Origin of the sequence: Thalassotalea profundi (assembly GCF_014653195.1) — a bacterium.
Taxonomy (GTDB): Bacteria; Pseudomonadota; Gammaproteobacteria; order Enterobacterales; family Alteromonadaceae; genus Thalassotalea_B; species Thalassotalea_B profundi.
In genome coordinates this window covers 173,015-230,685 of record NZ_BNAH01000006.1, presented here as the reverse complement: position 1 = coordinate 230,685, position 57,671 = coordinate 173,015, and the positions used below count along the sequence as shown (strand labels likewise).

Here is a 57,671-nt window from a genome sequence, read left to right as displayed (position 1 = left end):
CCGAAGTTCATCGTCTAGTGATCACTTCTATTGAGAGTCAGGGTAGTCTTTATGAAGAAAGCGATGCATCTATTACTAGCTATGTTTCTGCTTCTAATAGTCAATCTATAGTTTACCAATGGGAACAAATTTCTGGCATTCCCCTTACTTTAACGAATACCACTCAAAAAACGGTAAACTTTACGATTCCTAATATAACAGCTAATGAAGAAGTTACCCTACAACTAACAGTTAAAGACGCTGACAATAATACTCAAACTAAACAAGAAAGCTTTACCTTATTATATATTAATACCTCTCCTACGATAGAAATAGAAAACAATATTACTGTTAATGAAAACTCCGAGGTCACCCTCACTCCCAGTATCCAAGATGAAGAAAGTGATGTAACAAGCCATTGGCAACAAATATCAGGAACAACAGTAGAAGTTACTCCTACGCAAAACTTTGGAATAGCATTTACCACACCAAAAGTAAGTGACATAGAACAATTAATATTTGAAATAACAGCAATTGATAAAGATGATGAGAGTGCTATAGAAACTGTTACTGTCACAGTATTGCCATATACAACTGGAATTCCAAACCATGTTTTACTGCTTACTAACGATAGAATTAATCAAGTTAAGAGAAAAATTTTAGAGGATGACAGTGCGTGGAAAGACTTAACAAATAGGCTTAATAGTTATTTAGTTAAAACCCCAGCAAATACAGGAGAGTTTATAGGTGGTTATTCTTTAGCTTATTATGTTTCAGGTGAAGTCAAATATTTAGATCGAGCTATAGATTTATTGGAACAAACCTATTTCAGCGAACCAGATATTGGTTGGAAATATTACAATAATCGTAATGCATTTAGAAGCGGATCACGTTGGGCAATTATGGGGTATACATGGATCAAGTCATATATAGCGGAGGATAAGCAAACAAAAATAGAAAACATTTTTTCTGTTTGGGGCGAATATTGGCTTGATTATATTGATTTTAACAATGACTTTAATGATTTTAGAGTTGGTGATAGTGATGAAGTAACGTCTTTAGCCGAAAACCTTACCCTATTAGGTTATGTACTTAGTGAGTCTTCACAGTACACGAATTTAGGCCAAGAACTATTAAGTGCCGGTGATTCAGTACTTAATCGTTTTGTTATTGATTATTACATGAAAGACATCATGGCAGGTGGTTCTTGGGCCGAAGGTTCAGATTATAGCCCTGCTACACAAGCTCATTGGGTCAGAATATTTATGATCAATAAAGATAAGCGTAATATATCTTACCCAACAAGCTTTGCTCATAATGCAGTTCAATCACTAATCCATCAAACACTTGCTAATTATTCGGGCGTTTATAAATATGGTGATGAAGAACGAGCAACCGACTACGAACCAGTATTTGACGACAACCGTTATCAGTTTGCATTTGAATTAATGGGGTTATTAGAAAACAAAAAAGATATTGCGGTTCTCTATCAATGGTTTAATGATGTTTTAGCCAATGAAGGATACAAAACAAGCTCTATAACTACTCACTTTCAACGTTTATTACATCATGATCCTATGATCAAAAATAACGAACCTGCTTTCCCTGAAGATACACTTAACATATCTCCAGGAGTAGGCCTGATTAGTAGTAGAACTAATTGGACAGAGACTGCTACTAACCTTTATTTTATCAACAGAAAACTTCGTGTTGATCATGAACATCGAGACGCATTATCATTCGACATATCCTACAAAGGTAATTGGGTCACTAAAGAAGTAACAGGATATGATGGCCCTGCAGGTTCAAGTATAACTCATAACACAATTCTAATAGAAAATGCCGATAATGGGTCCTCAAGCCCTACCAGAAGGCCTGTAGGAGAGCCTTTAACTCAATATGTTTTCGATGATCAGCATATAACATTAATCTCAGCAGATGCCACAGATACCTATAACATGTCTGGTTATTATGCTACAGACTATGCTGAATTAGTTAACCGACAGTTAGCGTTTATTAAACCTAATATTGTAATAAGCTACGACCATGTAATAACAAAGCCCGATCAAATAAAAGATTTAATCAAATATAGTGACCTGGGATTAACACAGGGCATGAGCCACACACGATGGGTAAAAACCATTCAGCACTTTCAAGTAAAGCCTGAAAAAGATACATTATTAAATAAAAGTTACCTAATAAATGATGGCAAAAATAAAGTGTTATTTCAGAATATATGGCCGTTAGACACTAATATAGAAATTATTGATGAGCGAGTTCTATGGGATGGTATTGCGGATTACCAAGTACAAGACAATCAAAAAAAGTGGCATTTAGCTATTTCAGATAAATCAGATACATCCAATAGTGAAATTATAAATATAATCCAATTCGCTTCAAAAGAAGAAGATATAGAGTTTGATCAAAATCCTATTATGATGACTACAGAAAATGGCTTGATAAAAAGTAATAACGTTATTGGAGTTGCTATTTCTTCGGCTTCTCAAAAGTTTATAATATTATTTAAGCAATCTCCGGATAAAAACGTAGAAAATGTCGAATATACTGTGCCAAGTGGTTATGATGGTGCACTAGTGTATGGTATTGATATAGAATTGAAATAAAATTAATTCGAATCAACTGTTTCATGATAAAAATTCAAATTAAAAATAGTGGAAATACAACATGAGAAAAGGAATAATTTTAGCTGGGGGGACAGGAACACGCCTATACCCTTTAACAAAAGTAGTTAGTAAACAGCTAATGCCCGTATACGATAAACCAATGATCTATTATCCGTTAGCAACGTTAATGCAAGCAGGTATCAATGAAATTCTAATCATTTCAACACCTGAAGAAATAGATAGATTTAGTGATTTACTCGGCAACGGTGAGAATTTTGGCATAAAAATTAGCTATGAGGTACAAGCAAGCCCTGACGGACTTGCACAAGCATTTACAATTGCCGAAGACTTTTTAGCTGGTAGTTCAGCTGCTCTCGTACTTGGTGATAACATGTTTTATGGCCACGACCTAGTAAAATCACTTAAAAATGCAAACGCGCAAACATCAGGCGGTACAGTATTTGGTTACCATGTTTCAAATCCAAGATCATACGGCGTAGTAGAATTTGATAAAAATGGCGTTGCTATTTCTATAGAAGAAAAGCCTGAAGTACCTAAATCAAACTATGCCGTTCCAGGTATCTACTTTTTTGATAAACGTGTTGTAGAATTTGCAAAGAACGTAAAACCATCAGCACGTGGCGAATTAGAAATCACGGACGTCATCGACCAATATTTACAAGCAGGTGAGTTGCGTGTAGAAATTATGGGCCGAGGCACCGCTTGGTTAGACACAGGAACACACGACGACTTATTAGCTGCTGCTCAGTTTATTGCCACCATAGATAAACGCCAAGGATTAAAAGTAAATTGCCCTGAAGAAGTCGCCTACCGAAATGGCTGGATTTCAGATCAAAAACTAAAAGAAATTGCGGGCCCATTGCGTAAAAGTGGCTACGGTGAATACTTATTAAAACTAATTAGCGAGACTGTTTTTTAATGAAGGTTATAGCAACTCAAATACCCGATGTAAAAATTCTAGAACCAAAGGTATTTGGTGATGAACGTGGTTTCTTTATGGAAACCTTTCGAGATGACACATTTAAAACCTTATGCTGTGATCGTACATTCGTGCAAGACAATCACAGTAAGTCTTCCCAAGGTATTCTTAGAGGTTTGCATTATCAACTAAAACAAACTCAAGGTAAATTAGTGAGAGTGTGTGCTGGCGAAGTATACGATGTAGCAGTAGATATGCGAAAAACCTCACCAACTTTTGGGCAACATGTTGGCGTAGTATTATCAGCAGAAAACAAACGTCAATTATGGGTACCAGAAGGCTTTGCTCATGGGTTTTATGTGATAAGTGAGTCCGCCGAGTTTGTTTATAAGTGTACTGACTATTATGCGCCTGAACATGAAGTGTCAATATTATGGAATGATCCTAAATTAGCCATTCAATGGCCACTTGTTAACAACGCACAGCCCCAGTTGTCAGAAAAAGATAAAAGCGGTTTAGCTTTCTCAAATGCGCCAACATTTTAAAACATCATGACATTAACAAGGCTGTAAAATGAAAATTGTTGTTATCGGAAAAAGTGGCCAAGTGGCAAGTGAATTAAATAACCTGTCAAATAATAAAAGAGAGATTATTTGTTTAGGTCGAAATGAACTTAACATTGCAGATAAAAATGCTATAGAAAAAGTACTCACACATTTAAAACCTGATGCGGTTATAAATGCAGCAGCTTATACGGCAGTAGACCTTGCAGAGAAAGAACCCGAACAAGCAAATCAAATTAATGGTTATTCAGTAGGGAATTTAGCACAAGCTTGCCATTCACTTTCTTTACATTTAGTTCACCTTTCTACCGACTTTGTTTTTGACGGGAATAGCTCAACGCCTTATTTAACCACCGACCAGCATGCACCCATTAATACTTACGGTGCAAGTAAAGCGATAGGTGAAAAACTACTACTAGAATTAGCACCTGAGACCAGCTGTATTATACGAACAGCTTGGGTCTATTCAACATACGGTAATAACTTTGTAAAAACCATGTTGAACTTAATGGAAAGCAAACCTGAGCTGGGAATTATTAGCGATCAAATTGGCACACCAACTTATGCTAAAACCTTAGCTAAAGCGGCTTTGCATGCAGCTAAAAACCAATTGATGGGTATTTACCATTGGACTGACCAAGGCGTAGCAAGTTGGTATGACTTTGCTGTTGCCATTCAAGAGTTGGCATTTGATAAAGATTTAATTAGCAAAAACATAGCGATAAAAGCAATTACTACCGCTGATTACCCTACTCCCGCCAAAAGGCCAAGCTTTAGTGTGTTAGATAAATCACAAAATTCAAATACATTTCCGTCGGAGTTAATTGTACACTGGCGACAACAGCTTAATAGTATGTTAAATGACTTAAAAAATAGAGAAAATTAACCAATGAAAAAATTACTTGTAACAGGTGGTGCGGGCTTTATAGGTGCCAACTTCGTACATTATTGGATGAAACAATACCCATTAGACAAAGTGGTGGTGATCGATGCATTAACATACGCTGGTAATATTGCTAACTTAACACCCGTAAAAGACGAAGAAAACTTCACTTTTATTCACGGTAATATTTGTGATGACGCATTAATAGCATCTATTTTACAAGAACATGATATTGATACATTAATACATTTTGCAGCTGAGTCACACGTAGACCGTTCAATTACAGGGCCTGACGCCTTTATCGAAACCAATATACTAGGAACGTATGCATTATTAAAAGCGGCTAAAAAAGTATGGCTAGATACGCCAATTGCTGAAGGTAAAGCCCCTAAAGAAAACCATCGTTTTCATCACGTTTCAACAGATGAAGTGTATGGCACACTATCAGCCACAGATCCTGCATTTACTGAAGATACGGCTTATGCACCAAATTCACCATACTCGGCAAGTAAAGCAGCGAGTGATCATTTAGTTCGCGCGTATCATCATACTTACGGTTTAAACGTAACAACAAGTAACTGTTCAAATAACTATGGTCCTTACCATTTTCCTGAAAAACTAATTCCACTGGTTATTACTAATATTCTGCACAATAAAGCTTTACCTATTTATGGGGATGGCCAACAAATTAGAGATTGGTTATATGTAGAAGACCATGCCTATGGCATTGATTTAGTTATACAAAATGGTCGACTTGGTGAAAATTATAATATTGGTGGTAATAACGAATGGGCCAATATTGATATTGTAAAAGAAATATCAAAGTTAGTTGAAAAAGCCTTTGCTAATGATAGTTCATTGAAGCAGCGTTTCCCTAATGCCACTGCCGCCATTAACGCTAATACCGAGTCACTTATTACTTATGTGAAAGACAGACCCGGTCACGATCGTCGCTATGCAATAGATGCCACCAAAACTAATAATGAATTAGGTTACCAACCCAAAGAGTCATTTCAATCTGGCATAGAAAAAACAGTTCAATGGTACTTAAATAATGAACAGTGGTGGCAAAGTGTAATGGATGGCAGTTATCAAGACTGGATAGAAACACAATATAGTGAATAAACTAGCAAAAATTAGTTTTGCAATATTAATCAGTTAACTTGTAATTACAACTAAGGAAGTATTATAAATATAATTGCTCAGTCTATATATTGGCTATCATTAACTGTAAGTATATTTGTTATCTATTTACTATTATTTCCTGATAGTGAATTAATGCTTGTCGTGCAGTATCTGATTTTTTTTGTTCCGCGATACTTTTATTTTTGCTTAACTATTTTTCTCTGCCTATTATGGAAAGAGCTCACTGTTGCAAAAAAGTATACTTTACCCCTTATTTTGGCGTTAAGTTTCTATTTGTTAGATTTTCAAATCAACATTAACCCATTGAATACTAACAAAAATTCTAAACCATCCTTCACCCTAATTACTGCCAATATTGGTGAAGGAATAGAACTTAAAAAGCTGAAAGCAGCAATCAGATTTTATAACCCTGATGTATTTCTGTTTCAAGAGTCTGGACGTTTACTAGGCACAAAAGTATTCAAAAGCTATCCATTTCAAGACTGTAAAAATAATTTATGCTTCATTAGTAAATACCCTTTTAAAAAAATAAACTCGTTAAATAATGCCATGTACAAAGGTTATGGTGATTGGGCTGCTTTCTACGAACTAAAAATTAATAATGAAAAAGTAAATATTGTAAATGTGCACTTCCCGTCAGTAAGAAGTATATTCCCTCGATTTAGCAACATAGCTAAAGTCCATTCAAATAGAGAGCTTGCAGCATTGATTATAAGTAGCTGGGGCGCATCAAAAAATAAAGTAATTATTTCTGGCGATTTCAATATGAGTACCTCTGAGGGTATTTATCGACGAACATTCAATCAATTCAATAATGCTCTTTCAATCCAGGGAAACGGCTTTAATAATACACTTAACTATAATTATAAAGGTCTAAAATTACCTGGCGTTAGAATAGATCATATACTATTTTCAGATGAATTTAATATCGAGAAGGCAACTGTATTAGAAACCTTAGGAGGAGATCATTACCCCGTACTATCACAGTTTTCTTTAAAAGAGGCTGATCTTAATGAATAACTTTATCACAATAAAATTTTTTATTATTTGTCTTTGTATTGTATCTAGCACAGTATTATCACAAGAAAACAGTATAAAATTTGCAGCGCCTGCTGATAAAAAAATCTTTGTTCTTCCTGTACCTAATAATAAAATACCACTACAATCTGAAATAATAATTACAGTTAATGGAATAAAGTTAAACAATAAAGCTACGGCTTTAACCCAATGGACTAACGATAATCAAGCAACATTTATTCGCCTACTACAAATCAATGTAAATAAACAAAATGATCAAAACCCAAAAGAAAACATTACGTATAAATTGCAATGGCTTCCCGCTAAAAAAGAAATAAATACCCAAATAATCAAGAATAAAAGTTTACCGCATTTAGTTTACCCTTCAGCACAATGGCTAGCCGAAAGTATTTTACTTCATCCTAAAATAACTCAATTGGATACTTCATGGTATACAAGCCCGAAAACCCTTTATGCCAACTTTGTCACTAACGATCTGTTATTAAAACAAAATAAATACCCGCCGACACGAGCATCACAATGGTTATTCGATAGACCAAGATCTATCTTTCAATTATTTATTTTAACTGGTGACACTAAATGGCTTAAAGAAGGCAGCAAGTTAGTGCACTTTTATTTAGAGAATTTAGACGAGACAGGAAAATTCAAATTAAAAGAAAACTTCGATTTAAAATATTTAATGCCTAATGGATTACTCTACTTCTACTTGCTTACTGGAGATAATAGAATTAAGCCTGTACTAAAAGCTTTTTTTGAACAATCTTTAAATTGGCAAGCCACATACAAAAGCAATTATCAATTTTGGACAGAACGTCATCAAGCGGCCGCTTTGAATATTGCAATAGCCTATTGGGAAATATCAGGTAGCCCGCAAGCTAAAAATAGAATAGATGAAATTATTGATGCTACTGTTCAAATGACTTTCAGCCCTAGAAATGAATGGAAAATTATAGGGTGTCCACAACATACCTATAAATCACATGAAGGCAAAGCAGGTAATTCACCTGTTTGCTCTCCTTGGATGATGGCTTTACTAGGTGATGGTTTATGGCGCTATTACCGCCTCACTCATGATAAAAGATCAGCTGCATTACTTAATGCCTTTGGTGATTTTATGCCAAATTATGGGATTCATTTTGCTGATAAAAAGCTCAAGAATAAAGTACTCCCATTATATCTTGCTTCAATGGACAATAAATTATTAGAAATAAAAAACCAATGGATAGATGACCAGCATGTTTGTGACATTGCAGGACTAATTGGAAAATCTTTATATATAAAGAAAAAAGTCAACGAAGATGTTTTTTTATTAAACGAACTCTTCAATGTATTTATTCAACAGTGTAAAGATATTAACAAAAAATATAAACACGCTAAAAAAGGTTATTTGCCCATAATACCACCAAGACGCTTTGGCTGGACATACTCAACAACGAGTGACCTACCATGGCTAGTATATTGGTTAGATAAGAAAATATAAACGTAAGGATATAACATGAGATATATACTAATTAAAAAAAGCATCTATTATTTAGACTCAATACTGTTTAACGTTATCAATTAACATTTAAATAGTATAAAATTTTGCGGTCAACATCCTTGTCCAATTTAAGTTAAGGTTTTTTCTTTAATGGCTTATCAATTCCCCACAAAAAAAGAAAAAGACTCCTCAGCAGCATTCTTCTTTCTATTTTTATATACGGCGGCTTCCCTTATACGTCCTCACGAAATGTGGCAAGAAACTGTTGATTGGGTCATCATTAAGATTTTTGCAATTATTGCTTTCTGCTTGGTATTGGTGGCACAAAGACCACTTAAATTATTACCCCAGCACTGGATGCTTTTAGCATTAATACCGCTCATTATTATGTCAGGTTTCTTAAATGGGTCAGGCATGTTTGGGATAGAAGAATCTGAAAAATTATTTACAAGCGCCATTATTCCCTTATTTTTAATGAGTACATGCATTACCACCATCAAACGTCAGCATGTACTTATGGGAGTTTGTTTAATTGCTGCATTATTAATGGTACATAATGGTCATATACAACAAACCGCATATCAAGGCTTTGGTTGGGCGCTAAATACACACTCAGTTGGTTATATTGATCTAGGCGAAAGAAGAATTACCTATTTAGGCTTTTTTAATGACCCTAATGACTTAGGAATGTTCTTAGTGATGAATATTCCTTTTGCAATCTACTTTTATAAAAAGTCTAAAGCGTTTATGAAATTAACGATGCTGTGTACTTTAGGCGCGCTAATTTACGGTATTTATTTAACGGGCTCTCGGGGCAGTATGTTAGGCGCAGGTGGTTTATTAGGTGTGTATCTATTAGTTGTAAATGCTGGCCCTAAACTATTTATTTCTGGTGTATTATTAGCCCCTATTGCTGCAACAGTTGTTGCTTCATTGCAACGCGGAATTGACGCCTCGGCAAACGGGCGACTAGAAGCATGGTATGCTGGTATACAAATGCTTTTAGCTAACCCCATATTTGGTGTGGGTAAAGGACAATTTAGAGAAGAACATGGTCTAGTTGCCCATAACTCTTATATTCATGTAGCGGGAGAGTTAGGAGTGCCAGGGTATTCACTATGGGGGGGGGCTCTAATTTTAACAGTGCTAACCGGTTATTTATTTATTAAAAACAATAAAGCACAAAGGCATACTAAAAATAACAATATAGGAGAGCTGTCTATTGAAAACGAGCGATTACTCAACAAAACCTTATTTTTTTCTATGATTGGCTTTATGATCACCGGATTTTTTATTAGTCGTATGTTTACATTATTACTATTTATATTTATGGGCATGGCTATAGCCTCACATATTAGAATGATAAAAATAAAACCTGAAAATGAACAATATTTTAATAAATCGTTAGCCATAAAAAGCATGGGCTACTGCTGGATAATTATCATCGCAGTGTATATTTCACTTAAACTGGGCTTATAATACTCATATTCAAAAATAGTACATTTAATTTTTAAAATTAGAATTATTGAAAGGAAAAAGAAATGATTTTAGGATATACCACAGGCGTATTTGACTTATTTCATGTAGGTCATGTTAACTTATTACGAAATGCGAAAGGAATGTGCGACAAATTAGTAGTTGGTGTTACAACTGATGAGCTTGTTAGCTATAAAAATAAAAAATCAGTTATTTCTTTTGAAGAGCGAATGGAAGTGGTCCGTTCATGTAAATATGTAGATGCAGTTATCCCACAAGAAGATATGGATAAGTTTACCCAATGGGAAAAAGTTAAATTTAACGTTATGTTTGTGGGTGATGACTGGTTCAAAAGCGAAAAATGGGAAGCTATTGATAAACAATTTAAAGATGTAGGTGTTCGTGTTGTTTATTTCCCATACACCAAAGGAACTTCATCCACACTAATCAATAACGTGCTATTAGATCTTCGTAAAGAGAAGTAATACGCAAAACTATTAAATAAAATTTCAAGGAACAATATGTGCGGAATATTAGCAACGTTTGGCGATATAAATCACAATACTAGCGACAATGAATTTCAAAAAGCATTAGCATTACAAGGTCATCGAGGACCTAACGACAATGGCTTTGAAACATTTCATGGCAGCAGGCTTGGTCATGCACGATTAAGTATTATGGATTTGACCGATTCAGGTCATCAACCCATGTTTTCCGACTGTCATAAAGTGGCATTGATATTTAATGGTGAAATTTATAATTTTAAAGAATTAAAAGCTACATTGTCGCTTGAAGGTGTCTCATTTAGTTCACAATCAGATACTGAAGTACTACTAAAAGCCTATCTACATTACGGAATAGATTGTCTTGAGAGTTTTATTGGCATGTTCGCTTTTATTATTGTTGATAAGCGTCCAGGAAAGGACTGCACTTACGTTGTGCGTGACCGTTTAGGTATCAAGCCTTTATTTTATTACCAAAGTGAAAAAGGCTATATTTTTTCATCTGAAGTTAAATCAATTTTAGCTTTAGCAAAAAGAAAATTTCCTCTTAACAAAAAAACTGTCTCGTCTTATTTTTCATATCGATATTCGATTTTAGACGAAACGTTTTTCGAAGGTATACAAAACTTAACTCCAGGCAGTTATTTGCATATAACAAAAGAAGGAACAAAACAGCATAAATATTGGCAGTTATCTGACTATGTTGACCAAAGTGAAGATAAAGGCGAAGAATACTATTTAAATGGCGTGGAGGAGTTATTACACTCGTCAATTAAATACCGTATGATTTCTGATGTCCCTTTTGGCGCATACCTATCAGGTGGTGTAGATTCCAGTTTAGTCACTGCAATTATGTCAAAATATACGCAAGCACCCATTAAAACATACACTATAGGCTTCTCTGAAGAAGGCTATAACGAATTTGAATACGCTGACTGTGTTGCCAAACTATATCAAACAGATCATAAAGCCATAAATATAGATGCAACTGAATATTTTAGTACCTTAAATAGACTTATTACTTATAAAGATGCGCCATTATCAGTACCAAATGAGGTTCCTTTATATTTGATGAGTAAAGAGCTTAAAAAAGATATAACTGTTGTACTTTCGGGTGAGGGTGCAGATGAAATATTTGGTGGTTACGGTCGAATCTTTCGCTCAAGTGATGACTTTATCAACCAAAACTCCTTAAAAGAACAACCAGCAACCTCTGCTCTTTTTGAGAAAAAATATGGTCAACAGGTATTTTCAACAGCTCTAGAGCACTTCCTTTTTAATTACAGTTACACTAAACCCGAACTAAAACATAATCTTTTAGCAAAAAATGTTGATTGGCAAGTTATAGAAAATGAATTAAACCAGAGGTTTGAACAAAGCTTTAATGAAGTACCTGAATCTGATTATCAAACAAAAATGATGTACACATTTGAAACAGTGCATTTACAAGGATTATTATCCAGGGTAGATACTACTACAATGGCAACCTCTGTAGAAGCCCGTGTACCCTTTGTAGATCATCGCCTAGTTGAATTTGCTTTTAGCATACCAAACAAATACAAATTGAAATGGAATTCTACAAAAGACCAAACACTTGCTAAAAACAAAATGGCTGATCAAAATTCAGAAGCACACGACACTCCAAAATACATCCTGAAAAAGGTGGGAGAAAAGTACCTTCCTGATGAAGTCCTTTACCGAAAAAAAATGGGGTTTCCTGTACCGTTAGACAAATGGTTAGGGGGGAGTTTTGCTGAACAAGCAAAACAAATACTTTCCGATAATAGTAATAATGCCAACCAAGTTATTGATACAGACTTTGTACTTTCATTATTAAATGATAAAGACTTAGCAAAAAATCATAGTTTAGCAATGAAAGTTTGGATGGTAATAAACTTGTTTACGTTTTGTGATACTTATAAATGCTATTTAGAGCAATATTAACCTTAATGCTCAATATTATTCTCTTAAGTAAAAACTATTCACTTGTGTTCACAATAATAAAGCATTTAAACTATAATCGCATGAGCTTTTCATATAAGTTACCCGAAAAGCTCTTTGCGTTTCCCCCTATAGGCTCGTGAAATAACCTTTGTAGAGCCTTATATGATTCTTGGTATTCTTCTGGAAACTGATTTTGACTAACAGTAATAATATTTTCAACTAACTCCATCCAAGTATATGCGTATGGCTTAAGAGTAACCTTTTCATAATGGTAATATAAATCTCGCTCTTCTTGCTTATATTTTTCTAGATCAAATGGTGCAAAGAGTATCGGTCGCCCCGACAATAAAAAATCAAAATATCCACCAGAATAATCTGTTATCATACAATCATAATCAGCAATGGAATCGAAAATATCAGCAGATGAATCAAGAGTTATATTATTTGATTTTTTAATTTTTTCGATTAAATATACTGGCGGTTTATTAACAGGATGCATCCGTAATACAAGCTCAACATTATTAGCTTTTAGTTTTGCATCAATCAAAGGAACATCAAATCCATATTGAGCGAATAAATCACATTCTGCTCCTATCCCTCCTCGGAAAGTTGGCATATAAATGCATTTATAAGTAGCGCTTTTAGATTTAATTAATGGCTTCAAAAACACGTCATTTCTTGGAAAACCAGTGATTATAGTTCTGCTTTTAGGAATTCTAAAAGCTTTTGATAATGTCATCTGAGTTTCTGCACTAGTTGCTAACAAATAATCATTACGATGTTTTTCATAAGGGGATAAAACATCAAATAACTTACCAATAATGTTTTTCTGTATGGATTTAGTGTCAAAAGTATCATACATAATTTTTTTTAAAGGTAATCCATGCCACAAGTTAACGACCTTAGTATTTTTACCTATACATGGTGCATAAACATCATCATGCAATGACTGACAAACAAACACATAGCCAGCTCTAAGTTGGTACCAGATACCTAATATACTTTTTTCTTCATATGCATTGAACCCCAAGGAACGGACATGCTCAACAACACGACTATCTTTACTTATCCATATTGCATGAATATGCGTTTGTTGTTGATTAATATATTCAAAAAAAGCTTTCGGGTTATCGCTATATTTTTGACCAAACCACGCACCAAAAACCCATAAATTCTTATTTTTTGGTATTAGCTGAGAAAACCAAAACAATATTAAATTGATTAATAGAAAAACTAATTTCTTAAGCTTTTTCATGATTTTACTCTTTTATTTTTAAGTTTTAGTGCTTTCTTTTCAATGAGTTGCCATGAAAAGTAAGCAAAAACAAATGTACTCCCTAATGACGTTAGAAAAAATTCAAATAAACTCATTTTGGGATACAATACTAATAAAGCTTGCTGCACAGGGAATGCATAAATATATATCCCATAAGAATAATCCCCATATTTATTGAACTTTCGAATAAATCCTTTGGGTATATAAGCAAGGAAGAAGACTAGATAAGCTAGAGTACAATTATATACTACGAAAAATAAATGGCTGTCTAAGGCTGATACTATTAGTGATGCTGATAGTATTAAAAATAATTTTTTTGAAAGTATAATCTTTTCACGATAGCGATAAAATGCAACACCAATAAAGAACATCGATAACAAACGAGCATATTCAGCACTAAAATAAGAAATTGGTAATATTGGATGAAAATAATTTAAAAAATAAACCCCCAAACCAACTATAGGAATTAGTAAATAAACCTTTTTGAAGCTCAAAGTTTTCCATTTTTGTTCACAAAATCCAAGCAAAATACCAACTAAAACTAGCAAAGCATATGCCCTAACTTCAAACGGTAATGTCCATAAAGAACCATTTACAGTATTAGCCCAAGGTAAGCCTTCAAAAACTCCAGGTAACGTTGCTTCCTCACCTAGGAATAAAAACATATTTTTGAATAGAAATTTGTAAGTTTGAAAATCAGTTAAGTAAGCAGTTGTTGTTAGCTTGGTAAACACCAGACCTAAGAAAAATACGGTAATTATCAAAGAAACAATTAGACCTGGATATATCCTTAATATTCTTGCTTTAATAAAGTTTATTAAATTTTTTTGATAAAAAAAACTATTAGCGATTAGGAAACCACTCGATATAAAAAACAGGTCAACAGCTACTGAGCCTATCGAAATACCTACCAACCGCTTCAATGGTTCATAATCACTACTCCCATAAAACAATGGGTAACAATGACTCACTAAAACTAATACTGCAGCTATAATTCGAATAAGATTAAAATTATTATCTCTACCGTTAAGATATGTAGATAAAGCATTGTTCATTAAATATAGCCTTTATTTCAAACTAAGAATTTTGTCTTCAAAAAATACGCTAGTGTAATACTATTGAGCTTCTTTGTCATTTTGTCTTCATAAACTTACGGTACCTTTTGTTAGAATAAATAATCAAAAGGAATAACAGATGCATGACATTATTTTATATGGTGCTTTTGATCGCCATAATTATGGAGATTTATTGTTCCCATTAATAATGAAAAGAGTTATTGAACAGGAGTTACCTCAAAAAAAAGTATTAGTTACAGGGCTGATTAATAGTGACCTTTCTAAATATGGTGCTCTTCCTACAGTTTCTATACGTAAAGCTTTGAAATACAGTAAGGATAATGCAACAATTATACTTGCAGGTGGTGATGTCATTGCCTGTAACTGGCAATCTGCTTATGGTTACCTTTTACCTCACTATTTAACCCCAGTTTATAAACGATTTTCTTATCATTTTCCTAAACTGACCAAAGAATTAGTTTCCCGAATGTTCGGTTTAACTTCAGAGTTGCCCTTTAATCTTAATCGAAATGATTTGGGTGCACTACGAACTATTATATATAATTCAGTAGGAGCAACTGAAGTTGCTAATCTTAAAAACACGGACAAAATATTGTCCTTAGGAAATGTGATAACAGATACTAGCTATATTTCCGTCAGAGATACATTTTCACAAACTCAATTAAGGAGATTAGGGAACCATAGTACAAAAGTAGTGCCTGATTCAGCAACAATTATGTCCTCTGTTATAACTGTTGCTGAGTTAGAAGAAAAGTCTTCAAATAAAACTAAGAGAATGCTCGAAAAATATATAGAAGGCTATATTGTATTTCAAATATCACAATCTCATATAAAAGGAAATGAACAGGCCTTTGCTCGCGAGTTATCCAAGATCAGTCAAGTTCTTAAATTACCAATTGTATTTATAGCGATAGGCAATGCGGCTGGTCATAATGATTCAAAAGGCATTAATAAAGTGATCTCTTTTATGGATAAAGGCACAGGTTATGATACCTATTTAAGTGGTAATATTTTTGATTTAATGAATATTATTCGTAATTCTTCCTGTTATTGTGGTACGAGTTTACATGGCTTGATTACCGCCATGTCTTTTGAAGTGCCAAGGGTTGCGCTATTACCCAAATTAAGAAAGCAAATTAACTATATGGATACTTGGGATCTATCACACATGCCTAGAGGTGTTAAACCTGAAAATTTATCAAAATCGATTGGTATAGCTATGGCTACACCTAATAAGGATTTAAAGCAATTAGCCCATCAATTAACAAATAACTATATGGTTAGTTTTAGAAGTATAAGTTCAACTTTTTAAACATATTTCATTTTGCTATTAAAACCAAAAAGTCCTTTGTCGCTCATTAAAGCCCTGAGCGACTTTTTAGTTTATAACCTTCAATTGCTTGGATAATATCAATATATGCCTGAGATAATAAACACCAGAATATCTGACATTCAGGTTGCTGTAATTTTACACAGGCACTATAAACTTCATCACAGAGTGATCTGATTTTCTTACCTTCTATATCCATATCATAGGCGATAATTCCGGTATTCATCACGCGATTATTAGAGCAGTAACCCTCTGATAATTTGGCATTGATAAAATCAATAGTGATATCCATATGTTTAGCATACCTGTCCTGCCCTTTCGCTTCTTCTACCTCGTGCCAGATAGTGGGCTTAAACTTAGCTTCATACCTTATAAGAATGCCTTTTTGATTCATGTGAATGATGTTAGCAATATCATCAGAGATTCGACGGCTGTCCATGTATATGATGTGATTTAGATTTTTATAGATAGCAGCATCCATCTGCAAAAATTTAACTTTTTTAGCTAATAAAGAAGATGCGATGCTTTCTCCATTGTCAACTTTGGTTTCAACAAAACAAAATTGCCATCCTTTGGCAATTATTTCGGCCTTTAAACTTTTATTATTTGAATAAAAATAACAACTTTCTACACTATTGGGAGCCTGAGGAATGATAGATATAAAGCCCAATTTATTTAAAATTCTATATGGTATATGATTTTTTATTGTGGCATACAACCATTTTTTACAGGTAGAAAATGAATATATTTTTAGAGGCTTATTAAATTTATAACCAAACCAGCAAGATAATATAGCGATGTTTTTTATTTGCTTTTCCTTAATCATTGTATCCCTTAGGTAAATTCTAACGCAACAAAACACCAACTAATTAAAAGCTCTATCTACCATTAAATTTACAATTTATTTAACAGCTTATTACTAATAGAGATAAAATAATGGCCTGATACTTTTCTTAAATTTGAATCTAAAACTAATAACCAACTAAGTATTAAAAATACAACAAAACTTACCGCACCATATAAAACCAATTCAAACCAAGTAACCGTTGTCATAGAAAAGGCAATATACAAGCCAACACCAAAAACCAAGACGTTTGCTAAGAATAGCTTACGAATAATTAACCAAAGCTTTAATTTATTATAGTAACTATAAAGCCACAGGCTTAACACGATATTAGCAATAAAAGACCCTATTGAAGTACCTACAGCAACTCCTATAAGCCCGTATTTCAACCCTAATATTATAGACAATGAAATATTGGTTATTGCCCCAAAAAGGCTAACTAATGAAATATATTTATGCTGCGCTTGCGCTAGTAGTACTTGATTAACTGATGTATAAATGGCCTGACAAAAGAAAGTAAAAATTAAAAAATAAAGAATATTTGCTGCGGGTGCAAACTCGTCACCAACCCAAAGTATGATAAAGGCTTTCCCTAAAATAATAAGTGGTGCTGAAAAAACACACGCAAAAAATAAGTTTATCATTATAGCGTTATGAAATAAGTCATCTAGGCTTTCATTTTTGGACATTTTTCTCATGAAAACCGGCGATAAAAAACCATTAACAGTAAACACAAATGACTTAATATGCTCTGCTAAGCGATTTGCCACGCCATAAACGGCCACAGATGAAAGGCCTATAAGTTTAGTGACAATAAACGGGTCAGCTTTTGAATTTAGCGTATTAGCAATACCGTTAGCAACCACATGCTTAGAAAAAGCAAAAAGTGACTTTATTTCGTCTTTAGAAACATATTTAAAGTTAAAGCTTAGTTTTGGATAAAGTTTTTTTATGTAATAAATTTTAAGGCCGTTGGTTAATACATCTGAAAAAAGTGTGGCAATAATTGCCCCCCAAATATTCAGCGTTGGTATTAACAAAAATATCAATACGGATTTTATTATTACATTTAAGATTACCAAATTAGAGTCAATATCTAGCCGTAAAAATGCAGTAATAAAGCCATGGAATGGATTCATCAAAAAATCCATTAGAATTTTTGCTGATAAAACAAATAATGCCAACTTCAACGCATCGGCATCTACTGTTTCGCCAAAAAATGTCGATGAAAATATTCCAACCCCAGCTAATAAAGCGGTTGCAGCCAAACCTAGACAACCAAATAGTGCAACGCTTGTAGAAAACACTGTATTAACAGCTTCAGGATTATCTTTTTCTAAAGCTAATATTGTATGACGCTGAACTGCTGACGGAAATCCCAGCTCAATAATATTAAACCAACCGATTATCGAAAGAATTAATAACCAAAAGCCATAGCCCTCAGCTCCAATAACATTGATAAAATAAGGGGTGAGTAATAATGATGATACAACTAAGATAATTCGTTCGATAAATCGAAACACAGAACTTTTCAAAAATAGTTTTTTCGTACTCATTCTTCATAACCGGTGAAAAACATTTATAATACACTCTTTCTTAATAAAAATAGCTAACGGTAACGCATGTTCAAATATTATAAACTTCGCTTTGCTTTTTGAATAGATCGCCAAATAAAGTGAGGAACTATTTTAAATAACCACCCTTTTACCGATAGTTTTTTATTATTTTTTAATTTTGAAGCTTTTATAAAGGTTTCACCTGCCAAATGAAATAACCCATTGTAAATATAAGTATTTGCGTATCTAACATGCAAGTTTTGCTTAATTTCATTCCAATCAACTACTTTGTTATGTTTTGTAGCCATTGGCTCTATTTTCTCTAAACACACTAACTCGGCTTTATGCATTTTTTCTTCATTTGACGAATAATTATCGCCATGAAATACATGGGTGGCTAAATGTTCTGGCACATAGTCAAATTCACATACTAATGACAGTTTTAACCATGCTAACCAGTCATCTACTCCCATTAGCTCCCGATCACTATCGAATGCTTCTATTTCCTGTAACAAACCTTTACGCGCAATAGCTGTGCAACAGGTAAACATGTTTACTTGTATAAGTTGGTCAAAAACATCCCCCCTATATTTAGTATCAAAACTAGGTTTATCTTGTTTATTCAGTTCAACATAGTCAGCTATTGCCCCACTGTAAACTAAGCCTACACTGTTGTTCTGAAACAATGGCATTTGCTTTGTTAACTTCTCTGGTAACCATAAATCATCTTGATCACAAAAAGCGATGAAATCTCCTTTTGCTCTATCAATTCCGTAATTCCTTGCAGCTGCCACACCACCATTTTCTTTATTATAAAGTTTTATTTTGTTGGTTTTTTCACTCAGAGACTCTATAAGTTCGGCCGAATCATCTGTGCTACCATCATTAACTAATATTATCTCAAACGCTTGATAATCTTGAGCTAAAATAGAATCTATTGTGTTTTTTAAATATTCCGATCCGTTGTAAACTGGTATGACAACAGAAACCAAGTCATTCATTTATTTTCCTTAATTAATCTTTCGCGCTATACTATCTACACTTTTCTACAGATACGTTTTCTGATAATTCTCAGCACAAATAGCCATAGAGAAACTTTCTTTGAAAATATCAATACACTGCATGCTGTATTCTTGATATATTATTTTATTGTCTATTAAAGATTTTATTTGTTCGGCTAGTTCTTTAATATCACCATAGGAATAAAGTAACCCATTAACTTGATGATGTATCAATTCAGGGTTACCACCAACATTCGAGGCAATTGTCGGAGTTCCACTTGCTAATGCCTCTAATATGGCCAACGAAAGCCCTTCAGTTTCAGAAGTAACCACTAGTAAGTCACTCTCACCATATATTTCATCTCGGTTAGTAACAAAACCTTTAAAGTTCACTTCTACATTGGGAATTAATTCATTAGCCAGTTTTTGGTTATGTGCTAATAAATCTCCTGTTCCAAAGAATGACAAGCTTAATTTTTCTTGAAGTTTCAAAGGTATTTTTGCGATAGCCTCTATTAAAATGTGTTGAGCTTTTAAGCGAACAAAACGGCCAACATGGGCAATACGGAGCTTATCACTATTTGTTTTATTTTGAGTCATTGGCAAAACACCGTTCAAAACAGTACAGGATTTTTTTTCAAGTGATGGATAAAAAGCTAAATAGTTCTTTCTGGCTTTTTCTGCAACAAATACCATTTTATGTAAACGAAACCTAGCTAATTGATAAATTAAACGCCATTTAAATGAATTATGTACACGCTCATTGTGTCGCGTATAAACAACTTTCACTGGTAACATTAGGGATGCTAATAAAACCCTAAGTAAGCTATAACTACTATGCACATGAACCACATCGAATAATGACAGATATGATCTTAATATTTTTATTTTAGTACCATGAAATAAACCTAATCCAAAGCGCTTAATTTCACTTTCAAGAGGCTCGCCTTTACTGCCCATAGACAAGATAGTTGCATGTTGCCCCTGCTTATTTTGTTCTGCAGCCAGATCAATAACAAACCGCTCAGCTCCGCCTACGTTTAAACTACTTACTACATGTAATATTTTCATTCTAAGGGTCATTTATTGTAATCGTTATTTGAACTTTTCTGATTATTCGTACCATAATCACTCGATTAAAATTATCTAATAAATTAAACCTTAACTTTTAATTTATTAAAAATTTTATTTTTTATTTTGCTTAAAAACTGCATATATTTATATTTTTTCCTGTAAAAGGTCGCATTAACAACATTAATATCGCTAGTAGTATAACGTGACTTATAAGAATGATTGTTACCTTTCATTAAGTCATAAAAAGCTAGATTATGTTCTCTAGCAATATCAAGTGCAACCAGATGCATAGCTACTCCAGCAGATGGTAATTTACTATCATGATTGATTGCACTTTGATAATAATAGAGTGTGTCACCATCAATTACTCCGTAAAAAAGCGCCGATATTTCAGTTTCAGTCTCTATTTTAAAAGCCACCAATTTGTTATTTACCAATATCGCAGCACTATAATTTCGATGAAAAGCTACAAAATCAGAATTTTCAAATGCACCTAATTTTCCTCGCTTTCGCCAAGTGTTGTTATGTTCTTTAATCAATAGGGGGTAAAATGAATCCAGTAATGCGGTTTCATTAATAGTAACAATACGCCAATGGTTATCGGTAAGAACTTTTTTTGCATGCCTCTTAATATTTTTACTTTTAAAAGATAAAAGTTGCTCGGTTTGCTCTTGCTTTACGGGGATAACATAACGCATACCTAAGTTATTTATCACCCTTATCCAACCACTTATATTTAATTTTGTTAGCCACTTGTAGGCTGTGGAGGTAGTCAGCACATTATTAAAAGTAATGGCTGATATATTATTATCCTCCATTACTATTTCAGTAAATTGGGCCAAAATTTTTTCTGCAAATTCACTTTTTAATAAAAAGTCTTGAAATTCACTACATACCTCTGACTTAACCGGCTCTCCAGTACCAATAAAACGTAATTCATTTCCAGCGAATGTTGATTTAAGGTAACAAGGGATAATTCCGATAATTTCTTGGTTATAACGCCAAATATGTATGTAGAGCGGGTCTTTAGAACAAGAAAAAATATCAATCCAAGTATTCAACCAATCCCAACTATTGCAAAATATATTATCATTTTGATCTTGTCTGAAGCTCTCCCATTTAGATGAAAGCGCCTTAAATTCTTGATATGAAGTAATTACAGATAACGTTATCGACATAATGAACGAATATTTTCCTAAAAACTTATCTGGTTAAACTTGACGTTATGTAAAGCAACACTCATATTTCAAATAATTGAGATCGTTAGTTGATACACAAAAGCGATTTATATCAAGTGCATTACCAATACTACGATGATAACCAGGCTCATTATTAAAGCCAATTTTATAGCCTGCTTCAGCAGTGTATTCAAATGTATTGTGGTCATAGCAATAATAGCGACCAACAGGGTACGCTATTGAATTAATGGTGCAGTTCAACCTTTTTTCTAGTATTGCTTTTGATTCAACAATCTCTTTTCTGTGTTGCTCGTCTTCAAGCTGTGTAAGTATAGGATGAGTGAGTGTATGAGAGCCTATCTCCATCCCTTGCTTTAGTAGTTCTTCAGCATGTTCCCACCCCATGAACAACTCATGATTTTCGGCTAAAAGCTTTGTTCTAGCTTCAGGGAACTTTGATCTAATATCTTGTAGTGCAGTTAATACAGATAAATTCTTTGTTTGTTTTATTTCAGACATTATTCGTTGAATAATTTTGTCTATATTATCTTTTTCAAGAGTATATTCTAAAGTGCCGTTCGGTAGCTGGTATTTCATACCATGTGCCTTTCTCAATAAATAGGCAATTTCATCCCACCAAGTTATTTGGCGAGATTCGAGCAACTCTGTTGTTAAATAAAAAACTGCAGGTATTTTATGTTTTTTAAGAACCGGTAAAGCTTCAGTAAAATTATCTAGATAGCCATCGTCAAACGTAATTACTGCAAAACGATCATTCACAATTTCACCATGCGCTATTAGTTTTGAAAGCTCTACTGTATTAATAATTTTGAAGTGTTTTTTTAGCTCTATCACTTGTTGTTCAAAGGCATTCTGCGTACATGAAAAAATAGCCCGATCAAAAGGGTTTTTTTCTTTATCACCTATCCGATGATAATTAAAGGCATAAACACCGTTTGGTAGCTTTTGCCAAAAATAGTTAATTCCTCCCGTTAATGACAGAAATTTACTAAGGCCTTGGCGAAGTTGAAAAAACACTTCTTATCTCACTACAAAGGTTTAAACGATGGTTTAGGCAAAACGAAGTCTCTATATAAATTCGGATTCCCACTTTCACCTGCTTCAGCTGCTTTTACAATGTTATACATTTCTCTTGCTGAAACATAATGAAGTATATAATTTTCACCATCATTGTATTTTGTTTCTAGATAGTTATGCATTTCGTGACGAGGCTTACCTAATAATGTTTCCATACTGTCTTCTTGTGTACCGTGAGTATGCACTTTAATAAATAGCCACTCAGGTCGGCCTTTTACATGAATGTGCGAGTCAACCCACTGATCAACCCTTGACTTTAATGGTGGCATTGTATTTCGCACATCCGAGTTCTCTATTCTAGGTAAACCTTTTGGCGTACGCCATTTTAAAGCAACTCCTAGCGGGCCTTGTATTAACATTAAATCGCCTGACGCTGCCTTACCCACTTCAACATCGACACCAGTGTTATGTGCTTTACAGCCTCCGGGAATTCCTGTCGCATAATAGATTGAATTCACTTTTTTTGTTTGTGCGGGGCTAGGTGCTGACGGCAATGTCATATCAACATAACATCCTGTTTGTTTTAGTAACGCAATTTCATTGTTTATGCCACACATATAGCCATTGGGTAATGAATTATCTAACGACCAGTTACCATGAATAAAAGCATACATAATTTGCCCTGTTTCTGGATTTACAGGCAAAGCTCCATGGTCATTATGCAACGTATTCGCAAAATTAGTCATCACTTTCGTAAAGTTTTCAGGGGTGTCATTATCATGATGAAGATGAATTTCAATTTCACCAAATCCTCGATAACACATATCAGACAGTTTGGCTAAATGCTCATATCTATATTCTTCTTCAGGATAGAAGAAACAATGCTTGGGCATGTGGCCATCTGCATCTTTATGCTGCTCAGCCATAGCAGGGTAGTCTTTGAACCATCGGTCTACTCGCTCTCGTTCTAAGTCTATATTATCTCTATTTTTCCACTGTGGTTCAAAATGATCTGCAAAACAAAACATAATATGAACAGGCTCTTTTATTTTAGGCCGACTTATGACATTTTTTAGGTATGAGAAAAACCAAATATCCATATTTTTCTTTTTTAGCACAAACCAAAAAGTAAGCGCGGAAAAAATCAACAATAATAGAATGAAATTCATTATTTTGTGTCTCCTGAGCGGGCCGTTCGTTGCCAACCACCACTTTTATGCCCTTTTAAAAACTTAAAGAAGCCTTGTCCTAGTGCAATATTCATTGATAAAAAGAAGCTAATAATTGCAACAATGCCATTTACTTTTTCTCCCGAATCAATTTTACGCTGGCCATAAAAGCCAATACCATAAAACAATATTTGCCCAATAAATAATAATAAATAGGGAGCTGAATTAATTAAAAATAAATTAGATAACAAAATAATTAACATTAAATGAGGTGCAAACCAGCGCAAAACTTTATGTGACCAATAACAGATACTGAACCAACCTTTAAAAGGAGATAATGCCCATAAATTCACCATAAACGCTTTATAATTGCCAATACCTATTCTCACTCGACGGCCAAATTCTTCTTTTAGTGAAGGGGCGATTTCTTCTGTTGCTACGGCTAACTCATTGTAAAGCACTTGATAACCTTGCTTTTTAATGTTCATAACAATACAAAAGTCATCTACTACAGTGTCTTTTGATAGCGGAATGTATAATTCACGTTTTATTGCGTATATAGCACCATTTGCACCTAATAGCCCACCTAGTGCTGATTCATATTTTTTCAAAAATTGTTCATACTGCCAATATAAACCATCTTGATTTTGATTACCGTCATCTGTTTCTAAAATTAATTCTCCAGAGACCGCACCTACATTATTGTCAAAACTACGTATTAAAATATCAACGGCATCTTCTTTAAATTCAGTATTGGCATCAGTTAGTACTAAGTATTCTGCATTTGATTGTGAAATAAGATCATTTAATACAGATATTTTTCCTCTATTTTCTGGAAAGTTTATCGCTTTAACTCTAGGGTCTGTAAAACTAGTAATTATTTCACCCGTGTTATCTTTACTGCCATCAGAGGCAACCAGTATATTTAATTCCCCTTGGTACTTTTGCGCTAATGCATTTTCGATTCGTGCTTTAATACACGATTCTTCATTATATGCGGCGATAATAATATCTACGCTTGGGTATTCATTTAATGTTTGTAGTTTAATTACTTTGGGAGATACAAATATTTTCAAAAATAAGGGGTAAATAAAGTAGGAATACACTAATAGAGTTAATGATATCCAAAAAATAATTAGCATTCTTTTACACCTTCGCCTTTCACACTTGTATCTTCAACATTTTTGCTGATAATTTTGGCAGGTATACCAACAACAGTAACATTATCAGGGATATCTTTTACGACAACAGCATTAGCGCCTATTTTTACATTACTACCCACTTTTATACCACCAATAATTTTTGCCCCTGCACCAATAAATATATTATCACCTAACACGGGCGCTTGACCTTTTTCATCACCTATAACCACACCACTTTCAACAATAATATTTTGTCCGCCGCGCACTTTTGAATTAATAACGACACCAACTGGATGCATAATAACAAAACCCAAATCAAATTTTGCTGCGGCACCAATTACACAACCATTAATTACCCGGTTTAGCCATAAGGTAATAATCGCAAAAGGTGATAACTTATAAGTAATTAACCAATGGGTTAATCGATAAAATACATTTGCAGAAGTACCATCACTTAAAAGTACCCTTAGCATAGATACGTTATAGCCTTCATTAATTAGTACTTGCTGCTTTTGCTTCAAGTCACTCTTTAAATATTTCACTGTATATTTATTTCGTCCATTACTCGTTGCACATTTTTATGCCAGTCGAACTGCGCTGCGTGCGATAATATTTTTTCATTACACCAGTTTTTATTTAACGCTTCTAACATTGCATTTGCTAGTTGCTCGCTATTTTTATCTTCAACTAAAATACCAACATCTTCATTAACTACCTCTGGTATACCACCTACACACGTTGCAATAACAGGTGTGCCGCAAGCAAATGACTCAAGCAGTACATTAGGTACTCCTTCTCGATAGCTGGGTAGCACTAACGCACTAGCCGAACGGATATAGTCTGCCACCGTAGGTAAAGGTACTGAGCCATGTAATTTAATAACATGCTGTAAATTATTAGCTTTTATTTTATCTATTAGCACATTTTTCATGGGGCCTTCGCCCAAAATATCTAAAGTTAAATCAGGTAATTTTTCATGACAAATCATGAACGCAGATAATAATTCGTTTACCCCTTTCGTTGGAATTAAACTCCCCACAAATACAAACGATTGACACTTAGGTTTACTCACCAGAGGATAAAATAGTTTCGGGTTAACGCCATTATAATTAACGACTAATATCTCTTTTTCGATACCTTGGCTGCTAAGTTCACTAGCAAGAGCATTACTTGCACAGAAAATTCGTTTCGCTTTATTTAACCATTTTTTCATTAAGCTAGAGCGAGCACTATACTTAACATTTTCATTAACGTCTGTGCCATGAACTTTAACAAAAAAAGGTAACTGTAAAAATTTATTGACCATCGATGCCGCAATTGCGTCTGGAAAGCCCCAAGATGCCATCAACACAGTTGCCTTTTGCTGCCTGATCCACGGAATTAAAAAACATAACGAAACAAATTGAAATAAAGGAACTAGACGACGTCCTACCTTTGGAATGTAAAAATAAGGACAATATTTAATGTTATTAGTACCAATACATTCTTTTCTATGGCTAAACCACTCTTTCCATGCAAGTAAAATAATTATCTTTACTGGCCTCTGCTTTTCTATTAAATCAAACTGTTGTTTATTAAAACTGGCTCTATTTGGCCCCCAAGGCACTGGATACAAATTTGTAATAATAAGAATGGGCTTTTGCGTAGCAAGCATATACTAAGCAAGCCTTTCATAAACAGGTAAGTACTGCTTTGCCGTATTTAACCAATTCCGCTCTTCTCGAACAAATGTTAAGCCTTTCTCACTTATTTCGGTAAGCAAGTCAGTATCATCAATGATCTCAAGTACTTTAGCGGCTAATGCCAATGCATTGTCAGCAGGAAATAAAAAACCTGTTTGACCGTCTTTAATTAATTCTTTATGACCACCAATATCTGATGCTATTACCGGTTTATATTGCGCCATAGATTCTAAAGGCTTTAATGGAGTTACCAGTTCGGTCAAACGGATACTCTCTCTCGGAAATACTAATAGGTCTGCCAAACTATAGTAACGATTCACTTCTTCAAACGGAACTCGCCCGACAAAGGTTACAAAGTTTTGCAAATTGTGCTCTTCAACCTGCCTCTTTAGATTATCAAACTCATTGCCTGCACCAACTAATAAAAGGTGAATATCTGATCTCGTTTTAACGATTTCACTCATCGCTTCTATAGCGTAATGTAAGCCTTCATATTTGAAAAATGTACCAATAAAAGCGAGTACTTTCTTACCTGATAAATTTAATGCCTGTTCTAGTTCAGAATCACGTTGGTACAAAGGTTGAAAATTATTAATATCTACTGCATTAGGTGTTACATAAAGCTTGTTTTCTGGTATGCCTCGTTTGATTAAATCTTGTTTTAAGCCCTGGCAAATACAACTAACGGCATCTGCCTTTTCAAATGCATGCTGCTCTATTGCTTTAATTATTTTATATTTCAGGGAACCTTCTTTAGTTTTTCCGGTATCAACTGCGGCATCTTCCCATAACGCACGCACTTCATAAGCAACAGGAATATTATATTTTTTACCGACTTTAATTGCTGCCAATGCATTAAACATAGGGGAGTGAGTTTGAATGACATCGGGCTTATCAGCAACTACAGCTTGCTCAATTCTTTTCGCTAAATAATTAATATGATGCAAATAATTGACAAAAGGAATTTTACTTAAGAACGACGTAGATGCTTGAGTTCGTTGATAAGTAACCCCTTCAACGTCTTCTTGCAATTCAGTATAGTCTTGATACCTTTGACTGGTAAGTTGCTGAGTTTCAATCCCTATTTTCCTTTGATGCCGAATTATTGCATCTGACCTCAACGAATACCCACTGATATTAGGCCTTGAATACTCTAAAATATGTAAAACCTTCAATATTTGTTCCTTTCCAACTGACTAATTTGTTACCAATAGTTAAGGTGTTATCGACCTTTACCAAACAAGACTATTTCAACCGTTCTAATTAAGATTAACAAATCTAACATGAAACTACGGTGTTTAATGTAGTACAAGTCATATTTTAGTTTTTCTAATGAGTCTTCTTCTGTCGCACCATAAGGGTACTTTAATTGCGCCCAGCCAGTTAAGCCTGGCTTCACATTGTGTCGTTCATTGTAGTATGGAATATTTTTAATTAGCTGCTGAACAAATTCAGGACGCTCTGGGCGCGGGCCAACAAACCCCATATCACCACGCATTACATTATATATTTGTGGTAATTCATCGACGCGATATTTTCGAATAAATTTACCTATTTTAGTCGTACGGTCATCATTTTCTGAAGCCATTTGCGCACCATTTTTTTCAGCATCTATTCGCATACTACGAAACTTGATAATACGAAATGCTTGACCGTCTAACCCAACGCGCTCTTGATAATAAAAAACAGGTGCTTTCATTCCCTCATCAAGTTTGATCAGAATAACCGTGATTAGCATTACAGGCCAAGTAATCAGGAACAAAAAGAATGCGATGCCAGCATTAAATACCCAATCTAAGGTATTACGTAGGTGGTTAGCAGAGGCAAATCCATTTGAATAGATAACCCAGCTCGGATAAATTAAGTTAACAGCAATTTGACCGGTTTCACGCTCAATAAAATCAAGAATCTCAGTGACCTCTACACCACGAATTTTACACGCAAATAATTCATCTACCGGTAAATTATTTCTACGTTCGTCACTGGCAACAACAATTTCATCAATTTCATGTTCTAGCGCATAACTAACTAATGAAGTATCTAGTGTTATTCTATTTTCGTTAACTATCCCGCCATCTCCATCACCTTCCATCACCACAAAACCATGCATTGAAAAGCCTTGCCTATCCACATCTCGGCGCATACGTCTTTCAATAATAGAAGCACGTTGTCCTGCACCTAAAACTAATACTTTGCGTTTATTTAAGCCAAAGAAATCAACTTGATAAATGATATATCGAAAGGTTGACGCTATGACTAAGGTAATTACAGAGGCTATCGCCAGTAATTCAATAGGTAATGAATTAGAACCAAAAAAAGGGTTAATTAAACTTACAATAAAAAAGCCGATAGCCACAGATACTAAAAGGCGCCTTACAATTCCACGAAAGCTTTCACGTAGTTTAGAATTGTACAAACCTAAAGCTAATGAAGATAATTGCACAACAAATGCAAAAATAATGGCATAGATAAAAATAAAGTTATGCGGTAACTTTATAGGTTCGACAAAAAGAAAGAATTGATTTAAATATACAGTAAGTAATAAAGCGCTGGCAAAAAATACCAACTCAACTAATACCAGAGATTTACTACCTGAAGATAGATCTCGAAACTTTGGACTAGACATAAATAGAGCTACAATCCCTGAGTAATTTATTTGCTAAGTGTTAACGGTTATCTAATTTTAAAGTACTAAAATAGTTAATACTTTCATAATAAAGAAGTGTAATGCTATGCTAGCAATTTTAACAGCTTTTTTACAGATATTAAATAATGTGCATCAGTTGTAAAAATCAAATACAATCTGGTAGCTTAATATAAAAACCGTCGTAATAAAGAAGGTCACAACCATGGAAATTCGTATGATTAACAAGCTGAAAGCGTTCGTATTTTTAGCCATTGGCTATGTTTTGGTCGGCTGTAGTGCTAATACACTCCCTCCTGCCTCATTACACAAATCAACTACGGTTGACGTAAGTTCATATAAATACCTAATAGGTGCTGGCGATTCCGTAAACATTTTTGTTTGGCGAAATCCTGAGGTTTCAGGCACATTCGTTGTTCGTCCAGATGGAATGATCACTACTTCGTTAGTTGAAGACATACCGGTATCAGGTAAAACCCCTACAGAATTGGCCCGAGAAATTGAAAAAATTCTCGGTACGTATTTAAGAGAGCCCGTTGTAACGGTTACTGTTAATAATTTTGTTGGTCCATTTAGTGAGCAAGTTCGTGTTATTGGCGAAGCCGCTCAACCTCAATCAATTAGTTATGTACAAAATATGACCTTACTTGATGTAATGATCAGTGTTGGTGGGTTAACTGAATTTGCCGATGGTAATGATGCAAGACTAGTACGCATTGAAGGTGGAACACAAAAGCAGTACGACATTTATATAGAAGACTTACTCAAAAATGGTGACATTGCTGCAAATGTAGACGTATTACCCGGCGATATTATTGTAATTCCTGAAACATGGTTTTAAGTAAAAACGTTTTTAGTTAATATTTCCCTGTAATAGAGGTCAGGAATGCAAGAAATAATTGAACAGATAGTAGATTACCTAAAAGGAATTTGGATTAAGCGTCGCTATTTAATAATAGCGACCTGGTTAATCTGTCCAATAGGTTGGTATGTGGTCGCTCAACTAGATGATGTTTATGAATCAGAAGCTACCGTTTTCGCTGATACTCAGTCGATTTTAGGGCCTTTATTAAAAGGCATAACAGTAAGTACTGATACTGAAAAACAAATTGAATTAATGGTCAGAACCTTATTAAGCAGAGATAATCTTGAACGTATTTCACGTATGACAGACCTTGATGTTACCGTTAATACCCCTGTTCAATATGAAGAATTAATTACCGATCTTAAAGATGAAATTAAAATTGATAAAATTGGTGGTCGAAATCAAAATATTTTTAAGATCACTTATGAACATCAAAACCCAGAAGTAGCTAAAAATGTCGTTCAATCTGTATTAACAGTATTTATTGAGAGCATGTTAGGTGAAAGCCGAAGTGATTCAGACTCAGCACAGCGCTTTTTAGATTCTCAAATTAAAGAATACGAAAATAGACTAACAGCTTCTGAAGCTAAACTAACTGATTTCAAACAAAAATACAGTGGCGTATTACCTAACCAGTATGGTGGCTATTATCAAAAATTAACCATTGCAAAAGAGCAATTAAAGGCAATTGAACTAAGTATATTAGAAACTAAAACTCAACTAGAGTCCGCACGAGCTCAACTTCCAAAGAAGGGTGATGAAGCGAGCCAAGCACAAAATAATATTGTTGGTGAAAATACAATTCAAACAACCTTTGATTCAAGAATTGAAGAGCTAGAAGCCGCCTTAGATAACTTACTACTACGCTACACTGAAAAACATCCTGATGTTGTTGAAGTTAAAAACCGCTTAGCGCTTTTAACCAAGCAACGAGAAAAGGAAATTGAAGACTTCTTAAATTCGTCTGAAAATGGAAGTGGTAGCTATAACTTATCTCAAAACCCGGTAACTCAAGGGATAATGATTCAAATTAATCAGCTAGAGAATCAAATCGCTTCGGCTACCGTAAGAGCGAATAGTTATCAGCAGCAAGTCACTGAATTAGAGAGTAAAATTCATATTCTTCCTGAAATTGAAGCTGAATTAACTGCCCTTAATAGAGATTACGATATTACCAAAGAGCAATATGAACAACTATTATCTCGCAAAGAAACCGCTCAAATAGCAAAGCAAGCAGATGAATCAACGAATAAAATTAATTTTAGAATTATTGATCCCCCAAAAGCGCCAACTAAACCATCAGGGCCTAAGCGAATATTATTTTTTATAGCTGTTCTTATTGCAGGTTTAGGTGTCGGCACGGGTTTATCTCTATTTGTAAGTCAAATTAATCCAGTAGTTACCTCTAGCCGTCAAGTATCACAAGTTACCGGTATTCCTGTCTTTGGTATTGTTTCTGCCGCCGACAACCTTGGCTTACAAAAATGGCATAAAAGAAAAACTCAGATATTTATTTTTTCTAACATGTTATTGTTATCAATATTATCCGCGTTAATTGCGTATTTCTTATTTCCTGACGCCATTCAAGCGCTAATTAGAAGGATAGTGTAACTAATGAGTACAATTGAAAAAGCGCTACAAAAGCAAAAAGACAAATTAAAGAACTCTATTGATGAAAGTAAACCAGTAGAAAATACCAGCAATGATTCGCCAGAAACCCAAGCGGATGTTCATACGAAAGAAGTCTTAAAAGAATCATCTTCATCAACCACAAAAGAACACAGTAACAACACGTTTATTACTATTGATAAAGATGAACTTGAATCTAGAGGCTACTTAGTCGATAACGGCACAAGAAAAAGTATTAAAGACGAATTTCGCCAAATTAAGCGTAAGTTATTGGGGAATGCATTTGGTGCTGCGGCTAAAACATTAAAACATCCAAATTTAATTATGGTGAGCAGTTCAAAGCCTAATGAAGGTAAAACCTTTGTTTCTATTAATTTAGCCCTAAGTATTGCACTAGAGCAAGACAAAACAGTACTTTTAATAGATGCAGATGTCTTAAGACCTAGTGTTAACCGTGAACTTGGTCTTGATGAAATGCCAGGATTAATCGAATACTTATTAGGTGAAAACCAAGACATTGGCGAGTGTATCTACAATACAAATATTGATAAGCTTAAAATTATTCCTGCGGGTAAACCTCATCATTTGTCTAATGAATTATTAGCAAGTGATAAAATGCACGCATTGGCTGAAGAATTAGCTCAACGATATCCTGATCGTGTGGTTATTTTCGATTGCCCACCATTAATAGGGGTTTCTGAAACTCTGGTACTATCAAGCTTTATGGGGCAAGCATTATTAGTAGTAGAAGAGTCGAAAACACAATTAGCAGATATTCAAAAAGCGACTGAAAACCTTAGTGAAGACTTAGCCTTAGGCTTAGTTGTCAATAAAGCAATTAGATCTCATAAGGATATGTATGGCTACTATGGCTATGGATACGGTGCGAATTAAATCACTAACGGTACTTTCGCTGTTAAGCGTAATACCGCAAATAACTTTAGCAGGTGAATGGCAATTTTCACCCGATATTTTCGTGGATGAAATATATAGCGATAATGTTGAGCTAACCAAAACCAATAAAGTTGATAGTTTGGTTAGCCAGATAGGTTTGGCGTTAAATACGAATTATAAAGCGCAATATTTATCATTTGATTTCAATTCATCTAGCACCTACGCTATGTATACTCATGATCATGAAATCGATAAAGATTTTCATACCTTAGATAGCCAGTTTAGTTACATGTTATGGCCTAATGGTATCACCTTTACTGCCAGTGCAGGGATTTCCAATCAGAGCAGAAACTCAGCAAGAAATGGTCTTGCTGATATAGTGAGTGGTAATACTGTTCAAATTGAAAACTATAGCTCTGGTTTAGCCTATAACGTTGTCAATAGTGACTTTACTATAAACAGCTCTGTTCAATATCAAATAACTGAAAGTGAAGATAATATTGGTGAACGAGAAGGGTACGTTGCCTCAATAGAAAGCAATAACGGCAAGAGTGCAAGAAATATTTTTTGGAATATTTCAGGCTCTTATCAAGATCAAGAAAATAACGCTAGAGAAAGTACTTTTTATCAAGCAGAAGTAAAATTTGGTTGGGTCTCTGGTGTTGGTTTTAATCCTTTTTTACGTTATTACGATGAAAATAATGAAGGAGCAAGTTTAGGACAAAGATCACTTGAATCAAACTCAGTTGGTTTAGGGATCCGTTGGTTAGCGACTCCGCGCCTATATTTAGACATTTCATATAACAAACCAATCGGCGACGAACTTAATATTGACGGTGAAGTACAAGATAACTACCTTGATTATTCACTAAGTTGGCAACCAACACAGCGCACTAAACTAGTTGCAAGTTATTCTCAACGTTTCTACGGTGACAGTTATCAACTAGCGTTGAGTCACGAAAATAAACGCCTAACAAATACTATAAGTTATAATGAGGCTGTTCAAACCTTTACTCGTAATAACTTTGAAGCAGTGCTTCAAGGCACTTATTTATGTCCAACGGGTGAAATTAATAATTTAGACGAATGTTACTTATCTAATGATCAAAATATTGACCCTACAGATATTAGAATTCTTCCTATTTATGATTTTGAATTAGTAGAAGATTATGGTCTTTCTTTAAATAAATCATTAAATTGGTCTAGTACTTTATCTTTATCACGAACAACATTTTCTATAAGTTTAAATGGGAATGAGCGAGAAAATTTAGAAACTAATTTAATTGATACTACAAAGTCGGCTAATTTTAATGCAAGTCGAGAGCTTGGACCTAGATCTACACTTAAATTAACACTTTCTTATACAGATCAAGAGTTTGAATCTAATTTAACCATTGATAGATCAAACCGCTATCTTCAAGCCTCATTAGATTATAATAGAGAATTAAATAAACAATTAAATGCAACTTTTAGCATCAGCACTGTAAATAGAGAATCCGAGCAACTGTACCTAAATTATGATGAGAATCGCATTTCGTTTAAAGTAACCAAAGGATTTTAATTAGATGTACGAAAGCTATTATGGTTTTAAGGAAAAACCTTTTCAATTAAGCCCTGATCCCCGTTTCTTTTTTGCCTCGAATCACCATCAGCGTGCCATGTCATATTTACAATATGGGTTAGACCAAGGTGAAGGATTTATCGTGGTTACTGGCCCTATAGGTACAGGTAAAACCACAATAGCACGTAACTTATTAAACAATATTGCAGACAATAGTATTGTTGCCGCACAACTTGTTACCACTAAACTTAATCCTCAAGAATTATTAGCGTTAGTAGCTTCAGAATTTAATATTAAAACAAACGGAGATAGTAAAGCTGAACTACTCCAAGTTATTGAAGACTTTTTAATTAAACTACATAAACAGGGTAAACGCGCATTACTTATTGTTGATGAGGCACAAAACTTACCTGCTGAAACAGTAGAAGAACTAAGAATGTTATCTAATTTTCAACTAGATAATAAGCCATTGATTCAGAGCTTTTTATTAGGGCAAGAAGAATTAAAACCGATTATTCAAGCCCCTGATATGGAACAATTTAGACAACGTATAATCGCTTCTGCTCACTTAAAACCTCTTTCTGTTGAGGAAGTGAAAGAGTACATTAATTATCGCTTAAACCAAGCTGGCTGTATTAAAGATAACCTTTTTTCCGATAGTGCTTTTGAAGTTATCCACGAGAAGACTCTTGGTGTTCCCCGAAAAATTAATATTTTTGTTGATAGGATATTATTATTTGGCTTTCTAGAAGAGCTTGACCAAATTTCTATTGAAGCAATTAATAGCGTTGCAGAAGAAATGGAAGTTGAATTAACTGGCTCATTAAATAACTCGACCTTAGAAAACAATGAACCAAACAGCCAAGTAGTAGTTAACTCCACTGAAAATGTACAGCACATCAAAGATGTCTTAAGAGAAGTTGAAGATATTTTAGAAACTTCAATAAAACAAAAAGTTAAAATGGCGCGTTATGTTGATAAATTACTTAAACATAAAAGCCGACTTTATGCTGAGCAAAATATTGATTCTGAGTAAATAGATGTAGGCCGGTCTTTAGGCCTACAAACTGATATTTAACAGCAATCAGTATTCCTATTACTCTACATTAATCGGTAATTCGTACTTTTCAATTAACGAATATAATGTAGGACGTGCAACACCTAATAATTCAGCCGCTTTTGACATATTACCATCGGCCAATGCGTAGGCTTTTTGTATAGCAATTGATTCGGCTTCTTCACGTACTTGACGTAAGTTTAATGATAACTCTAAGCTTTGATCTATATGATCAAAAAAGCCTAAATCCATTGCTGTTACTTGTGTTCCTGGTGCCATAATAACAGAGCTTTTGACTTTATTTTGTAATTCTCGAATATTACCTGGCCAACGATGATTTTTAATAGCGCTTAAAGCATCATCAGAAAAACCTTTTATATTACGTTTATAATCAAGCGCATAACGCTGTAAAAAGTATTGTGCAAGTATTAGCACATCTTCTTCGCGATCTCTTAATGGTGGAATATTTAAAGTGATCTCACTGACACGATAAAATAAATCTTCTCTAAAGGTTTTTTCTGCCACCATTTCTTCTAAGTTTTGGTTAGTTGCACAAACCACACGTACATCAACCGAAATTTCTTGGCGACCACCTAAGCGTTCAATTTTCTTTTCTTGTAAAAAGCGTAATAATTTAGCTTGCAAGCTAAAAGGCATATCACCAATTTCATCAAGAAACAGTGTTCCACCTTCAGCACATTCAATTTTACCCTTAGTTGTACGGTGAGCTCCTGTAAACGCGCCTTTTTCAAAACCAAATAATTCACTTTCTAATAAGGTTTCAGGAATAGAGGCACAGTTAATGGCTATAAATGGGGCTTTTTTACGGTCACTTGCAAGATGTACGGCATTTGCCGTTACTTCTTTACCTGTACCACTTTCACCTAGAATTAGCGCTGTGATCTCAGTAGGAGCAATACGCTTAATCATCATGCGTAAACGATCAATACTTTCGCTATTACCAATAATACCTATATCGCTACCGGCAACAGCACGCATTCTGCGATTTTCTTCTTCTATAGTCGCTAAAGAAAAGGCACGAGCGACAATCACGTTAATAACATCAGAATCTATTGGTTTTTGATAGAAATCGTATGCACCAGCATTAACTGCCTTTAACGCATTACTACGGTCATCATTACCTGTGATCACTATTATTTTTGTATGAGGCGCTATCGCTAGTATTTCATCTAGTGCAGCTAAGCCTTCTGAAGCATTCGTTTCATCCGGTGGAAGTCCTAAATCTAAAGTAATGACTTTAGGTTCATGGCGTCTTACTGCTGCAACTGCACTTTCTCTATCGTCTGCGAGTATCACTTCGTAATCAGACAAACTCCACTTAAGCTGCTTTTGAATCCCTTTATCATCATCTATGATCAACAACTTTTCCATTACAAACCCTTAAAAATATATCATTCAAATACGGGATTTATTGGCAGTTCAATTTGAAAAGTCGAGCCTTTACCCACTTCGCTATCAACACTCAGCAAGCCTGCAATACTTTCAATAAATTGTTTTGCCTCAAAAACACCGATCCCCATGCCTGCATTTCCTTTTGTGGTATCAAAAGGTTTAAACAGTCGGTTTTTTATAAACTCTGGTGACATTCCACAGCCATTATCACTAATTTCAATAATAATGTCTTTATCTTCATGTACTAAAGATACTTTAACCCATCCATCTGGGTTTGTCGCTTCTTGCGCGTTTTGAATTAGATGATTAAGCACAGAATGCAGAGTGTCTCCATCTATTGCCATACTACAACTACTTATCTGGGTGATAGTTACCAGTGGTTTTTTAATATTCCTTTGCTGTACAACTTTTTCTACTATTGTACTAACATCTATCAGCGCTGATTTTGACTGAGCTACTTGTTTATTGCGTAATTGCGATAATACTTTCTCTAATCGCTCCGTTGCTGATTCAACCGTTTCAAAAACATCATCAATAAATTCAGGATTATCTCGATGTTTCTCTGCATTTTTGTTGATTAAACCTAATTGTGCCTGCACATTTTTCAAGTCATGCACTAAAAAAGCCGACATTCGGTTAAAAGCATCAAACTGCTTAGATTCAGCTAATTTATCATTCGCTTCATGTAATGATACAAAGTTACCTAGTTGTTTTGAAATAGCAAAAAATAAATCGCGATCTTCCCAATTTAAACGGCCAATTTCTTTGCTATCCCCTAACAGAAAAAAACCATAAAACGCTTTGCCAATAAAGATTGGGATAACAATACGAATATTACTTTGAATACAAAGTTTGGCATCTATCGATAAATTAGGGTACAGGGTTGGCGTACGTTGATATTCCTCCATATCAACAATCCAACCTTTAGATTGACAAAAGCGACTAATACTTCCTAGTTGCTGTTTCACCTCTTTAGTTATGTCAAGATCGATACTAAGTAGCGTATTAAATTGATTATCTGTGATTTTACGTATGATAGCGCCGCTTGAGGTTTTTAACGTCGACATCATAATTTGTGTTGCCATTTGGTAATAATCACCAGCGGTACTGGTTTCAATTTTTTCAATTAAATTAAGCCATTCATCACGATATTCATACTTGTTAGCAAAGAAGTTTTTTGCAATAAACACTTTGACATTTCGACGTAAGGACTCAGTAATAAGCAGGGCTACCAACACTATGCCGCTTAACACCAAAAAGCCGATACTAACAACATCTCCCCACTTACCGCCAAAATAATTAATTAAATAGCCCGCTATGGCCATAACTAATAAATACAGCCCCGCAATCATCAGCATTGAGCTATAGAAAACTACATTTCGGGAAACAAAAATACGTACTGAACCGTTACGAATACGCCGGGTACTAACCAATAACAGCGGCAACACCACTGCGGCGATAAAACCTCGACTATACCAAAACTGGAAATCTATACTCGCCACCATAGTTGCCTGTGCGTATAACACAAAGTCAAATACCGATACGCTGGCAATGGCAATAATTAACGGCCAAATAGCCCAACGAATTTGCTCATTTGCACTTCTAAACAATTGCTCTAATAGCACTAATGACCATAAATTAAGCACGATAAATAATAAAAATAGATATTCGTAAGAATAATTAAAAGTGCGGGTCGCCAACCAACTCGATAACACCAACATTATCCAAATACCTAAATATTGCTGGATATATTTATTTTTTATTAATGACTTAAATGAGCGAAATTCAACATTGCATAATAGAATAAGTACCGACCAGCAAGCTATTTTGACGCTATCTACTAACATTACAAACTGGAGACTAAAGCCCAATTCAATTTGAAATGCAGCGACAGCATTAGCACAAACAGTTACTAATGCTGAAATTAAAATCCATTTAGCTAAAACCGTTTTATTACGGGCTGCGAAAAGCAAAAAAGCAAAAAGTAAGTAGCCGACAGCGGCAAGGCCGTAACCGAATAATCCAATGGTGTTCATGTATTATTTTTTACCAATAATGTAATGATGTTTTATTATTTACAAAGCATATCACTTATACCAAGTGATATTTTAAAAATAAACATATTTCAACTTTTCTAGTAATCCCCTAGCGCCCAAGTCTTATATTTATTGAAAAATATGTTAGCAAGCGTATCATAGGGAATAGTTATTAAAAATTATGGTTACTTGTGCTTTTAAACTTCCCTAAAACATTCATGCTAGTACTGTTGTGTTTGACCTTTATTGGTCAGACAATGGCATCGACTGCAATGTCATATCATATGTTAAGTATGCAAGGGATGAATTCAGTAGTTATAAGCGACTTAGAACAAGCTGAAGCCATGACTCAAATGAATCATGCTAACCATACTACAAACAATGATGAAATGTTTGCTGATTCAGATGAAACCCTATCTACAGACTGTTGCAATCATTCATGCGACTGCTATACAGGTAGCTGTTCTACCAATGCTGTGGCCTTGATTAAAGACATCGAAAGTAGCGCTCTTTCAAATAATTCATCTAAAATTCAATACCTGCTTAATTCATTACTTAAACAGCAATTATCTTCTCTCTATAGGCCTCCAATATTTAGTTAAATACAGGATAAATGTGTCCAATTTTCGGACATTATCTTCACTTATTACACTTTTTACCCTGGTAGTTAATAAATTAACATCCCTTTGGAGGGATTATGTTTTTCGGAAAATGTCGTATGACGCTATGTATGAGCGTTATTTTATTTTTATGTTTTTCTGTTATTGCAAAAGAACAACCTGCGCTATCTTTCTCTAGAGCGATAAAACTAGCGCAACAAAATGACCCTTGGCTTACTGGTAATATACACCAGCAACGTGCTACAGAGTCCATGAGTGTTGCTACAAATACTTTACCTGATCCTAAAATAACCATTAGTTTAGCTAATTTACCAACTAACGGTTATGACTTGGCACAAGAAGGAATGACCCAAGTCAAAGTTGGTATTGCACAGGTATTTCCCCGCGGTGACTCTTTATCAATTAAACGTCAGCAACTTAGTATTCAAAGTGAAACCTTTCCATTTCAACGACAAGAAAGAGAGGCTAAAATCGCGTTAACCGTTGGCAGCCTATGGTTAGATGCATACAACATACAAAAAAGTATCAGCCTAGTTGAAAAAAATAAAACACTGTTTCAACAATTAGTACAAATTACAGAGTCAGCCTACTCATCTGTATTAGCCAACACTCAGCAGCAAGATATTATTAGTGCTCAGATAGAACTAACACGCATCGAAGAACGTTTAGTGCAGTTGCAGCAAGAAAGAAGCAATATTGAAGGCAAGTTATTACAATGGATAGCTGAAGATTCATTAAATGAAACCTCACAGAGTAACAACTTATTCAATATAACATTGAGTCAAACATTGCCTGAAATAGCACTAACAATTCCTAAATCAGTGCTATTACAAAACAATGATCAAGCTGAAAATTTAGTTCAGTATTTTTCTAATCATCCAGCCATTATTGCTATTGATAAAAAGGTTAATGCGACTAAAAAAGGGATTGAATTAGCCCAGCAGAAATATAAACCCGAATGGGGAATCAGCGCAAGTTATGGTTACCGACAAGATGATCCAATGGGAAATAGTAGGGCAGATTTATTTTCATTGGGCGTCACCTTTGATCTTCCTATTTTTACAGAAAATAAACAGGACAAAGAAGTACAATCTGCTATTTACCTCACTGAGGCAATTAAAACTGAAAAAACATTACTTATCAGACAACTAGTAGGGGCTTTTTCAAGTGCCAAAGGCAGGCTGCATCATATTAAAAACAGGCAAGAATTATATCAGGCTAAGTTGCTTCCCCAAGTAATTGACCAAGCAAAAGTATCGCTCAATGCATATTCCAATAATGATGGCGGCTTCACAGCCGTAATTCGTGCCCATATTGCGGTATTAAATGCTGAAATTGATCACTTAATGCTTACCGTTGAAAAACAAAAGCTACACCTAGAATTAAATTATCTATTTGCAGGTAAAAATAACAAAAACACAATGAACTTTCTAACTTATTCTAACAGTAAAAAAATGCAAAAATTTGGGGAGCGCCCTAATGGAAAATAGTAACTTTGTTCAAAAAAATAGAGCTAAAATTGCGATAATTTTAGGTGTTCTTTTAGGTAGTATTCTTACCTTGAGCATTTTTAAACTATTTCTTCTACCTCAAAAGATTCAAGAGAAGCAGGCCTTATCCACTGAAGATGCACCATTATATTGGGTTGCACCTATGGACCCTAATTACAAAAGAGATAAGCCAGGTAAATCGCCAATGGGAATGGATTTAATACCCATCTATAAACAAAACAAAAACGATATTGATGAAGGTAACGGCAATGTTCATATTTCACCCGATGTAGTAAATAATTTAGGTGTTCGCACAACGAAAGTAACACAGAAACCATTAAGCACCGAAATTAACTCATTAGGCTATGTTACCTATAATGAAAACAAGCTTATTCATATTCACTCTAGAGTTGAAGGTTGGATTGAAAAGCTTCATGTAAAAGCTAATGGTGAATCGGTAACAAAAGGAGAGCCTTTATATGAAATATATTCACCAGAATTAGTTAACGCACAAGAGGAGTTTTTGTTAGCACTCGAGCGTAACAACAATCAATTAATTAATGCCGCTAAAAGTCGCCTAATCTCCTTACATATCCCCAAGAAAAGCATTACTCAGTTGAAAGAAACACGAGAAATTCAACAACGAATCACTTTTTTGGCTCCTCAAAGCGGTGTTATTGAAAATTTAAATATTCGCGAAGGTTTTTTTGTTAAACCTGAAACCACAATTTTATCTATTGTCGATTTAACCTCAGTTTGGGTAAAAGCTGAAGTTTTTGAACGCCAATCACATAAACTATCCATGGGTAACGATGTGTTGATGACATTAGACTACCTACCCAATAAAGAATGGCATGGCAAAATTTCACACATCCACCCTATGTTAAACGCAAATAGCCGTACCGCAATCGCTCGATTAGCGTTTGATAATAAAAATGGTGAGCTGAAACCAAACATGCTGGCAAAAATTACAATCCAAACGACTGACGAAGAAAGTGCCTTAGTTATTCCGAAGGAAGCACTCATTAGAACAGGGAGGCAAGACCGTGTTGTTTTAGTATTAGGTAAAGGCCACTTTAAGTCGATCGAAGTAAAAGTTGGTCGATTTGACAAAACACATGTCGAAATTTTATCGGGACTTAATGAGAATGATGAAATTGTCAGCTCTGCCCATTTTTTACTTGATTCAGAATCAAGCAAATCATCTGACTTTCAACGCATGGACCATAGCAACTCTAATAACAAAGATACTATTGATATGTTTCATTCACATCACGAAAGTATTAATAATGTAAATACTGTTTCTTCAACATATTCTTCAGCCAGCGCTACTGGTACTGTGAATTATTTAATGGCCGATCACGGAATGATAAATATCAGTCGTTCTGCTATCGAAAAGTGGAATAGACCTCCTGCAACCGTAGATTTTACTAGTGCAAACCATATTAGCTTAGTTGGATTTAAACAAGGCGATAATGTGAGCTTTACTTTTGAAGTCAGAGGTAACACTTTTGTTATTACTGAAATATATAAGCTCCCCTTACCCCATAAAGAAATACCAGTAGATGCTTCCTCTAGTGAAAAAGCAACCACTGATCATTCAAACCACCCATAAAGGAGCTAATTATGATTACTTCTATTATTCGTTGGTCGGTTGGCAATCGTTTTTTCATTTTACTCGCAACATTTATATTAGTGGCGGCAGGCTTATATTCAGTTAATAAAACGCCAATTGATGCACTGCCAGATTTATCAGATGTGCAAGTTATCATCAAAACAAATTACCCAGGGCAAGCACCACAAGTAGTTGAAGACCAAGTGACTTACCCTTTAACTACCGCAATGTTATCAGTACCTGGTGCCGAGACTGTAAGAGGTTTTTCTTTTTTTGGAGACTCTTATGTTTACGTTATCTTTGATGAAGATACTGATTTGTATTGGGCACGATCACGCGTGCTGGAATATTTAAGCCAAGTAGCGCCTAATTTACCTACCGAAGCAAAACCACAACTTGGTCCCGATGCAACGGGTGTTGGCTGGGTATATTTATATGCCTTAGTTGATAAAACAGGTCAGCACGATCTCGCACAATTACGAAGCCTACAAGATTGGTTTTTAAAATATGAACTTCAAACGGTTACTGGAGTGTCAGAAGTGGCAGCACTCGGCGGTATGGTTAAACAATACCAAGTTCAAGTGGATCCTAATAAATTACGCGCCTTTAACATACCTCTTTCCCTTATCCAAACAGCAATTGAGCAAGGCAATCAAGAGATTGGGGCATCCGTAATTGAAATGGCTGAAGCTGAATATATGGTAACTACAACAGGTTATATAAAAGATGTTAGTGACCTAGAAAGCATTCCGCTAGGTGTTGATGAAAATGGCACTCCATTATTGTTAAAGGATGTTGCGGAAATTGCTATTGGCCCACAAATGCGTAGGGGGATTGCAGAACTTAACGGAGAAGGTGAAACCGTTGGCGGGATTGTGGTTATGCGCTTCGGTGAAAATGCGCAACAAGTTATAATTAGAGTAAAAGAAAAGCTTGAGCAACTTAAAAAAGGTTTGCCTGATGGCGTTGAAATTGTTCCTGTTTATGACCGATCTGCCCTCATTGAACGTGCCGTTGATAATTTAAGTTATAAATTATTAGAAGAATTAGGGGTTGTGGCACTCGTATGTGTTCTTTTCTTATTTCATGTGCGTTCTTCATTAGTAGCGATAATCAGCTTGCCTGTGGGTATATTAACCGCATTCATTGTTATGCACCTTCAAGGGCTAAATGCCAATATTATGTCTTTAGGTGGTATTGCTATTGCCATTGGCGCGATGATTGATGGTGCGATAGTAATGATAGAGAACATGCACAAACATATGGAGCGACTTAATGACCAAGGAAAACCCATTACCAATGAGAATCGTTGGCAATTAGTTATTGAATCGACCAGTGAAGTGGGCCCCGCATTATTTTTCAGTTTACTCATAATTACGGTAAGTTTTATTCCAGTGTTTACGTTAGAAGCACAAGAAGGACGCATGTTTGCTCCCTTAGCTTTTACCAAAACCTATGCTATGGCCGCTTCTGCTGCATTAGCGATTACTTTAGTCCCCGTTTTGATGGGTTATTTTATTCGTGGAAAAGTATTACCCGAACATAAAAACCCTGTTAATAAATTTTTAACGATTATTTATTTTCCCGCGCTAAAAGCTGCACTACATTTCCCTAAATCTACGCTAGTAGCAGCATTGGTATTACTACTTATTGGATTTTATCCATTAGATAAAATTGGTAGCGAATTTATACCTTCACTCGATGAAGGGGATTTAATGTATATGCCCACTACCTATCCCGGAATATCGATAGGACAAGCACGACAATTATTACAACAAACGAATAAATTAATTAAAACATTACCTGAAGTAGGCACTGTTTTTGGCAAAATAGGTAGAGCTGAAACAGCTACAGATCCTGCGCCACTCACAATGATAGAAACATTTATTCAACTCAAGCCACAAAAGCAATGGCGTGAAGGAATAACCTCTGAAAGTTTAAAAAAAGAGCTAGATCATTTAGTAAAACTTCCAGGAGTAACCAACGCTTGGGTGATGCCAATTAAAACGCGCATTGATATGTTAGCGACTGGCATAAAAACACCTATAGGCTTGAAAGTTTCAGGACCTAAACTTGATACTATTGAAGACCTTGGTAAACAGATTGAAGGTATTCTAGCCAATGTTAAAGGCACCACTTCTGTTTATTCTGAGCGAGTTGCTGGTGGTCGGTATATCAAAGTTGATATTCAACGAATTAAAGCCGCCCGCTACGGATTAAATATTACAGAGATACAACAGGTGGTCGCCACAGCCATTGGGGGAATGAATGTAGCTCAAACGGTTGAAGGACTAGAACGCTATCCTGTAAATTTACGTTACCCACAAGATCACCGTGACTCGCCGGAACAACTACTATTATTACCCATTGTTACGCCAAATGGACAACATATTTCATTAGGTGACGTTGCTCATATATATATTGAAGATGGTCCCCCAGCGATAAAATCAGAAAATGCACGTTTAAATGGTTGGGTACTGATAGATATAGATAATATTGATATTGGCACATACATGAGTTCAGCTCAGAAAGCATTAACAAAAAAACTAGAACTTCCTACTGGTTATTCAATAACGTGGGCAGGACAATATGAATATATGCAGCGGGCTAAAACTAAGCTCACATATGTGATACCTCTCACCTTATTTATTATTATTATTTTATTATATTTAAATTTTAAAAATATCACTGAAGTTGCCATGATCATGGGAACCCTACCTTTTGCAATGATTGGTAGTATTTGGCTGATGTACATCGAAGGGTTTAACTTTTCGGTTGCCGTAGGCGTTGGGTTTATAGCCCTTGCGGGGGTGGCAGTTGAAATAGGTGTGATCATGTTAGTTTATCTAAACCAAGCGTATCAAGAAATGCTAAAAAGGCATCAAATAAATAACAGTATCGTCACTAAGGACGAACTTTTACAAGTGATATTACATGGTGCAGGTAAGAGAGTGCGCCCCGTAATGATGACTGCAGGTACAGTAATTATTGGCTTATTACCTATTTTATACAGTACGGGAACGGGGTCAGAAGTAATGAGTCGAATTGCAGCCCCAATGGTTGGAGGAATGGTAAGTGCCGTTATTTTAACGCTACTGATCCTACCTACACTTTATTACCTATGGCGTTCATCAAAGCTTAATCATTCTTAAAAAAGAATCAAAAATATTAATGTAAGCCTAAACTCAAACTTACTAAAAATCTTTATTTTAGGGGGTGTCGAGTTTAGGCCCAACCATAATAGTTAATCTTTCTTGTTAATAACCACTTCAATATGTTTACTACTGCCCGCGAACCATTTTTGAATATATATACTACCTACTACTGGGGGCATACCATCTTCTGGCACTTCTTTATAGCGTACACTGTTCTTATTTTCTTTTTCAAATTCAAAGATAATTTTTCTTTCAGACATTTCGCTCGCCTTGGTCATTATTCAACAGTAGTAACACTGTTCTTCCCTACTCTTTTTGCTTGAAATAACGCCGTGTCTACACGTTTAAATAACGAGTCGGCATCATCGTTTTCTTTCACTTGCGTAACGCCCACACTCACTGTTACTTTTCGTTTTACGTGTTCAAATATCTGTGTATTATTTTCAATGTTTTTTCTGAGCTGCTCTGCGATTAATGTTGCATCTTCAAGTTGTGAATCTATTAATAAAATTATAAATTCTTCCCCACCCCAGCGAGCGACATAATCCGTATGCCTTATGGTTGACTTTAAAGTCTTGGCAATATTTACTAATACTTCATCGCCAACATCATGCCCTTGTTCATCATTAATCCTTTTAAAGTCATCAACATCAAAAAATACAAGTGATAACGCTTGCTGATGTCGAGCTTTCAATGACATAAAATGTTCTAGTTGTCCTTGAAACGTTCGTCGATTAGGTAAACCTGTTAATGTATCATTACTAGCAAGTTCATTGAGTTTTGTATGTATTTTACGTACATACAAAATCACAACAATACTAACAAGTATAGTGACTAGCAAAGACACCACTATATTAAAATAAAATGCCTCTTTGACAGATTGGGTAAAATTATCAACCTTAGCTTCAACGACTAAATAAAGGTCTAATTCTTCTACGTACTTTTTAGTGAGCAAGTACGACTCACCCTCTTCGGTATATTCAAATAATTGTGTTTCTGTATTTATTATATCTGGAATTAATGCTTTTAATTCCGGATGATTACTAAGTTGTTCAAGCTTATCGATACCTTGCTCTGCAATAAGAATTTCACCCGCGTCATTAATAAAAAACACTTTAAAGTTATAGCGAATTCGGAAATATTTCAGCATTTCATTGATATAAGATGTTTTAAGTCCAACCCCCGTAGCTCCCACCATGGTGGATTGGTCATCATAAATTTTATGATTAATAAACATAATCAATGAATTTCCCATAAACTCATTATAATCAATGTTAATTTCACTTTTCTCTGGTTTATTTTTAAAATTGAAGTACCAAGCATTATTTGGATTTTTAATAGATATTTTTTCTAAGAAACCATCTGTAGTGTAATAGTTCTGGCTTTTTTCAGAGACAAGAAAAGCAGTAAACATATTATATTTATTAGTAATAGTTTCTAAATACTGAGTGATCTTTTCCACTTCGTCTTCTTCATGGGAAAGCCAATCTTTCATAAAGGTGTCATTAGACATAACCGAAGCAATCAGATTGGGCTCTATGATCTGCTTTTGAATTTGCGTATAAATATTATCAAGTGTTAAAGGTAAAGAACTATTTTTTAGTTGTTTGCGCGTAGAATCCATCGACTCAACATAATTAATAAGTGTTAAACTCGCTGATAAAGTAAAAAGTAATGCGGTAATAATAAAAACAATTCGATAATCAAAGCGCATAAACAAAGGTTCTTTTAAATGAAAAATAAATTCAATAAGTTAAAGGTATAGCTCAACCATTGATTTTAACTTGGTGAAAATGGTTAAGTTCGGCTTCTATCATACATTGAGGGCTTATTAACATAAAGATTAAATTAGTAGTAGAAAGCATACTAACATGCTTGCCCGCAAGCCATTCCCTGGGCCCAGCAAGCTTGGAAGTTATAGCCTCCTAACCAACCAGTGACATCAATAACTTCGCCAATAAAATATAAATTAGGGACTTTTTTACTTTCAAAGGTTTTAGAAGAAAGTTCGTCAGTATCTACGCCGCCAAGAGTAACTTCAGCCGTTCGGTAACCTTCAGTTCCATTTGGTTTTATTTGCCAATTATGTACATATTCAGCAAGGCTAAGCATCTCGTCCTTACTCAATTGGTTAATGGTTTTATCAATGATTTCCTGCTGACTGATCATCTTTTCAATAAAGCGCTTAGGCAAAATCGTCGCGAGCATATTTTTTAGCGATTTTTGACCGCTAGCATCACGCCACTCTTTAATGGTTTCAACAATATTTAACCCGGGGAGTAAGTTAATACTTACAGACTCTCCAGCCTTCCAAAAAGAAGATATTTGTAAAATAGCAGGGCCAGATAAGCCTCGATGGGTAAATAAGATATTCTCTTTAAAACTGATACCATTTTCACTCGTCACTATCGTCGGAATGCTAATACCTGATAAACCCTCAAAACGCTCTTTGTCGTGCTCATGTAAAGTGAAAGGAACAAGCGCCGCTGTGGTCGGAAATAAATTAATAGAAAACTGTTCAGCAATTTTATAGCCAATAGGAGATGCACCAAGCTTAGGCATAGTTAAACCACCAGATGCAACTACAACTGAATGACATTGGTATACATTTTCAGTTGTTTTAACACTAAAGCCTTCTGCAGTTTTATGCACAGAGGTCACTTCATTTCTTAGTTTCACTGTTACCCCTGCCCACTCACATTCCGTTAATAATACATCAACAATATTCTGTGCCGTGTTGTCACAGAATAGTTGACCAAGAGTTTTATGATGATATTCAACGCCGTGGCGTTCAACTAGTTCAATAAAATCTTGAGGTGAATAACGACTGAGTGCTGATTTAATAAAGTGCGGGTTGTTACAAAGGTAATTCTCTGGCGTTGCGTTTTCATTGGTAAAATTACAACGCCCTCCACCACTGATAAGTATTTTTCGTCCGGCTTTTTTTCCCATATCAACTACCGTTACTTTTTTACCACGATAGCCGGCAGTTGCAGCGCACATTAAGCCCGCCGCACCAGCACCAATAACCACAACATCAGTTTGAACCACAATAAACCCTATTAGTATCTAAAACAGTTTTATTATAAAAGCAGAACTTGAAAGCACCTAGTCTTTACTTTCAAATGACCCCTGATCACATGAGTTAACAAAAACTAAGAAACGCAAAGAATTGTAAAGATAGGAACTAAGCCTAATTCTACGGCTCTATTTAACGCGCCAGTTTTGCGAATATACCTGCAAATATCCTTAGGCACTTTTTCGATAAATATTATGTGGAACAAAAACAATGACGATGTTAAAACAATTTTTTAATGCAAGTACAACTTCAAAAGCTTTACTGGGTGTAATATTGCTTGGGCTTTATGGGTGTGGTTCTGGTAGTGATGATGATAGTGATGCAGTGGGCTACGTGAAATTTTATCATGTTGCTCAAAATGCCCCTAAAATGTACCTAACACTTGATGAAGATATTGACAGTGATGACGATGATGACGTTGAAGTTACTTATTTAGGTATAGATTACGGCTCAGCAAGTAGTGCCAATCAGATAGAAACCAATAACTATACTTTTGAGCTTGCTTGGCAAGAAAACGATAGTACAACAAGAGATGAGTTATCTATTATCTATCAAAGCGATGTGACGATCGAAGAAGATGTGATCAAAATGATTGTACTAAGTGAAGATGTAACTTCTCCTTCGGTAAATGTATATCACATTCCAGTTATTGAGGACGACGATGATACCGAAAATGACCTTTTCAATATTCGTGTATTGAATATGTTTCAAAGTAGCGAAGGCGTAGATGTGTATATATCAGGTTCAGATGAAACCTTTAATGAAGCCGTGTTGCTTAGTAATGTTGCCTACCAAGAATTATCAGAAAACACTAAATTTGCGGAAGATGACTATATATTTTATATCACAGCTCCAGGTAGCGATGATGTACTATTTCAATCAGAAGAAGTTTCATTTCCTTATTCTACTCAATATGTTATGTCTGTTAGAGCAAATACTGGGGCGGGGAGCTCTTCATACGTAATCGACCGCATTGCTCCTTCTTCAATCGAAGAACTGACTGACTTTGAATCTGAAGCTAAGATCAGTGCCTATAATGCAATTCAGTCGACTGAACTACTTGAGAGTTACCAAGAAGAATTATCACTCACGATATCAGGTATTAATGACACTTTAACTATCGGTCCGATTGGTTACGGTCAATTAAGTGCTCCTTATATTATTTCCCATGGTGACTATAGTTTAGATCTCACTAACACAGCTGATAATTCACGACTGTTAAGTAATCACTTATTATCATTATCTGAGAATAGCGATAAAACCGTTTTCTTTTATGCTGATGAAGAAAATGTTGATGAAGATGGTGACGGTGATGTAGATGAGAACGGCGATGGAATTGTTGACGAGATTGAAATTAATATTCATTCTATGGTGTTAACTAACACGACCGTTTCTAGCATTTACCAGCATAACGTAACTATGATTAATCTTGTTGATAGCGACGACTTCCAAGTGGTAAATGTATACTTTGTTCGAAATGACGAAACAATCGATACCGCACTAAATCATCGCTCGATAACATTTGCTAATAATGACTCCATCACACTTAACAACAATACTTATAAAGTGTTTGTAACGGCGCAAGAAAATAGTAGCGACATTATTTTAAATGCCTTTGACTTAGTACTCAATGAAGAATCTACATCCAAGTACTTAATTATGGAAATAGATGAAAATAGTCCCTCTGGATATAAAGCAACCCTTATTGATCAGTTAACTCAATAATTTAATTTAGGTGATTGCTATGTTTAATAACCGTGAAAAACCAGAAACATACTCTATTAGTGGTTTAACGCTAAATATGAACACACGAGAAGTATTTTTACATGAACAATTGATCGACTTTACTGTGTTAGAATTCAGTTTGTTACATTTGCTTATGTCATTATCGCCACAAGTAGTTACTAGAGAGCTAATAGCGAAAAAAATATTTCAATGTAGCTTAGCCAATTGTAATAAGCGCATAAGTATTCATTTACTGAATATTCGAAAAAAGCTGGATGAAACAGCGAATAAAAAGTTAATTAAAACAATTAGAGGGAAAGGATACAGTTTACTAAGTTATTAACATTGCATTATGTCTTACCAAGGTTTCAATTCCTCTTGGTAAGACATATCTCTTTGAAAGACAAGATTTATGACTTAAGATAATAAATCTAAGGATTCATTATGCTTGTAGTACCTTTTTTAGCCATTTCTGCCAAATCTTTATCAACAAAAAAGAGTGCATGTCCGTCGTGGCCTACCAAATTAATTTTGTCTAATACGCTTTTAAATAATGTTTCTTCTTCATGTTGCTCAGCAACATACCATTGTAAAAAATTAAACGTTGAATAATCGTGATTACTAAATGCTTGATGAGCTAGTTCGTTAATACGCTCGGTGATTAGGCATTCATGCTCGTAAGTTTTTTCAAAAACATCACCAAGCGACTCAAATTCATGAGGTGGAGCATCAATAGCACCTAAAATAGGTAATGCACCTGTTTCGCTCACATAAGTAAAAAGTCGAGTCATGTGGTCCATCTCTTCTAACGCATGTTTACGCATGAATTCAGCAGCACCTTCAAAGCCTTTTTCTTCGCACCAAGCGCTCATTTGAAGGTATAAGTTTGAAGAATAAAATTCTAAGTTAATCTGTTCATTAAGTTGTTTGATCATTTCTGATTTTAACATGGGGGATCCTCGCAGCGGCATAAACGTAGAGTCTGCCTAATTTATGAGTAAAGTTCAAGTCAATACCTCTCAAGGCCAATAAAAATAAGGGGATTGTGAATAACAATAGTTTTTATTACTATCCAATCACCCTTAAAAAATAGCTATTTTTGAAGACAATTGATTATGCTTGAGCAAAAATATAGATAGCTTATAGCTGCTCTAAAGCGACTTGTGCGGTACTCACTTCAAATTGTTTAGGTTGTTCAATATTCAAACGTGTAACGATGCCCTTATCAACAATCATCGAATACCGCTGTGAACGCAATCCACCAAAAGTACCCGTTTCCATTTCAAGCCCTAGTGCTTTGGTATAACTACCATCACCATCAGCCATCATCATCACATTTTCAGCATTTTGTGAATTACCCCACGCGTTCATTACAAAAGCATCATTTACCGATAAGCAAACTATTGCATCAACACCTTTAGCTTTAATCTGATCCGCTAAAACGATATAACCAGGTAAATGGGCCTCTGAGCAGGTTGGTGTAAATGCACCGGGTACCGCAAAAAGAACGACTTTTTTATCTGCAAAAAATTCATCCGTTTCTATAGTAACCATATTACCATTAACCATCTGCTGCAATTGTCCAGAGGGCATTTTTGTATTCTCAGTAATCATTCTTGCGCCTTTTTTTAAATTAAGTATCAATTAAGTTATACGTTATGAATCAAGAGTTAATAGGTAGCTTTATTGCTTTACATAAAAAACCTTTACTATGTGCACATCTCGCACAATCCTTACAAACATAACGAGGTTTATCAACAATACCTGCAAGTTCATGCAAATCTTGCTCAATTTCTTTTTTTTTCCACTTACAAAGTGCTTTTGCCATGCCTTTGTATCTCGACAATTTTCATCATATAGAGGATATTTTAGTTTATTCATCTTCTTCTTGCTTATTCTTTTTTAATAAAAACGATACTAAATAAGATTGTCACTAGTTCGACTGCTTCCACTATTTTAATTTTCATTAAAATTACACTATACTGAACCTAATAATAGGCTATTAAGAGCTAATTAATTGTTTGATAAAATAAAAATTCACTTTGCTTTTATCGTAAGTGTTTTATTATTCCTAATGACTTTGCCTTCAAATTGTTTAGCAATGAATGCTTCTATCAGTTTTCAGCATCTAACAATTGAAGATGGCTTACCTCAAAATTCTGTGCTTGCCATAGCTCAAGATAATAGTGGTTTTATATGGTTTGGAACAGAAGATGGCTTAGCGAGGTATGATGGCTATAGCCTAAAAGTTTTTAAACATGAAATAAATAATGTTAATTCTCTTTCTCACAATTATGTTTCAATTATTACGAAAGACAGTAAAGGTAATCTTTGGATCGGAACTCGTGGTGGAGGCTTGAATTACTTTAATACTAAAACAGAGCAATTCACTCGTTTTCACCACCAAGCTAATAATCCCAATAGTATCAGTAACAATTCTATCTACACAATTATAGAAGATAGTAAACAAAACCTATGGATTGGAACGTTGGGCGGCGGCCTTAATTATTTTGATATTAAAAACCAAAAATTTACACATTATCGCCATCAAACTAATACCCCAAACTCTTTAAGTAATGATACAGTTTATAGCATTGTAGAAGATAAGCGTGGTGATTTTTGGATTGGTACCTTTAATGGTCTCAATTATTTGAATCACAAAACAGGAAAATTTACTCATTACCAGCACCAAACTGATAACACCAATAGTTTAAGCCATAATACCGTTTATAGTCTTTTAGAAGACAACCAAGGTAACTTTTGGATAGGTACAGGAAACGGTGGCCTTAACTATCTAGATACCAAAAGTAATCAATTTACTCATTATCGTCATCAGACTAATGACCTTACAACCCTGAGCGATGATACTGTATTTAGTCTGTTGAAAGATAAACAGAATAATTTATGGATCGGCACTGGAGACGGTGGCCTTAATCATTTCAATAGTAAAGACAAACAATTTACTCACTACCGACATCAAGCTAACCACCCTAACAGTTTAAGCCATGACACCGTTTATACCCTTTTAGAAGATCATCAAAATAATCTCTGGGTAGGTACTGTTGGAGGTGGGATTAATCGCTTTAATATGAAAAAGAAACTCTTTACTCATTTCCATCATCAGCCTAATAACCCAAATAGTTTAACTCACAATAATGTTTTTAGCATAGAAGAGGACAACCAAGGAGGTGTTTGGATTGGTACGAGAGGTGGTGGTCTTAATTACCTTGATAATAACAATCAAAAATTCACTCATTATAGATCCAAAGTAAATAGTCTAAGTGGTTTGAATGATCATTCTATTTATGCATTAAAAAGTGATAGTAAAAACAACCTTTGGATTGGGACAGGTAGTGGAGGACTGAATTATTTAGATAGAAAAACAGGGAAATTTAGCCACTTTAAACATCAGCCTGATAACCCAAATAGCTTAAGCCATAATACAATTTATTCTATTGTCGAAGATAGTCATAAAAATCTCTGGATTGGTACTCAAAGTGGCTTAAATTATTTCGATATCAAAAATGGCAAATTTACCCGTTATTATCATCAAGCTGATAATCCAAATAGCTTAAGTCATGACACTATTTATATCATGACAAAAGATAAAGACGGCAACCTATGGATTGGCACCCCAAACGCACTTAACCACTTTAATACTCAAACTAAAAAGTTTACCCATTACAAGCATCAAGAAAATAACCCAAGTAGCTTAAGCTATAATACGGTCTATAGCATGACAACAGATAGTCAAGGAAATATTTGGATCGGGACAGATGGTGGAGGCCTAAATGTATTCAATATCAAAGCTGCATCGTTCAAAAATTACAATATAGAACACGGGCTTTTCAATAATGTAATTTACGGTATTGAAGAAGATAATCAAGGACATATATGGGTAAGCACCAACAAAGGACTTTCACGTTTAGATCCAAACACCGAGGTTTTTATAAATTACGACATCGGCGATGGTCTTCAAAGTAATGAATTTAATATTGGCGCATCTTTTAAGGGGAAATCAGGCAATTTGTATTTTGGTGGTATTAATGGCTTTAATCAATTTTCACCTGAAAAAATAGCCTACGATGTTACCCCGCTTAATGTGGTTATCACTGACATTTTATTGTTAAATCAACCCGTTCCTATACTTCGACCAACCCAGCAAGAAGCTACTGGAAAACGTTCGGATTTTAACTTAGAGCAAGTTATACATAAAACAAAGTCCATCACATTAGACTACCAAGATAATGTTGTGTCATTTGAGTTCTCTGCATTAAATTTTAGTAACCCGAAAAAAATTAATTTTTCCTATCAACTAATAGGCTGGGATAAAGATTGGATCAATACTGACTACAAAAATCGAAGAGCAACATATACAAACTTGCCAGACGGCGATTATATTTTCAGGGTGAAAGCAAGTAATGCTAATGGCTTTTGGGATGTAGAAGGCACCTCATTAAATATTACGGTTTTAGCCCCGCCATGGAGGACTTGGTGGGCCTATACACTATATGTTTTGTTTATACTTAGTTTAATCATCGCATTTATTAATTCCCAGCGCAAAAAAGTGCTTTTTGAACAACACCTAAATGCTCAATTAGAAAACAAAGTTATTCTACGCACCAAAGAGCTGCAATTAGCAAATGAACATTTAGAAGAAGCGAATTCAAAGCTAGAAGAATTAAGCTCAACAGATCAACTTACAGGATTGAAAAATAGACGCTTTTTGAAAAACCATTTACAAAATGATATCGACCTTATACTCCGAAAGCACAAAAGTAAAAATCAAGAAGATAAATTATCAAATGACTCTGATCTTATTTTCTTTCTTATTGATTTAGATTATTTTAAAAAGATTAATGATGTCCATGGTCACAGTGCCGGCGATGCGGTACTTATTCAAATTAAAGCAATATTAGAAAGTGTATTTAGAGAAACCGATTATTTAGTTAGATGGGGTGGCGAGGAATTTTTAGTGATAGCTCGCTTTACTAATAGAATAAAAGCTCCTTTCCTTTCTGAAAGATTAAGACTAGCAATAGAAGAACATAAGTTTGATATCAACCAAGAAGCGCCTCTTTCTAAAACATGCTCAATTGGATATGCTTGTTTCCCATTTATAATAGACAATCCTAATTTACTAAGCTGGGAACGTGTTATAGATATTGCCGACCATTGTTTATATGCCGCTAAGAAATCAAGCAGAAATGCATGGGTAGGGCTAGAAAATCTAGCTCTAAATGACGAGCATATAATGTCAAAAATCATTGAAGAAACTCAACATTCAATTGATATAAAAGAGTTGGAAGTGATCAGCTCACTCAGTGACAATTCACTAATAAAATGGCAAGTAAATAAGCATTCTATTTAACCTGATATGATACGGCCCTTTTGCTCAACTCATGAATCATTTAACGCATAGTTAAAGGCTGATCCAAAATTAATTAATCCGACTTCTTAAGCGTTAATCCAATGTCGCTGACATGGATACTCACTTCTTTAGCAATACTTTCCGAAAGAGATTGTGATTGGGAGACCTCATCATCAACACTTCTCATCGCAAGCTCTACACTATTGAAGTACTCTTGCTGACGAGTAATTTGGGCTAATGTATCAAGGGCCACATTGGCCGATTGTTGCGCTTGCTCTGTTACTTCGAGCGCTGTTACTTGTAATTCATCTGCAATATTTTTTTGGTTTTCTGATGCTTTTTCAATCGCTAAAATAGTACCTTCAATAGAGCTACTGGCACTTTGCAACTGGCTAAGTCGTCCATTAATTTGTTTTAAAGAGTCTTGAGTTTTACCTGCTAGCTTTCTTACTTCATCAGCTACCACAGAAAACCCGCGTCCATGTGTTCCCGCTCTTGCGGCTTCAATCGCGGCATTCAACGCAAGTAAATTAGTTTGATCTGCAATAGCACCAATAACATCAACGATTGAAGTTACACTATTTACCGCCTGACAAAGCATAGTGATTTCAGTTTTACTTTGTTGTGCCGCTTGATTAGTTGTTTCACTTGCACTAAGCACTAATGCGACACGTGATTGACTCGTCTCCATTGCGACTTGAGTCGCTTGTGCATTTTCAACAACCTGGCTTGATAAGGTGTTTACGTTTTCTGTTGCTTCACCTAGAGAAGCCATAATATTTCGTGCTACTTGTACATGTTCACTCGTACTTGTTGATGATTGATAAATATTATTAACTTGTAGTTCCATAGTTGATAGCGCCTTGGCAATAAGATCAAGTTGCTTTGCTTTTTCATAGTCGTCTTTGGCGAGCTTATTAACCATTTGATTAAAGCTATGAGATATTTCGCCAAGCTCTGTTTTTACAGAAATACCCTCTATATTATCAACTTTACCTTGCTCGACTAATGCGACAAAGCTATCACGTAATTTACGTAATGGATTTAAAATTACACTGCGTTGTAGCCAATAATTCGCGACTAAAAATGCCACTAAAAATGCCAATAAACCAATGACTATCCAGTAAAGTTGTTTGTTTAACTGGGCTTGCACTTTCAGAATATCTTGTTCAGCATCAATCATAATTTTTTCTAAGTTAGCCACTTGCTGTTCAAGTAGTGCCAAACCACTTTGTTTCTGCTGTTTTAGCTCGATCGTAGTGGTTAATTCTTTATTATAACGCTTACTTAAAGAAGATAATTCAGCTATTGCTAATTCGCTTAGATCGTCTTGATCATCTTCATCAGCAAAAAGGTCGTCTTCATCGACCTCTGGGTATATTTCCAATAACGGTAAATGAGTCAACTTTTCTGTTATTAATTGCAAATCATTTATAGCTTGGTTGATAAGCACTTGATCTGTTGAAAGTTCACTAAAGAGCTTTTCTCTGGCTACGATTAGCTCTGCAATAACTTTAGCCGTTCTTGCATTAAGTACCAAATACTCTTGTTTTTCTGACGAAGAAAGCAGATCGC

46 protein-coding genes (2 of these 46 running past the window's edge) are annotated in these 57,671 nt (G+C 34.9%); 23 read left to right on the top strand and 23 right to left on the bottom strand.

From position 1 onward, the window contains the following. From IE155_RS09515 to asnB, 10 genes are all read left to right on the top strand, one after another. Positions 1 to 2,603, top strand: partial view of a PKD domain-containing protein gene (locus tag IE155_RS09515; protein ID WP_189378012.1) — the 3' portion only. Its footprint begins 100 nt before the window's first position; the window shows 2,603 of its 2,703 coding nt (coding positions 101-2,703); the start codon falls outside the window, past its left edge; the stop codon is at positions 2,601 to 2,603. Between the two features lie 61 nt (positions 2,604 to 2,664). After that, positions 2,665 to 3,543: a glucose-1-phosphate thymidylyltransferase RfbA gene (gene rfbA, locus IE155_RS09510; RefSeq protein ID WP_189378011.1), complete on the top strand. Its 879-nt coding sequence runs from the start codon at positions 2,665 to 2,667 to the stop codon at positions 3,541 to 3,543. Next, positions 3,543 to 4,088: a dTDP-4-dehydrorhamnose 3,5-epimerase gene (gene rfbC / locus IE155_RS09505; RefSeq protein WP_189378010.1), complete on the top strand. Its 546-nt coding sequence runs from the start codon at positions 3,543 to 3,545 to the stop codon at positions 4,086 to 4,088. The genes rfbA and rfbC overlap by 1 nt, the downstream gene beginning before the upstream one ends. Before the next feature lie 28 nt (positions 4,089 to 4,116). After that, positions 4,117 to 4,992 (top strand): dTDP-4-dehydrorhamnose reductase, encoded by an 876-nt coding sequence (rfbD, locus tag IE155_RS09500; protein WP_189378009.1) that lies wholly within the window; start codon positions 4,117 to 4,119, stop codon positions 4,990 to 4,992. A gap of 3 nt (positions 4,993 to 4,995) precedes the next feature. Continuing rightward, complete coding sequence (rfbB, locus tag IE155_RS09495) at positions 4,996 to 6,114, top strand: dTDP-glucose 4,6-dehydratase (RefSeq protein WP_189378008.1); 1,119 nt, start codon at positions 4,996 to 4,998, stop codon at positions 6,112 to 6,114. 294 nt (positions 6,115 to 6,408) lie between these two features. Next, positions 6,409 to 7,155 (top strand): endonuclease/exonuclease/phosphatase family protein, encoded by a 747-nt coding sequence (locus IE155_RS09490; RefSeq protein WP_189378007.1) that lies wholly within the window; start codon positions 6,409 to 6,411, stop codon positions 7,153 to 7,155. Continuing rightward, positions 7,148 to 8,653, top strand: coding sequence for a hypothetical protein (locus tag IE155_RS09485; RefSeq protein ID WP_189378006.1), 1,506 nt, complete (start codon positions 7,148 to 7,150; stop codon positions 8,651 to 8,653). Before IE155_RS09490 ends, IE155_RS09485 begins: the two co-directional genes overlap by 8 nt. Positions 8,654 to 8,803: 150 nt before the next feature. Continuing rightward, positions 8,804 to 10,132: an O-antigen ligase family protein gene (locus IE155_RS09480; RefSeq protein WP_189378005.1), complete on the top strand. Its 1,329-nt coding sequence runs from the start codon at positions 8,804 to 8,806 to the stop codon at positions 10,130 to 10,132. Positions 10,133 to 10,194: 62 nt separating this feature from the next. Further along, entirely contained in the window at positions 10,195 to 10,614 is a 420-nt protein-coding gene (locus IE155_RS09475) for an FAD synthase family protein (protein WP_189378004.1), read from the top strand. Between the two features lie 36 nt (positions 10,615 to 10,650). Beyond that, the gene (gene asnB, locus IE155_RS09470; protein ID WP_189378003.1) at positions 10,651 to 12,576 is read left to right on the top strand and encodes an asparagine synthase (glutamine-hydrolyzing); all 1,926 of its coding nucleotides are present in this window, start codon (positions 10,651 to 10,653) and stop codon (positions 12,574 to 12,576) included. A 70-nt stretch (positions 12,577 to 12,646) separates the two neighbouring features. Here asnB and IE155_RS09465 read toward each other — a convergent pair whose 3' ends face one another. Beyond that, positions 12,647 to 13,831, bottom strand: coding sequence for a CDP-glycerol glycerophosphotransferase family protein (locus IE155_RS09465; RefSeq protein ID WP_189378002.1), 1,185 nt, complete (start codon positions 13,829 to 13,831; stop codon positions 12,647 to 12,649). Continuing rightward, on the bottom strand, positions 13,828 to 14,907 hold the full coding sequence (locus IE155_RS09460) for an acyltransferase family protein (protein ID WP_189378001.1): 1,080 nt from the start codon (positions 14,905 to 14,907) through the stop codon (positions 13,828 to 13,830). The genes IE155_RS09465 and IE155_RS09460 overlap by 4 nt, the downstream gene beginning before the upstream one ends. A 139-nt stretch (positions 14,908 to 15,046) precedes the next feature. Here IE155_RS09460 and IE155_RS09455 point away from each other — a divergent pair, with 139 nt between their 5' ends. Beyond that, positions 15,047 to 16,240 (top strand): polysaccharide pyruvyl transferase family protein, encoded by a 1,194-nt coding sequence (locus IE155_RS09455; protein WP_189378000.1) that lies wholly within the window; start codon positions 15,047 to 15,049, stop codon positions 16,238 to 16,240. Between the two features lie 46 nt (positions 16,241 to 16,286). Here IE155_RS09455 and IE155_RS09450 read toward each other — a convergent pair whose 3' ends face one another. The 12 genes from IE155_RS09450 to IE155_RS09395 all read right to left on the bottom strand — a co-directional run bounded on the left by IE155_RS09450 (position 16,287) and on the right by IE155_RS09395 (position 29,568). Further along, positions 16,287 to 17,084, bottom strand: a complete 798-nt coding sequence (locus IE155_RS09450; protein WP_189377999.1) for a hypothetical protein — start codon at positions 17,082 to 17,084, stop codon at positions 16,287 to 16,289. A 68-nt stretch (positions 17,085 to 17,152) separates the two neighbouring features. After that, positions 17,153 to 18,658, bottom strand: a complete 1,506-nt coding sequence (locus tag IE155_RS09445; protein WP_189377998.1) for an oligosaccharide flippase family protein — start codon at positions 18,656 to 18,658, stop codon at positions 17,153 to 17,155. A 77-nt stretch (positions 18,659 to 18,735) separates the two neighbouring features. Beyond that, complete coding sequence (locus tag IE155_RS09440; RefSeq protein WP_189377997.1) at positions 18,736 to 19,659, bottom strand: glycosyltransferase family 2 protein; 924 nt, start codon at positions 19,657 to 19,659, stop codon at positions 18,736 to 18,738. A 45-nt stretch (positions 19,660 to 19,704) separates the two neighbouring features. Further along, positions 19,705 to 20,730: a glycosyltransferase family 4 protein gene (locus tag IE155_RS09435; protein ID WP_189377996.1), complete on the bottom strand. Its 1,026-nt coding sequence runs from the start codon at positions 20,728 to 20,730 to the stop codon at positions 19,705 to 19,707. A gap of 83 nt (positions 20,731 to 20,813) precedes the next feature. Continuing rightward, complete coding sequence (locus tag IE155_RS09430; RefSeq protein WP_189377995.1) at positions 20,814 to 21,911, bottom strand: GNAT family N-acetyltransferase; 1,098 nt, start codon at positions 21,909 to 21,911, stop codon at positions 20,814 to 20,816. A gap of 45 nt (positions 21,912 to 21,956) precedes the next feature. Beyond that, positions 21,957 to 22,949 carry a polysaccharide deacetylase family protein gene (locus IE155_RS09425; RefSeq protein ID WP_189377994.1) on the bottom strand — a complete coding sequence of 331 codons (993 nt, stop codon included), beginning with the start codon at positions 22,947 to 22,949 and terminating at the stop codon, positions 21,957 to 21,959. Positions 22,950 to 22,960: 11 nt separating this feature from the next. Continuing rightward, positions 22,961 to 24,118, bottom strand: a complete 1,158-nt coding sequence (locus tag IE155_RS09420; protein ID WP_189377993.1) for a hypothetical protein — start codon at positions 24,116 to 24,118, stop codon at positions 22,961 to 22,963. After that, positions 24,118 to 25,260 carry a glycosyltransferase family 2 protein gene (locus tag IE155_RS09415; RefSeq protein ID WP_189377992.1) on the bottom strand — a complete coding sequence of 381 codons (1,143 nt, stop codon included), beginning with the start codon at positions 25,258 to 25,260 and terminating at the stop codon, positions 24,118 to 24,120. The genes IE155_RS09420 and IE155_RS09415 overlap by 1 nt, the downstream gene beginning before the upstream one ends. Further along, positions 25,254 to 25,781 carry a serine O-acetyltransferase gene (locus IE155_RS18095; RefSeq protein ID WP_308433825.1) on the bottom strand — a complete coding sequence of 176 codons (528 nt, stop codon included), beginning with the start codon at positions 25,779 to 25,781 and terminating at the stop codon, positions 25,254 to 25,256. The genes IE155_RS09415 and IE155_RS18095 overlap by 7 nt, the downstream gene beginning before the upstream one ends. A 17-nt stretch (positions 25,782 to 25,798) precedes the next feature. Continuing rightward, positions 25,799 to 26,914 carry a glycosyltransferase gene (locus tag IE155_RS09405; RefSeq protein WP_189377991.1) on the bottom strand — a complete coding sequence of 372 codons (1,116 nt, stop codon included), beginning with the start codon at positions 26,912 to 26,914 and terminating at the stop codon, positions 25,799 to 25,801. Between the two features lie 3 nt (positions 26,915 to 26,917). Next, positions 26,918 to 28,117, bottom strand: coding sequence for a TIGR04063 family PEP-CTERM/XrtA system glycosyltransferase (locus IE155_RS09400; protein WP_189377990.1), 1,200 nt, complete (start codon positions 28,115 to 28,117; stop codon positions 26,918 to 26,920). 47 nt (positions 28,118 to 28,164) lie between these two features. Further along, entirely contained in the window at positions 28,165 to 29,568 is a 1,404-nt protein-coding gene (locus tag IE155_RS09395) for a TIGR03013 family XrtA/PEP-CTERM system glycosyltransferase (RefSeq protein WP_189377989.1), read from the bottom strand. Positions 29,569 to 29,791: 223 nt separating this feature from the next. Here IE155_RS09395 and IE155_RS09390 point away from each other — a divergent pair, with 223 nt between their 5' ends. The 5 genes from IE155_RS09390 to IE155_RS09370 are packed head-to-tail and all read left to right on the top strand — an operon-like array spanning position 29,792 to position 35,571. Further along, complete coding sequence (locus IE155_RS09390; RefSeq protein ID WP_189377988.1) at positions 29,792 to 30,427, top strand: XrtA/PEP-CTERM system exopolysaccharide export protein; 636 nt, start codon at positions 29,792 to 29,794, stop codon at positions 30,425 to 30,427. Positions 30,428 to 30,472: 45 nt separating this feature from the next. After that, positions 30,473 to 32,062: an XrtA system polysaccharide chain length determinant gene (locus tag IE155_RS09385; protein ID WP_189377987.1), complete on the top strand. Its 1,590-nt coding sequence runs from the start codon at positions 30,473 to 30,475 to the stop codon at positions 32,060 to 32,062. A 3-nt stretch (positions 32,063 to 32,065) separates the two neighbouring features. Then, on the top strand, positions 32,066 to 32,974 hold the full coding sequence (locus IE155_RS09380; RefSeq protein ID WP_189377986.1) for an XrtA-associated tyrosine autokinase: 909 nt from the start codon (positions 32,066 to 32,068) through the stop codon (positions 32,972 to 32,974). Further along, positions 32,940 to 34,535 carry a TIGR03016 family PEP-CTERM system-associated outer membrane protein gene (locus tag IE155_RS09375; RefSeq protein WP_189377985.1) on the top strand — a complete coding sequence of 532 codons (1,596 nt, stop codon included), beginning with the start codon at positions 32,940 to 32,942 and terminating at the stop codon, positions 34,533 to 34,535. Before IE155_RS09380 ends, IE155_RS09375 begins: the two co-directional genes overlap by 35 nt. Positions 34,536 to 34,539: 4 nt before the next feature. Then, positions 34,540 to 35,571, top strand: a complete 1,032-nt coding sequence (locus IE155_RS09370; protein ID WP_189377984.1) for an XrtA/PEP-CTERM system-associated ATPase — start codon at positions 34,540 to 34,542, stop codon at positions 35,569 to 35,571. 60 nt (positions 35,572 to 35,631) lie between these two features. On the opposite strand, the gene prsR is transcribed toward IE155_RS09370, so the two are convergent. Both prsR and prsK read right to left on the bottom strand, forming a co-directional pair. Then, the gene (gene prsR, locus IE155_RS09365; protein WP_189377983.1) at positions 35,632 to 36,984 is read right to left on the bottom strand and encodes a PEP-CTERM-box response regulator transcription factor; all 1,353 of its coding nucleotides are present in this window, start codon (positions 36,982 to 36,984) and stop codon (positions 35,632 to 35,634) included. Positions 36,985 to 37,004: 20 nt separating this feature from the next. Further along, entirely contained in the window at positions 37,005 to 39,041 is a 2,037-nt protein-coding gene (prsK, locus tag IE155_RS09360) for an XrtA/PEP-CTERM system histidine kinase PrsK (protein ID WP_189377982.1), read from the bottom strand. A 218-nt stretch (positions 39,042 to 39,259) separates the two neighbouring features. Between prsK and IE155_RS09355 the strand changes: the two genes are divergently transcribed. The 4 genes from IE155_RS09355 to IE155_RS09340 all read left to right on the top strand — a co-directional run bounded on the left by IE155_RS09355 (position 39,260) and on the right by IE155_RS09340 (position 45,918). Further along, complete coding sequence (locus IE155_RS09355) at positions 39,260 to 39,643, top strand: CopL family metal-binding regulatory protein (protein ID WP_268245249.1); 384 nt, start codon at positions 39,260 to 39,262, stop codon at positions 39,641 to 39,643. 95 nt (positions 39,644 to 39,738) lie between these two features. Continuing rightward, positions 39,739 to 41,151 (top strand): TolC family protein, encoded by a 1,413-nt coding sequence (locus IE155_RS09350; protein WP_189377980.1) that lies wholly within the window; start codon positions 39,739 to 39,741, stop codon positions 41,149 to 41,151. Continuing rightward, entirely contained in the window at positions 41,141 to 42,766 is a 1,626-nt protein-coding gene (locus IE155_RS09345; RefSeq protein WP_189377979.1) for an efflux RND transporter periplasmic adaptor subunit, read from the top strand. The genes IE155_RS09350 and IE155_RS09345 overlap by 11 nt, the downstream gene beginning before the upstream one ends. Before the next feature lie 11 nt (positions 42,767 to 42,777). Continuing rightward, the gene (locus IE155_RS09340) at positions 42,778 to 45,918 is read left to right on the top strand and encodes an efflux RND transporter permease subunit (RefSeq protein ID WP_189377978.1); all 3,141 of its coding nucleotides are present in this window, start codon (positions 42,778 to 42,780) and stop codon (positions 45,916 to 45,918) included. Positions 45,919 to 46,010: 92 nt separating this feature from the next. On the opposite strand, the gene IE155_RS09335 is transcribed toward IE155_RS09340, so the two are convergent. From IE155_RS09335 to IE155_RS09325, 3 genes are all read right to left on the bottom strand, one after another. Further along, a complete protein-coding gene (locus tag IE155_RS09335; protein WP_189377977.1) occupies positions 46,011 to 46,181 on the bottom strand; it encodes a hypothetical protein in 171 nt (56 codons plus the stop codon). Positions 46,182 to 46,198: 17 nt separating this feature from the next. Next, complete coding sequence (locus IE155_RS09330) at positions 46,199 to 47,635, bottom strand: sensor domain-containing diguanylate cyclase (protein ID WP_189377976.1); 1,437 nt, start codon at positions 47,633 to 47,635, stop codon at positions 46,199 to 46,201. A gap of 152 nt (positions 47,636 to 47,787) precedes the next feature. Next, positions 47,788 to 48,972, bottom strand: a complete 1,185-nt coding sequence (locus IE155_RS09325) for a BaiN/RdsA family NAD(P)/FAD-dependent oxidoreductase (RefSeq protein WP_189377975.1) — start codon at positions 48,970 to 48,972, stop codon at positions 47,788 to 47,790. Positions 48,973 to 49,210: 238 nt separating this feature from the next. Between IE155_RS09325 and IE155_RS09320 the strand changes: the two genes are divergently transcribed. Further along, entirely contained in the window at positions 49,211 to 50,725 is a 1,515-nt protein-coding gene (locus IE155_RS09320; protein WP_189377974.1) for a hypothetical protein, read from the top strand. A gap of 19 nt (positions 50,726 to 50,744) precedes the next feature. Continuing rightward, positions 50,745 to 51,068 (top strand): winged helix-turn-helix domain-containing protein, encoded by a 324-nt coding sequence (locus IE155_RS09315; RefSeq protein WP_189377973.1) that lies wholly within the window; start codon positions 50,745 to 50,747, stop codon positions 51,066 to 51,068. An 88-nt stretch (positions 51,069 to 51,156) separates the two neighbouring features. Here IE155_RS09315 and ftnA read toward each other — a convergent pair whose 3' ends face one another. The 3 genes from ftnA to IE155_RS09300 all read right to left on the bottom strand — a co-directional run bounded on the left by ftnA (position 51,157) and on the right by IE155_RS09300 (position 52,553). Next, positions 51,157 to 51,675: a non-heme ferritin gene (gene ftnA, locus IE155_RS09310; protein ID WP_189377972.1), complete on the bottom strand. Its 519-nt coding sequence runs from the start codon at positions 51,673 to 51,675 to the stop codon at positions 51,157 to 51,159. A gap of 190 nt (positions 51,676 to 51,865) precedes the next feature. After that, the gene (locus IE155_RS09305) at positions 51,866 to 52,318 is read right to left on the bottom strand and encodes a peroxiredoxin (RefSeq protein ID WP_373295365.1); all 453 of its coding nucleotides are present in this window, start codon (positions 52,316 to 52,318) and stop codon (positions 51,866 to 51,868) included. Positions 52,319 to 52,388: 70 nt separating this feature from the next. After that, positions 52,389 to 52,553 (bottom strand): hypothetical protein, encoded by a 165-nt coding sequence (locus IE155_RS09300; protein WP_189377970.1) that lies wholly within the window; start codon positions 52,551 to 52,553, stop codon positions 52,389 to 52,391. A 189-nt stretch (positions 52,554 to 52,742) separates the two neighbouring features. On the opposite strand from IE155_RS09300, the gene IE155_RS09295 reads away from it, so the two are divergent. Further along, positions 52,743 to 56,096: a ligand-binding sensor domain-containing protein gene (locus tag IE155_RS09295; RefSeq protein ID WP_229817184.1), complete on the top strand. Its 3,354-nt coding sequence runs from the start codon at positions 52,743 to 52,745 to the stop codon at positions 56,094 to 56,096. A gap of 73 nt (positions 56,097 to 56,169) precedes the next feature. Here IE155_RS09295 and IE155_RS09290 read toward each other — a convergent pair whose 3' ends face one another. Then, a protein-coding gene (locus IE155_RS09290) for a methyl-accepting chemotaxis protein (protein ID WP_189377969.1) crosses the window boundary here: on the bottom strand, positions 56,170 to 57,671 show its 3' portion. It continues 436 nt past the right edge of the window; only the last 1,502 of its 1,938 coding nucleotides appear in the window; its start codon lies beyond the right edge, outside the window; the stop codon is at positions 56,170 to 56,172.

Excerpts from the sequence above, each read along its gene's own strand:
- rfbA (WP_189378011.1), top strand. The coding sequence starts at position 2,665 with ATGAGAAAAGGAATAATTTTAGCTGGGGGGACAGGAACACGCCTATAC.
- rfbC (WP_189378010.1), top strand. The coding sequence starts at position 3,543 with ATGAAGGTTATAGCAACTCAAATACCCGATGTAAAAATTCTAGAACCA.
- rfbD (WP_189378009.1), top strand. The coding sequence starts at position 4,117 with ATGAAAATTGTTGTTATCGGAAAAAGTGGCCAAGTGGCAAGTGAATTA.
- rfbB (WP_189378008.1), top strand. The coding sequence starts at position 4,996 with ATGAAAAAATTACTTGTAACAGGTGGTGCGGGCTTTATAGGTGCCAAC.
- IE155_RS09485 (WP_189378006.1), top strand. The coding sequence starts at position 7,148 with ATGAATAACTTTATCACAATAAAATTTTTTATTATTTGTCTTTGTATT.
- IE155_RS09480 (WP_189378005.1), top strand. The coding sequence starts at position 8,804 with ATGGCTTATCAATTCCCCACAAAAAAAGAAAAAGACTCCTCAGCAGCA.
- IE155_RS09475 (WP_189378004.1), top strand. The coding sequence starts at position 10,195 with ATGATTTTAGGATATACCACAGGCGTATTTGACTTATTTCATGTAGGT.
- asnB (WP_189378003.1), top strand. The coding sequence starts at position 10,651 with ATGTGCGGAATATTAGCAACGTTTGGCGATATAAATCACAATACTAGC.
- IE155_RS09465 (WP_189378002.1), bottom strand. The coding sequence starts at position 13,831 with ATGAAAAAGCTTAAGAAATTAGTTTTTCTATTAATCAATTTAATATTG.
- IE155_RS09460 (WP_189378001.1), bottom strand. The coding sequence starts at position 14,907 with ATGAACAATGCTTTATCTACATATCTTAACGGTAGAGATAATAATTTT.
- IE155_RS09455 (WP_189378000.1), top strand. The coding sequence starts at position 15,047 with ATGCATGACATTATTTTATATGGTGCTTTTGATCGCCATAATTATGGA.
- IE155_RS09450 (WP_189377999.1), bottom strand. The coding sequence starts at position 17,084 with ATGATTAAGGAAAAGCAAATAAAAAACATCGCTATATTATCTTGCTGG.
- IE155_RS09445 (WP_189377998.1), bottom strand. The coding sequence starts at position 18,658 with ATGAGTACGAAAAAACTATTTTTGAAAAGTTCTGTGTTTCGATTTATC.
- IE155_RS09440 (WP_189377997.1), bottom strand. The coding sequence starts at position 19,659 with ATGAATGACTTGGTTTCTGTTGTCATACCAGTTTACAACGGATCGGAA.
- IE155_RS09435 (WP_189377996.1), bottom strand. The coding sequence starts at position 20,730 with ATGAAAATATTACATGTAGTAAGTAGTTTAAACGTAGGCGGAGCTGAG.
- IE155_RS09430 (WP_189377995.1), bottom strand. The coding sequence starts at position 21,911 with ATGTCGATAACGTTATCTGTAATTACTTCATATCAAGAATTTAAGGCG.
- IE155_RS09420 (WP_189377993.1), bottom strand. The coding sequence starts at position 24,118 with ATGAATTTCATTCTATTATTGTTGATTTTTTCCGCGCTTACTTTTTGG.
- IE155_RS09415 (WP_189377992.1), bottom strand. The coding sequence starts at position 25,260 with ATGCTAATTATTTTTTGGATATCATTAACTCTATTAGTGTATTCCTAC.
- IE155_RS09405 (WP_189377991.1), bottom strand. The coding sequence starts at position 26,914 with ATGCTTGCTACGCAAAAGCCCATTCTTATTATTACAAATTTGTATCCA.
- IE155_RS09395 (WP_189377989.1), bottom strand. The coding sequence starts at position 29,568 with ATGTCTAGTCCAAAGTTTCGAGATCTATCTTCAGGTAGTAAATCTCTG.
- IE155_RS09390 (WP_189377988.1), top strand. The coding sequence starts at position 29,792 with ATGGAAATTCGTATGATTAACAAGCTGAAAGCGTTCGTATTTTTAGCC.
- IE155_RS09385 (WP_189377987.1), top strand. The coding sequence starts at position 30,473 with ATGCAAGAAATAATTGAACAGATAGTAGATTACCTAAAAGGAATTTGG.
- IE155_RS09380 (WP_189377986.1), top strand. The coding sequence starts at position 32,066 with ATGAGTACAATTGAAAAAGCGCTACAAAAGCAAAAAGACAAATTAAAG.
- IE155_RS09375 (WP_189377985.1), top strand. The coding sequence starts at position 32,940 with ATGGCTACTATGGCTATGGATACGGTGCGAATTAAATCACTAACGGTA.
- IE155_RS09370 (WP_189377984.1), top strand. The coding sequence starts at position 34,540 with ATGTACGAAAGCTATTATGGTTTTAAGGAAAAACCTTTTCAATTAAGC.
- prsR (WP_189377983.1), bottom strand. The coding sequence starts at position 36,984 with ATGGAAAAGTTGTTGATCATAGATGATGATAAAGGGATTCAAAAGCAG.
- prsK (WP_189377982.1), bottom strand. The coding sequence starts at position 39,041 with ATGAACACCATTGGATTATTCGGTTACGGCCTTGCCGCTGTCGGCTAC.
- IE155_RS09355 (WP_268245249.1), top strand. The coding sequence starts at position 39,260 with ATGCTAGTACTGTTGTGTTTGACCTTTATTGGTCAGACAATGGCATCG.
- IE155_RS09350 (WP_189377980.1), top strand. The coding sequence starts at position 39,739 with ATGTTTTTCGGAAAATGTCGTATGACGCTATGTATGAGCGTTATTTTA.
- IE155_RS09345 (WP_189377979.1), top strand. The coding sequence starts at position 41,141 with ATGGAAAATAGTAACTTTGTTCAAAAAAATAGAGCTAAAATTGCGATA.
- IE155_RS09340 (WP_189377978.1), top strand. The coding sequence starts at position 42,778 with ATGATTACTTCTATTATTCGTTGGTCGGTTGGCAATCGTTTTTTCATT.
- IE155_RS09335 (WP_189377977.1), bottom strand. The coding sequence starts at position 46,181 with ATGTCTGAAAGAAAAATTATCTTTGAATTTGAAAAAGAAAATAAGAAC.
- IE155_RS09330 (WP_189377976.1), bottom strand. The coding sequence starts at position 47,635 with ATGCGCTTTGATTATCGAATTGTTTTTATTATTACCGCATTACTTTTT.
- IE155_RS09320 (WP_189377974.1), top strand. The coding sequence starts at position 49,211 with ATGACGATGTTAAAACAATTTTTTAATGCAAGTACAACTTCAAAAGCT.
- IE155_RS09315 (WP_189377973.1), top strand. The coding sequence starts at position 50,745 with ATGTTTAATAACCGTGAAAAACCAGAAACATACTCTATTAGTGGTTTA.
- ftnA (WP_189377972.1), bottom strand. The coding sequence starts at position 51,675 with ATGTTAAAATCAGAAATGATCAAACAACTTAATGAACAGATTAACTTA.
- IE155_RS09305 (WP_373295365.1), bottom strand. The coding sequence starts at position 52,318 with ATGCCCTCTGGACAATTGCAGCAGATGGTTAATGGTAATATGGTTACT.
- IE155_RS09300 (WP_189377970.1), bottom strand. The coding sequence starts at position 52,553 with ATGGCAAAAGCACTTTGTAAGTGGAAAAAAAAAGAAATTGAGCAAGAT.